43 protein-coding genes and 2 pseudogenes (1 of these 45 running past the window's edge) are annotated in these 57,671 nt (G+C 73.4%); 15 read left to right on the forward strand and 30 right to left on the reverse strand.

The window, feature by feature from the left end; translation table 11 throughout:
• Window positions 1-116 precede the first annotated feature (116 nt).
• The 3 genes from ACIOC1_RS04855 to thyX form a co-directional block, all read right to left on the reverse strand.
• Window positions 117-1,802, reverse strand: coding sequence for a ribonuclease J (locus ACIOC1_RS04855; protein WP_355349837.1), 1,686 nt, complete (start codon window positions 1,800-1,802; stop codon window positions 117-119).
• 183 nt (window positions 1,803-1,985) lie between these two features.
• Complete coding sequence (gene dapA / locus ACIOC1_RS04860) at window positions 1,986-2,885, reverse strand: 4-hydroxy-tetrahydrodipicolinate synthase (protein WP_401852037.1); 900 nt, start codon at window positions 2,883-2,885, stop codon at window positions 1,986-1,988.
• A gap of 188 nt (window positions 2,886-3,073) precedes the next feature.
• Complete coding sequence (gene thyX, locus ACIOC1_RS04865; RefSeq protein ID WP_355349831.1) at window positions 3,074-3,820, reverse strand: FAD-dependent thymidylate synthase; 747 nt, start codon at window positions 3,818-3,820, stop codon at window positions 3,074-3,076.
• 241 nt (window positions 3,821-4,061) lie between these two features.
• Here thyX and ACIOC1_RS04870 point away from each other — a divergent pair, with 241 nt between their 5' ends.
• Window positions 4,062-4,607 (forward strand): hypothetical protein, encoded by a 546-nt coding sequence (locus tag ACIOC1_RS04870; protein WP_355349828.1) that lies wholly within the window; start codon window positions 4,062-4,064, stop codon window positions 4,605-4,607.
• Window positions 4,608-4,695: 88 nt separating this feature from the next.
• Here the strand turns inward: ACIOC1_RS04870 and ACIOC1_RS04875 are convergent, their stop codons facing one another.
• From ACIOC1_RS04875 to rpsO, 5 genes are all read right to left on the reverse strand, one after another.
• Complete coding sequence (locus ACIOC1_RS04875) at window positions 4,696-5,154, reverse strand: hypothetical protein (RefSeq protein WP_355349825.1); 459 nt, start codon at window positions 5,152-5,154, stop codon at window positions 4,696-4,698.
• 33 nt (window positions 5,155-5,187) lie between these two features.
• Window positions 5,188-5,967: a 4-hydroxy-tetrahydrodipicolinate reductase gene (gene dapB / locus ACIOC1_RS04880; RefSeq protein ID WP_355349822.1), complete on the reverse strand. Its 780-nt coding sequence runs from the start codon at window positions 5,965-5,967 to the stop codon at window positions 5,188-5,190.
• A 75-nt stretch (window positions 5,968-6,042) separates the two neighbouring features.
• Complete coding sequence (locus ACIOC1_RS04885) at window positions 6,043-7,419, reverse strand: insulinase family protein (RefSeq protein WP_391161402.1); 1,377 nt, start codon at window positions 7,417-7,419, stop codon at window positions 6,043-6,045.
• Window positions 7,416-9,635, reverse strand: a complete 2,220-nt coding sequence (locus ACIOC1_RS04890; protein ID WP_355349816.1) for a polyribonucleotide nucleotidyltransferase — start codon at window positions 9,633-9,635, stop codon at window positions 7,416-7,418. Before ACIOC1_RS04890 ends, ACIOC1_RS04885 begins: the two co-directional genes overlap by 4 nt.
• A 346-nt stretch (window positions 9,636-9,981) precedes the next feature.
• Complete coding sequence (rpsO, locus tag ACIOC1_RS04895; RefSeq protein ID WP_033173003.1) at window positions 9,982-10,269, reverse strand: 30S ribosomal protein S15; 288 nt, start codon at window positions 10,267-10,269, stop codon at window positions 9,982-9,984.
• A gap of 411 nt (window positions 10,270-10,680) precedes the next feature.
• On the opposite strand from rpsO, the pseudogene ACIOC1_RS04900 reads away from it, so the two are divergent.
• The 6 genes and pseudogenes from ACIOC1_RS04900 to ACIOC1_RS04925 form a co-directional block, all read left to right on the forward strand.
• A pseudogene (locus ACIOC1_RS04900) lies at window positions 10,681-10,797 on the forward strand (SCO5717 family growth-regulating ATPase); the annotation flags it as partial.
• A gap of 1,077 nt (window positions 10,798-11,874) precedes the next feature.
• The gene (locus ACIOC1_RS04905; protein WP_401852742.1) at window positions 11,875-14,451 is read left to right on the forward strand and encodes an AAA family ATPase; all 2,577 of its coding nucleotides are present in this window, start codon (window positions 11,875-11,877) and stop codon (window positions 14,449-14,451) included.
• A gap of 257 nt (window positions 14,452-14,708) precedes the next feature.
• Window positions 14,709-15,644, forward strand: coding sequence for an ATP-binding cassette domain-containing protein (locus tag ACIOC1_RS04910; RefSeq protein WP_391161405.1), 936 nt, complete (start codon window positions 14,709-14,711; stop codon window positions 15,642-15,644).
• A complete protein-coding gene (locus ACIOC1_RS04915; RefSeq protein WP_355349805.1) occupies window positions 15,641-16,483 on the forward strand; it encodes an ABC transporter permease subunit in 843 nt (280 codons plus the stop codon). Before ACIOC1_RS04910 ends, ACIOC1_RS04915 begins: the two co-directional genes overlap by 4 nt.
• A 156-nt stretch (window positions 16,484-16,639) precedes the next feature.
• Window positions 16,640-17,899, forward strand: a complete 1,260-nt coding sequence (locus ACIOC1_RS04920) for a sensor histidine kinase (protein ID WP_401852043.1) — start codon at window positions 16,640-16,642, stop codon at window positions 17,897-17,899.
• Between the two features lie 149 nt (window positions 17,900-18,048).
• Complete coding sequence (locus ACIOC1_RS04925; protein WP_391161731.1) at window positions 18,049-18,669, forward strand: response regulator; 621 nt, start codon at window positions 18,049-18,051, stop codon at window positions 18,667-18,669.
• 49 nt (window positions 18,670-18,718) lie between these two features.
• Here ACIOC1_RS04925 and ACIOC1_RS04930 read toward each other — a convergent pair whose 3' ends face one another.
• From ACIOC1_RS04930 to rimP, 14 genes and pseudogenes are all read right to left on the reverse strand, one after another.
• On the reverse strand, window positions 18,719-19,114 hold the full coding sequence (locus ACIOC1_RS04930) for a DUF664 domain-containing protein (protein WP_401852046.1): 396 nt from the start codon (window positions 19,112-19,114) through the stop codon (window positions 18,719-18,721).
• Between the two features lie 50 nt (window positions 19,115-19,164).
• Entirely contained in the window at window positions 19,165-20,190 is a 1,026-nt protein-coding gene (locus tag ACIOC1_RS04935) for a bifunctional riboflavin kinase/FAD synthetase (protein WP_401852049.1), read from the reverse strand.
• A gap of 294 nt (window positions 20,191-20,484) precedes the next feature.
• On the reverse strand, window positions 20,485-21,117 hold the full coding sequence (locus ACIOC1_RS04940) for a dual specificity protein phosphatase family protein (RefSeq protein WP_401852051.1): 633 nt from the start codon (window positions 21,115-21,117) through the stop codon (window positions 20,485-20,487).
• 369 nt (window positions 21,118-21,486) lie between these two features.
• The gene (locus ACIOC1_RS04945; RefSeq protein WP_401852054.1) at window positions 21,487-22,443 is read right to left on the reverse strand and encodes a hypothetical protein; all 957 of its coding nucleotides are present in this window, start codon (window positions 22,441-22,443) and stop codon (window positions 21,487-21,489) included.
• Window positions 22,440-24,317: a PEP/pyruvate-binding domain-containing protein gene (locus tag ACIOC1_RS04950; RefSeq protein WP_401852745.1), complete on the reverse strand. Its 1,878-nt coding sequence runs from the start codon at window positions 24,315-24,317 to the stop codon at window positions 22,440-22,442. Before ACIOC1_RS04950 ends, ACIOC1_RS04945 begins: the two co-directional genes overlap by 4 nt.
• 237 nt (window positions 24,318-24,554) lie before the next feature.
• Window positions 24,555-24,905: pseudogene (locus ACIOC1_RS04955) on the reverse strand (PEP/pyruvate-binding domain-containing protein); the annotation flags it as partial.
• Between the two features lie 315 nt (window positions 24,906-25,220).
• Window positions 25,221-29,420, reverse strand: a complete 4,200-nt coding sequence (locus tag ACIOC1_RS04960) for a serine protease (protein ID WP_401852057.1) — start codon at window positions 29,418-29,420, stop codon at window positions 25,221-25,223.
• Window positions 29,421-29,711: 291 nt separating this feature from the next.
• Complete coding sequence (truB, locus tag ACIOC1_RS04965) at window positions 29,712-30,650, reverse strand: tRNA pseudouridine(55) synthase TruB (protein ID WP_355349784.1); 939 nt, start codon at window positions 30,648-30,650, stop codon at window positions 29,712-29,714.
• Window positions 30,647-31,156 (reverse strand): 30S ribosome-binding factor RbfA, encoded by a 510-nt coding sequence (gene rbfA, locus ACIOC1_RS04970; RefSeq protein ID WP_391050311.1) that lies wholly within the window; start codon window positions 31,154-31,156, stop codon window positions 30,647-30,649. The genes truB and rbfA overlap by 4 nt, the downstream gene beginning before the upstream one ends.
• A 34-nt stretch (window positions 31,157-31,190) precedes the next feature.
• A complete protein-coding gene (locus ACIOC1_RS04975; protein WP_355349778.1) occupies window positions 31,191-31,484 on the reverse strand; it encodes a DUF503 domain-containing protein in 294 nt (97 codons plus the stop codon).
• Between the two features lie 116 nt (window positions 31,485-31,600).
• Window positions 31,601-34,747: a translation initiation factor IF-2 gene (gene infB, locus ACIOC1_RS04980; RefSeq protein ID WP_366823806.1), complete on the reverse strand. Its 3,147-nt coding sequence runs from the start codon at window positions 34,745-34,747 to the stop codon at window positions 31,601-31,603.
• A gap of 157 nt (window positions 34,748-34,904) precedes the next feature.
• Window positions 34,905-35,183: a YlxR family protein gene (locus ACIOC1_RS04985; RefSeq protein WP_355350310.1), complete on the reverse strand. Its 279-nt coding sequence runs from the start codon at window positions 35,181-35,183 to the stop codon at window positions 34,905-34,907.
• A 138-nt stretch (window positions 35,184-35,321) separates the two neighbouring features.
• Complete coding sequence (nusA, locus tag ACIOC1_RS04990; protein ID WP_188279440.1) at window positions 35,322-36,308, reverse strand: transcription termination factor NusA; 987 nt, start codon at window positions 36,306-36,308, stop codon at window positions 35,322-35,324.
• A 2-nt stretch (window positions 36,309-36,310) separates the two neighbouring features.
• Window positions 36,311-36,898, reverse strand: coding sequence for a ribosome maturation factor RimP (rimP, locus tag ACIOC1_RS04995; protein ID WP_391050312.1), 588 nt, complete (start codon window positions 36,896-36,898; stop codon window positions 36,311-36,313).
• Between the two features lie 147 nt (window positions 36,899-37,045).
• Between rimP and ACIOC1_RS05000 the strand changes: the two genes are divergently transcribed.
• From ACIOC1_RS05000 to ACIOC1_RS05010, 3 genes are read left to right on the forward strand one after another with little or no spacing between them, the layout of a single operon-like run.
• Window positions 37,046-37,591 (forward strand): hypothetical protein, encoded by a 546-nt coding sequence (locus ACIOC1_RS05000; RefSeq protein ID WP_391050313.1) that lies wholly within the window; start codon window positions 37,046-37,048, stop codon window positions 37,589-37,591.
• Window positions 37,588-38,007 carry a ferritin-like domain-containing protein gene (locus ACIOC1_RS05005; protein ID WP_355350320.1) on the forward strand — a complete coding sequence of 140 codons (420 nt, stop codon included), beginning with the start codon at window positions 37,588-37,590 and terminating at the stop codon, window positions 38,005-38,007. The genes ACIOC1_RS05000 and ACIOC1_RS05005 overlap by 4 nt, the downstream gene beginning before the upstream one ends.
• A 43-nt stretch (window positions 38,008-38,050) precedes the next feature.
• Window positions 38,051-38,995, forward strand: coding sequence for an aminoglycoside phosphotransferase family protein (locus tag ACIOC1_RS05010; RefSeq protein WP_401852062.1), 945 nt, complete (start codon window positions 38,051-38,053; stop codon window positions 38,993-38,995).
• A 225-nt stretch (window positions 38,996-39,220) separates the two neighbouring features.
• Here ACIOC1_RS05010 and ACIOC1_RS05015 read toward each other — a convergent pair whose 3' ends face one another.
• From ACIOC1_RS05015 to ACIOC1_RS05050, 8 genes are all read right to left on the reverse strand, one after another.
• Window positions 39,221-40,918: a proline--tRNA ligase gene (locus ACIOC1_RS05015; RefSeq protein WP_401306074.1), complete on the reverse strand. Its 1,698-nt coding sequence runs from the start codon at window positions 40,916-40,918 to the stop codon at window positions 39,221-39,223.
• A gap of 99 nt (window positions 40,919-41,017) precedes the next feature.
• Window positions 41,018-41,551 carry a GNAT family N-acetyltransferase gene (locus ACIOC1_RS05020; RefSeq protein ID WP_355350329.1) on the reverse strand — a complete coding sequence of 178 codons (534 nt, stop codon included), beginning with the start codon at window positions 41,549-41,551 and terminating at the stop codon, window positions 41,018-41,020.
• A 43-nt stretch (window positions 41,552-41,594) separates the two neighbouring features.
• Entirely contained in the window at window positions 41,595-42,440 is an 846-nt protein-coding gene (locus ACIOC1_RS05025) for a GNAT family N-acetyltransferase (RefSeq protein WP_401306076.1), read from the reverse strand.
• Window positions 42,441-42,612: 172 nt separating this feature from the next.
• Window positions 42,613-43,767: a flavodoxin-dependent (E)-4-hydroxy-3-methylbut-2-enyl-diphosphate synthase gene (gene ispG, locus ACIOC1_RS05030; RefSeq protein WP_391050316.1), complete on the reverse strand. Its 1,155-nt coding sequence runs from the start codon at window positions 43,765-43,767 to the stop codon at window positions 42,613-42,615.
• 100 nt (window positions 43,768-43,867) lie between these two features.
• On the reverse strand, window positions 43,868-45,184 hold the full coding sequence (locus tag ACIOC1_RS05035; RefSeq protein ID WP_401852066.1) for a M50 family metallopeptidase: 1,317 nt from the start codon (window positions 45,182-45,184) through the stop codon (window positions 43,868-43,870).
• A complete protein-coding gene (gene dxr / locus ACIOC1_RS05040; RefSeq protein WP_401852069.1) occupies window positions 45,181-46,491 on the reverse strand; it encodes a 1-deoxy-D-xylulose-5-phosphate reductoisomerase in 1,311 nt (436 codons plus the stop codon). Before dxr ends, ACIOC1_RS05035 begins: the two co-directional genes overlap by 4 nt.
• Window positions 46,492-46,520: 29 nt before the next feature.
• Window positions 46,521-48,461 (reverse strand): acyl-CoA dehydrogenase family protein, encoded by a 1,941-nt coding sequence (locus tag ACIOC1_RS05045; RefSeq protein WP_401723043.1) that lies wholly within the window; start codon window positions 48,459-48,461, stop codon window positions 46,521-46,523.
• A gap of 170 nt (window positions 48,462-48,631) precedes the next feature.
• Window positions 48,632-50,092 (reverse strand): aldehyde dehydrogenase family protein, encoded by a 1,461-nt coding sequence (locus ACIOC1_RS05050; RefSeq protein WP_391050319.1) that lies wholly within the window; start codon window positions 50,090-50,092, stop codon window positions 48,632-48,634.
• A gap of 565 nt (window positions 50,093-50,657) precedes the next feature.
• On the opposite strand from ACIOC1_RS05050, the gene ACIOC1_RS05055 reads away from it, so the two are divergent.
• The 5 genes in view from ACIOC1_RS05055 to ACIOC1_RS05075 are tightly spaced (at most 54 nt apart) and all read left to right on the forward strand, a layout consistent with a single transcriptional unit that may run on beyond the window.
• Window positions 50,658-51,200 carry a CU044_2847 family protein gene (locus ACIOC1_RS05055; RefSeq protein WP_355346580.1) on the forward strand — a complete coding sequence of 181 codons (543 nt, stop codon included), beginning with the start codon at window positions 50,658-50,660 and terminating at the stop codon, window positions 51,198-51,200.
• Entirely contained in the window at window positions 51,197-52,159 is a 963-nt protein-coding gene (locus tag ACIOC1_RS05060; RefSeq protein ID WP_401852073.1) for a trypsin-like peptidase domain-containing protein, read from the forward strand. The genes ACIOC1_RS05055 and ACIOC1_RS05060 overlap by 4 nt, the downstream gene beginning before the upstream one ends.
• 4 nt (window positions 52,160-52,163) lie before the next feature.
• Entirely contained in the window at window positions 52,164-53,891 is a 1,728-nt protein-coding gene (locus ACIOC1_RS05065; RefSeq protein WP_401852075.1) for a hypothetical protein, read from the forward strand.
• A gap of 54 nt (window positions 53,892-53,945) precedes the next feature.
• Entirely contained in the window at window positions 53,946-55,058 is a 1,113-nt protein-coding gene (locus ACIOC1_RS05070) for an AAA family ATPase (RefSeq protein WP_401852077.1), read from the forward strand.
• A gap of 12 nt (window positions 55,059-55,070) precedes the next feature.
• On the forward strand, window positions 55,071-57,671 hold the 5' portion of the coding sequence (locus tag ACIOC1_RS05075; RefSeq protein ID WP_401852080.1) for an SAV_2336 N-terminal domain-related protein. It continues 2,550 nt past the right edge of the window; 2,601 of the gene's 5,151 nt are visible here — the first part of the coding sequence; its start codon is at window positions 55,071-55,073; its stop codon lies off the right edge, out of view.

A 57,671-nucleotide genomic window follows, 5' to 3' on the forward strand; every position in this document is an offset into this window, starting at 1 on the left:
CGTTCCGAGCACACACGTTTCCGCGGGTCTCGTCGAGGCGGTTGTGCCAACGTACTGGAGCGGGCCCCCGGATGCAAATCCGGGGGCCCGCTCCTGGTCCAGTGGTTGACGAGGCGTCAGACCTCAACCACCACAGGGAGGATCATCGGTCGCCGACGGTAGGTGTCGGAGACCCATTTGCCGACCGAGCGCCGGATGAGCTGCTGGATCTGGCGCGCTTCCATCACCCCGTCGGAGGCCGAACGGGACAGCCCCTCCTCGATCTTGGGGATGACGGCGGCGAATGCGTCGTCCTCGATACCCGAACCGCGGGCATGGATGTTCGGGCCGCCGACGATCTTGCCGGTGGTCGAGTCGACCACCACGAAGACCGAGACGATGCCTTCTTCCCCGAGGATGCGGCGGTCCTTCAGCGACGACTCCGTGATGTCGCCGACGGAGAGACCGTCGACGTACACGTAACCGGCCTGGACCTTGCCCGCGATTTTGGCGACGCCGTCGATGAGGTCGACGACCACGCCGTCCTCCGCGATGACGCAGCGGTTCTTGGGGATGCCGGTGAGCTGGCCGAGATCGGCGTTGGCGCGCAGGTGTCGCCATTCGCCGTGGATCGGCATCAGATTGCGCGGCTTGCAGATGTTGTAGAAGTACAGCAGTTCGCCGGCCGAGGCGTGGCCGGAGACGTGGACCTTGGCGTTGCCCTTGTGGACAACGTTGGCACCCCATCGGGTGAGGCCGTTGATCACGCGGTAGACCGCGTTCTCGTTGCCCGGGATGAGGGAGGACGCGAGGATGACGGTGTCGCCCTCGACGATCCGGATCTGGTGGTCGCGGTTCGCCATCCGGGACAGGGCGGCCATCGGCTCGCCCTGGGAGCCGGTGCAGACGAGGACGACCTTCTCGTCGGGCAGGTCGTCGAGGACCTTGACGTCCACGACGAGACCGCTGGGCACCTTGAGGTAGCCCAGGTCTCGGGCGATGCCCATGTTCCTGACCATCGAGCGGCCGACGAAGGCCACCTTGCGGCCGCGTTCGTGCGCGGCGTCCAGGACCTGCTGGATGCGGTGGACGTGGCTGGCGAAGCTCGCCACGATGATCCGCTTGTCCGCCTTGGCGAAGGTCTGCCTGAGCACCTGCGAGATGTCCCGCTCGGGTGCGACGAAGCCGGGGACCTCGGCGTTGGTGGAGTCGGCGAGGAGCAGGTCGATGCCTTCCTCGCCGAGCCGCGCGAAGGTCGGCAGGTCGGTCAGGCGGCCGTCCAGCGGGAGCTGGTCCATCTTGAAGTCGCCCGTGACGACGACCATGCCCGCCGGAGTGCGGATGGCGACGGCCAGCGCGTCCGGGATGGAGTGGTTGACGGCGACGAATTCGCAGTCGAAGGGGCCGATGCGCTCGCGCTCGCCCTCCTTGACCTCCAGCACGTACGGCCGGATGCGGTGCTCCTGGAGCTTGGCCTCGATCAGCGCGAGGGTCAGCTTGGAGCCGATCAGCGGGATGTCGTCCTTCTCCCGCAGGAGGAAGGGGACGGCGCCGATGTGGTCCTCGTGGCCGTGGGTCAGGATCACGCCGACGACGTCGTCGAGGCGGTCCCTGATGGAGGTGAAGTCCGGCAGGATCAGGTCGACGCCGGGCTGCTCTTCCTCGGGGAAGAGCACTCCGCAGTCGACGATCAGCAGCTTGCCGCCGAATTCGAAGACCGTCATATTGCGGCCGATTTCTCCGAGGCCGCCGAGCGGGGTGATCCGGAGGCCGCCGTCGGGCAGGGTCCGCGGGGGGCCGAGTTCGGGGTGCGGATGGCTCAAAAGTCTCTCCCTACCACGCGCGCCGCCGGACCCTCCTGGGTCGCGGCGCGCGTGACATCGTGTTTTCCGTGCGTATGCGGCAGTGCGCATCGTCGGCTGTGCGGTCTTTCGGCTGTGCGGTTGTGCAGTCGTTCGGTTGTGCGGTTGTGCGTGTTCGGACCTATTAAGTTGTGAAGTCTGTGGTCAGAGGTCTACCCCGCCTGCGGCGAGATCCCTCCTGAGCTGTTCGGTGGCGGCCTGGTCCAGCTCCACGAGGGGGAGCCGGAGGGGACCGGCGGGCAGTCCGCGCAGCGCGAGGGCGGTCTTGGTGGTGATGACGCCCTGGGCGCGGAACATGCCGGTGTAGACCGGCAGCAGTCGCTGGTGGATCTCGGCGGCCTTGGTGACGTCGCCGCTGGTGTACGCGTCCAGGAGCGCGCGCAGTTCGGCGGGGACCAGGTGGCCGACGACGGAGACGAAGCCGGCGGCGCCGATGGAGAGCAGCGGCAGATTGAGCATGTCGTCGCCCGAGTACCAGGCCAGGCCGCTGCGGGACATCGCCCAGCTCGCGGCGCCGAGGTCGCCCTTGGCGTCCTTGTTGGCGACGATCCGGGGGTGTTCGGCCAGCCGGACGATGGTCTCGGTGTCGATGGGGACGCCGCTGCGGCCGGGGATGTCGTAGAGCATGACGGGCAGCCCGGTGGCGTCGGCGATGGCGGTGAAGTGCCGGTACAGGCCCTCCTGCGGGGGCTTGTTGTAGTACGGCGTCACCGCGAGCAGGGCGTGGGCGCCGGCGCTCTCCGCCTGGCGGGCCAGTTCCGTGCTGTGCCGGGTGTCGTTGGTGCCGGCTCCGGCGACGACGAAGGCGCGGTCTCCGACGGCTTCCACGACGGCCCGTACGAGCCGGGCTTTCTCCGTGTCGCTCGTGGTGGGCGACTCCCCGGTCGTGCCGTTGACGACGAGACCGTCGTTCCCGGCGTCCACGAGGTGGGCGGCGAGCCGTTGCGCGCCGTCGAGATCGAGGGCGCCGTCCGCGGTGAACGGCGTGACCATTGCGGTCAGGACCCGCCCGAAGGGGGCCGTGGGGGTGGAGGTCGGAGCCATGGGTCCACGCTACTCGGTGTGTGTACGGGCATGCAGCCTCGGGACCTGCGCAAAGGACTCCGGCGGTGCCTGCTCGGGGGTTCAAGCAACGCCGGAGTCCGTTTCAGCAGCCTAGATGAACTTCACGAATGCCTGCAATCTGAACACTTCGGACATTTGACTGCGGTCGCGCCGATCGGTTCCGGCCGTTACGGTGCCACCCGGCCGTTCGCGTTGAACGCCGCGTGTGTCAGCGGCATCAGACCCGCCCACGCGGCCTCCATCCGCTCCCCCACCATCTCGATCTCCCGCTGCGGGAACGACGGCGTGGCCGCCAGTTCGTGCTGCGTCCGCAGCCCCAGGAAGTGCATCAGCGAGCGCGCGTTGCACGTCGCGTACATCGACGAGAACAACCCGACCGGCAGCGTCGCCCGCGCCACTTCCCTGGCCACCCCGGCCGCCAGCATCTCCTGGTACGCCGCGTACGAATGCGCGTACGACTCCTCCATCGCCCCCCGCACCGCCTCGTGCTGCTCCGCGGTGCCGTGCACGAACTCGTACTTCCCCGGCCGCCCCTGCTGCACCAGCTTCCGCTCGGGCCCCGGCACGTAGAACACCGGCTGCAACTCGCGGTAACGCCCGGACTCCTCGTTGTACGACCAGCCGACGCGGTGGCGCATGAACTCGCGGAAGACGAAGATCGGGGCGCTGATGAAGAAGGTCATGGAGTTGTGCTCGAAGGGGCTGCCGTGGCGGTCGCGCATCAGGTAGTTGATCAGGCCCTTGGAGCGCTCGGGGTCCTTGGTCAGCTCTTCGAGGGACTGCTCTCCGGCGGTGGAGACCCGGGCCGCCCACAGGACGTCGCCGTCAGAGGCGCTGTGCTTCACGAGGTCGACGGTCACGTCGTCGCGGAACTGGACGGGGACGGTGGTCCCGGTGGTGGTCTCGGTCGGCACCCGAGGTCCTTCCTGCTTGGCGGCTGTGCGGTTGAGCTGGTGTGCGGTTGAGCCGGTGTGCGGTCGGGCGGCTGTTCTGCCGTGCGGCGCCAGCCTATTCGCTCCGTATGACAGCGTTCGTCGGGCGGGCCAGGGCCGATCGGACGACCCGAGGTAGCCGCGGCGCCGCACGGCGGCTAGCCTCACCCGTCATAGCCCGCTCGTGCCGGAAGCTGCCGGAGACCCGAAGAGGATTCCCCGCGTGTCCCTCCCCCACAATTCCACCACCGCCTTCGTCGATGAGTTCACGCCCGGACGTGCGCTGCCGCACGCCGACCAGGACCGCTGGATGCGGCCCTACCGTCCAGGACCGTGGCGGGTCGCGACCGCGGCGCTGCTGCTGGTCTTCGCCTCGTACCTGCTGTTCGCCGCGCTGATCATGGTCGCCGCGGGAAGCGGGCAGGGCGGCGTCACGTGCCTGCTCTCGGCGTTCGTGATCATCGCGGTCACCCTGCGGCTGCTGCGCGTGGGGGTGTGGGTGAGCGGGAAGGGCCTGCGCCAGGTGGAGTTCTTCTCCACCTCGACGGTGTCGTGGAGCCAGGTGGTCTCGGTGCGCACGGCGCAGCAGCCCGTGCGGGTGCTGGGGCTGCCGCGCAGTGTGCAGGGTCAGGCGCTGGTGATCACCCGGCGCGGCGGCCGTCCGCTGCGGCCGATGCTGACCGACCACAACGCGGACTTCCTCGGCCGGGTCGAGGCGTTCGACCTCGCCGCCGACGCCATCGAGGGCTGGGCCGCCGAACTGCGCTGAGCCGCGCTCAGCTTCACCCTCCCGGGTGCACGGCAGGATGAAATCGACCGGGCACACCCGTATGTGGAGTCGCGCCCGGTCGGCCCGCCTAGACCCGCTCGCGCACCTCGCGCCCGTCGTGCAGCGCGATGGCCCGCTGCATCGCCTTGCGGGCCCGCGGGGTGTCGCGTGCGTCGAAGTACGCGACGGCGAGCCGGAACCAGTTGCGCCAGTCGTCCGGCGCGGCCTCCGTCTCGGCCTGCCGCTTGGCGAACACCGCGTCGGCCGAGTCGCGGTCGATCCGGCCGCTGGGCGTACGGACCAGTTCGTCCACGGGCAGGCCGCCCTCGGCCTCCAGTTCGCGGCCGAGCCGTCCGGCGTGGCGGGCGAACTGGGTGGTGTGCCAGAGGAACCAGGCGCCGATCAGCGGCAGGACGAGCACGGCGACGCCGAAGACGACGGTGACCGGGCGGCCGTCCGCGATGAGCAGCACCCCGCGGTCGCCGACCAGCACGAAGTAGAAGACCAGCACGACCGCGGACACGGCGTAGCTGAGTTTGGCGCGCATTTCGGTTTCCGTCCTCCGGTTCGGTCCTCCGCGTCAGCCCTCGTCCGGCTGAAGCGCGCGGTGGTCGTCCGAGAGGAAGTGTTCCAGGCCGAAGGTGAGGCCGGGGACACCGGGCACGGTACGGGCCGCTAGCAGGATGCCCGGCATGAAGCTGCTGTGGTGCAGCGAGTCGTGCCGGATGGTGAGGGTCTCGCCGGTGTCGCCGAAGAGCACTTCCTGGTGGGCGAGCAGGCCGCGCAGTCGTACCGAGTGCACCGGGACGCCGTCGACGTCCGCGCCGCGGGCGCCGTCCAGGGCGTGGGTGGTGGGGTCCTCCTGCGGGGCGCGGCCCGCCTCCGCGCGGGCGGCGGCGATGAGCTGCGCGGTACGGGTGGCGGTGCCACTGGGGGCGTCCGCCTTCCGGTTGTGGTGCAGCTCGATGACCTCGACGCTCTCGAACCAGCGGGCGGCCTGCTGGGCGAAGCGCATGGTGAGGACGGCGCCGATGGAGAAGTTCGGCGCGATGAGCACCCCGGTGGCGGGCGAGGCGGCGAGCCGGCCGCGCAGGGTGTCGAGCCGCTGCGGGGTCCAGCCGGTGGTGCCGACCACCGCGTGGATGCCGTGGCCGACGCAGAACTCCAGATTGCCCATGACGGCGTCGGGGTGCGTCAGGTCGACGGCGACCTGCGTACCGGACTCGGTCAGTGTCTCCAGCCGGTCGTCGCGGTCGATCGCCGCGACGAGGTCGAGGTCGTCGGCCGCCTCGACCGCGCGTGCCGCCTCTGATCCGATCCGGCCCTTGGCGCCGATGACGGCCACACGGAGCTTGCTCATCGTTGTCCTGTCCTCGTCCTTCGCATCTCACATCGGTTGACGGCACGCGCGCCGCGGCTCCCGCGAGCCGGCCCGCTACGCGAGCGCCTCGCGCAGGCGCGCGCTCTGCTTCTCCTTGAGCGGCCCTATGACGGCCAGCGACGGCCGCTGGCCCAGTACATCGCGGGCCACCGCGCGTACGTCGTCCGGGGTCACCGCGGCGATCCGGCCGAGCAGGTCGTCGACGGACAACTGCTCGCCCCAGCACAGCTCGCTCTTGCCGAGCCGGTTCATCAGGGCGCCGGTGTCCTCGAGACCGAGCACCGTGGAGCCGGAGAGCTGGCCGATCGCGCGGCCGATCTCCTCGTCGGTCAGGCCGTGTTCCGCGACCTGGTGCAGCTCGTCCCGGCAGATCTTGAGCACTTCCGGCACCCGGCGCGGCTGGCAGCCCGCGTAGACGCCGAAGAGGCCGCAGTCCGCGAAGGACGAGGTGTAGGAGTACACCGAGTAGGCCAGGCCGCGCTTCTCGCGCACTTCCTGGAAGAGCCGGGAGCTCATGCCGCCGCCGAGCGCGGTGTTGAGCACGCTGAGCGCCCAGCGCCGGTCGTCGTTGCGCGACAGGCCGGGCATGCCGAGGACGACATGGGCCTGCTCGGTGCGCCGGTCGAGCAGTTCGAGGTGGCCCGCGGCGCGGAGCGTACGGCTGCCGGAGCGCGGCGCCATCGGGACGGCGTCCGGGTCGTGCAGGGCGCCCGCGTTCTCGAAGGCGCGGCGGACCTGGCGGACGACGGCCGCGTGGTCGACGTTGCCCGCGGCGGCGACGACGAGCCGCGTGGGGTCGTAGTGCCGCTTGTAGAAGCGGGCGACCTGGTCGCGGGTGAGCGCGTTGATGGTCTCGACGGTGCCGAGGACGGGGCGGCCGAGCGGGGTGTCGCCGAGCATCGCGGTGGTGAACAGGTCGTGCACCTGGTCGCCGGGGTCGTCCTCGGTCATCGCGATCTCCTCCAGGATGACGCCGCGTTCGGCGTCGATGTCCTCCTGGCGGATCAGCGACCCGGTGAGCATGTCGCAGACCACGTCGATGGCCAGCGGCAGATCGGTGTCGAGCACCCGCGCGTAGTAGCAGGTGTACTCCTTGGACGTGAAGGCGTTCATCTCGCCGCCGACCGCGTCCACGGCCGCGGAGATGTCCAGTGCGCTGCGGCGCTCGGTGCCCTTGAAGAGCAGGTGCTCCAGGTAGTGGGTGGCGCCGTTGAGCACCGGGGTCTCGTCGCGGGAGCCGACGGCCGCCCAGATGCCGAAGGTGGCGGAACGGACGGTGGGCAGCGTCTCGGTGACGACGCGCAGCCCGCCGGGCAGGACGCTGCGCCGTACGGTGCCGATGCCGTCGGTGCCCGGGAGGAGGGTCCGCGTGCGGACGGCCCGCCCCTTGGTGGAGGGGCGGGCCGTCACTGCGGTGGAGCGGGTCGTCACTTCTCCGACTCGTCCTTCGCGTCCTCGGCGTCGTCTTCGCCCTCGATGACCGGGATCAGCGAGAGCTTGCCGCGCTGGTCGATCTCGGCGATCTCGACCTGCACCTTGGCGCCCACACCGAGAACGTCCTCGACGTTCTCGACGCGCTTGCCGCCGGCGAGCTTACGGATCTGCGAGATGTGCAGCAGGCCGTCCTTGCCGGGCATCAGCGAGACGAACGCGCCGAAGGTGGTCGTCTTCACGACCGTGCCCAGGTAGCGCTCGCCGACCTCGGGCATCGTCGGGTTGGCGATCTGGTTGATCACCGCGCGGGCCGCCTCGGCCTGCGAGCCCTCGGTGGCGCCGATCAGCACCGTGCCGTCGTCCTCGATGGAGATGTCGGCGCCGGTGTCCTCCTGGATCTGGTTGATCATCTTGCCCTTGGGGCCGATGACCTCGCCGATCTTGTCCACGGGGATCTTGATGCTGATGATCCGCGGGGCGTTGGGGGACATCTCGTCCGGGACGTCGATGGCCTCGTTCATCACATCGAGGATGTGGAGGCGGGCGTCGCGGGCCTGCTTCAGCGCGGCGGCCAGCACGGAGGCGGGGATGCCGTCGAGCTTGGTGTCGAGCTGGAGCGCGGTCACGAAGTTCTTCGTGCCGGCGACCTTGAAGTCCATGTCGCCGAACGCGTCCTCGGCGCCGAGGATGTCGGTGAGCGCCACGTAGTGCGTCTCGCCGTCGATCTCCTGCGAGATCAGGCCCATGGCGATACCGGCAACGGGGGCCTTGAGCGGCACACCGGCGTTCAGCAGCGACATGGTGGAGGCGCAGACCGAGCCCATCGACGTGGAGCCGTTGGAGCCGAGCGCTTCGGAGACCTGACGGATCGCGTAGGGGAACTCCTCGCGGGTCGGCAGGACCGGGATCAGGGCGCGCTCGGCGAGCGCGCCGTGGCCGATCTCGCGGCGCTTGGGCGAGCCCACGCGGCCGGTCTCACCGACCGAGTACGGCGGGAAGTTGTAGTTGTGCATGTAGCGCTTGCGGGTCTCGGGCGCCAGGGTGTCGAGCTGCTGCTCCATGCGGAGCATGTTGAGGGTGGTGACGCCCAGGATCTGGGTCTCGCCACGCTCGAACAGCGCGGAGCCGTGCACGCGCGGGATGGCCTCGACCTCGGCGGCCAGCGTACGGATGTCCGTGACGCCGCGGCCGTCGATGCGGACCTTGTCCTTGATGACGCGCTGGCGGACCAGCTTCTTGGTCAGCGAGCGGTACGCGGCGGAGATCTCCTTCTCGCGGCCCTCGAACTGCGGGAGGAGCTTCTCGGCGGCCAGACCCTTGACGCGGTCCAGCTCGGCCTCACGGGCCTGCTTGCCGGGGATGGTGAGCGCCTGGGCCAGCTCGCCGGTGACGGCGGACTCCAGGGCCTCGAACACGTCCTCCTGGTAGTCCAGGAAGATCGGGAACTCGCCGGTGGGCTTGGCGGCCTTGGCGGCCAGCTCGGACTGCGCCTTGCAGAGCGTCCGGATGAACGGCTTGGCGGCTTCGAGGCCCGCGGCCACGATCTCCTCGGTCGGCGCCTCGGCGCCGCCCGCGACGAGCTGGATCGTCTTGGCGGTGGCCTCGGCCTCCACCATCATGATCGCGACGTCGCCGTCCTCGAGGGTGCGGCCCGCGACGACCATGTCGAAGACGGCGTCCTCGAGCTCGCTGTGGGTCGGGAACGCGACCCACTGGCCCTTGATGAGGGCGACGCGGACGCCGCCGATCGGGCCGGAGAAGGGCAGGCCCGCGAGCTGCGTGGAGCAGGAGGCGGCGTTGATCGCGACCACGTCGTACAGGTGGTCGGGGTTGAGCGCCATGACCGTGCAGACGACCTGGATCTCGTTGCGCAGGCCCTTGACGAAGGACGGGCGCAGCGGGCGGTCGATCAGCCGGCAGGTGAGGATCGCGTCCTCGGAGGGGCGGCCCTCGCGGCGGAAGAAGGAACCGGGGATCCGGCCGGCCGCGTACATGCGCTCCTCGACGTCCACCGTGAGGGGGAAGAAGTCGAAGTGCTCCTTGGGCTGCTTCGAGGCGCTGGTGGCCGACAGCACCATGGTGTCGTCGTCCAGGTAGGCCACGGCGGAGCCGGCGGCCTGACGGGCCAGGCGGCCCGTCTCGAAGCGGATGGTGCGGGTGCCGAACGTGCCGTTGTCGATAACGGCTTCGGCGTAGTGGGTCTCGTTCTCCACTATGGGGATTCTCCTCGTCCATGCCCGCAGGGCGTTTCCCTGGCGGGCCATCGGTGGAGGGGCGTCCTGTTACCGGTGCCGGTCTTCGATCGAAGCCTCCGGGGCGTGTGTCTTCCGGAGGCCACTACCGAGGACCGGCTGTTCGGCGATCAGGAGGACGCTCCTCCTCATACTTGATAACCATTGCACCAGACGACGGAGACATCACGCACTTCATGTGCGCGCTTCGTCGCTCGGCGCGTATATGGCCACTACGGCGATGCTTCGCCGTACACGGCGCGTATCGCGTATACGGCAAAGGGGGAGCGGCCCCGACTCGCGGGTACCGCTCCCCCTCCACGGCGTCTTAGCGAACGCCCGCGGCGCCGGCACGGATGCCGAGGCGCTCGCGGAGCTCACGGAAGCGCGTGATGTCCTTCTTGGCCAGGTACTGCAGCAGACGGCGGCGCTGGCCGACCAGGATCAGCAGACCACGACGCGAGTGGTGGTCGTGCTTGTGGGTCTTGAGGTGCTCGGTCAGGTCCGAGATACGGCGCGAGAGCAGAGCGACCTGGACCTCGGGGGAGCCCGTGTCGCCCTCCTTGGTACCGAACTCGGCGATGATCTGCTTCTTCGTCTCGACGTCGAGCGACATACGGACTCCTCAGGTGTCAGTGGCCTCCGAGCGCCCCCGGTATTCATCGCGGGGGATGCTTCGTTGACTCGCGAGGCGCGGGATCACGGGGTGTGTACACACACGTGACCGTCACCCAGAGTACCAGCCCGCGGCGGTCCGCTTACCCGCGGGTCATCTCCGGGCGCGGGCGGGGACGCCGCCCGGCGCGTGAGGGTGGTGTGCGAGGGGCACTGACCCATGAGGGCGGGCCTGACATCGGAAGGCTACCGACGATTAGTCTTGCCCCTGACGGGGAGGGGGATCGGACATGGGATGCGTGGGTATGCGCGCAGCGGTGCGGTCCCGCGACGGTGTCCCGCGCCGACGAGCGGCTTTTTACGGGCCGGACTCGTCGCGGGGACACGGTGAAGCAGCAGACCAGGAGGCATTGTGAGCAGCGATCGGGACGACAGCCGCGTGGGCGGGGCCGGCCCTGTCGAGGACCGGGGCGACGCCGACTACACGGGTGAGTTCAGCCTGGGCGACGCGGCGCCCGCCTGGTACATGGGGGACGCGGGCGGCTCCGCGGACGCCGACGACGCCGATGAGGCGGCGGACAGCGGCTCGGATTCCGGCGCGGGCGCCGATTCCGGTTCCGTTCCTGTCACGGATTCGGGGTCCTTCACGGGCTCGGGTCCGCAGACGGGCGCGCGGTCGGACCGGCGCTCGGATACGGGTGCCGCAGGTTCCTCCCCTGCTTCTGGTCCCGGCTCCGAGCGGGGGGCGGGGCTGACGGGTGACGCGGCGGGTTCGTCGGAGTCGTCGGAGTCGTCGTGGTCCGCCGCCGCCGTGCCGTCGCTGCCCCTGCCCACGCCCGGCCCTTCGGCGTCGGCGGCCGAACCGTCCTGGTCGGCCGCGGCCGTACCGTCGATCCCGGTTCCGCGCGCCGCGTCGGCCGAGTCGGCGGGCGAGCCCGCGCGCGCGTCGGCGGGCGCGTCGGCGGGCGCGGACCGTTCGGACGGCTCGGACCGCTCGGAAGGTGCGGCGAAGCGGGAGCCCGAGTCCGCGCCTGCGGCGGAGGCCGCGGCCACGTCGGAGCCGGAGCCGGTACGGGCTTCCGCGTCGGGGTCCGGTACGCCCGGTGGTTCGGGATTCCCCGCTTTCGGGGGCCGCGAGGACGGCGCGCCCGACGCCACGGTGCGCTTCTCCGCCGCCGCGTTGCGGCGCGAGGTCGAGGAGCGCGAGGCCGGCAAGCGGAAGCCGCCGGAGCCGGCCGTCTCCTCTCCTACGTCCTCTTCTACGTCTTCTACGTCCTCGTCCGCCGCCGATGACGAGCCTGCGGAGGCCAAGCCCGCCGCGCCCGCTCCCGCTGCCCCTGCCGCTACCGCTGCCGCGAAGCCGTCGGCACCGTCGGAGCCCGAGGCCGAGGAGGCCCCGGCCGCGCCTCGTGCCCCGGTCTGGGTGCCGCTGCCCGGCGCGGCGGACGCCCTCCCGTGGGCGCCCGGCGCACCGCGCGGCCCCGTACCGCCGCTCCCCCCGGACTTCGAGCGCGCGGAGCCCTCGCACCCCGCCCCGGACAGCTCCCCGGCCGCCCCGCGACAGGGGTACGGTTTCCCGCCCGCCGCCGACGCACCGGCCGCACCCCTGCACCTCGGCGGCCCCAACCCGCCCGCACCTCAACAGGATTACGGCAATCCCCCGGCGGCCAACGCTCCGGCGGCACCTCCGGCCGCCCCCTTGCACCCCGGCGGCCCCAACCCGCCCGCACCCCAACAGGGCTACGGCTTCCCCCCGGCAGCCGACGCCCCCGCCGCACCACCGGCAGCGTCGCTGCACCCCGGCGGCCCCAACCCCCCTGCCCCGCAACAGGGTTACGGCTTCCCGCCCGCCGCCGACGCCCCCGCCGCACCACCGGCAGCACCGCTGCACCCCGGCGGCCCCAACCCGCCCGCACCCCAACAGGGTTACGGCTTCCCCCCGCCGACCGCCGAGCCCGCGCAGCAGGGGAACGCGGGTCCTGCGGCGGCGGCGCCGTTGCACAGCTTCCCGCCGCCGACCGGGCAGCCGGTGAATCTCCCTGCCCGTCAGGAGCCCCCGGCCGCCGCGCAGCCGGGTCCGGTCCAGCAGCCGGGCCAGCCCGTGCCGCCGACCGGCTACGCCCAGCCGCAGCCGCAGCCGCACCCTCAGTCTCAGCCTCAAGCGCAGCCGCCCGCGCCGGTCGCGGGGACGCCGGACGCGCCGCAGGGCCAGGGGTACGGCTTCCCGCCGCCCGCGGCGCCGCACGCCCCGGTCCCGGCGCCCGCTCAGGTCCAGCCGCCGCAGGCACCGGAACCGCAGGACGCGGTGCCCGAGCCGAACGACGCGGTGCCGCAGGACACCCCGGAGCGGAATCTGCCCGCGCCGACCGGCTTCGGAGCGCCGCCGCAGGGCGGGACACAGCCGTACACGGCGGGCCCCGTACCGTCGGGACTGCCGCACGAGCCGGTGGCGCCGCAGCAGGGCGCGGGTCCCGCGCAGGGCAGCGGTTACGGTTTCCCGCAGCACGCGCAGCCGGGCCAGGACCAGGCGGCGCCGCTTCAGCCGCTGCCGCAGCAGGGCGGTTACGGCTTCCCGCAGCCGGGGCAGCCGCACCAGCCGCAGCAGCCCGCGCGGCCCGACCCGCAGGGTCAGCAGCAGGCCCCGCAGCCTCCGCCTCCGCAGCCGCAGGCACCGGCCGACCCACGGATGGGCGGCTGGCCCACCGTCACGCCCGACCAGCGGCAGCCCACGACGCAGGGCGGCACGCCGCTCGGCTATACGGCGGCCGTGGAGCTGTCGTCGGACCGGCTGCTGCGCAATCCGCCGAAGGCGAAGCGCGCGGGCGCGAACGCGCAGCCGTCGCGGTTCAAGATCGGCGGCAAGAAGGAGGAGGCGGAGCGGCAGCGGAAGCTGGAGCTGATCCGTACGCCGGTGCTGTCGTGCTACCGGATCGCGGTGATCAGCCTCAAGGGCGGCGTGGGCAAGACGACCACGACGACCGCGCTGGGCTCGACGCTGGCCTCCGAGCGACAGGACAAGATCCTGGCGATCGACGCCAACCCGGACGCGGGCACCCTCGGCCGCCGGGTGCGGCGCGAGACGGGGGCGACGATCCGCGACCTCGTACAGGCGATCCCGTACCTCAACAGCTACATGGACATCCGCCGGTTCACCTCGCAGGCGACGTCGGGGCTCGAGATCATCGCGAACGACGTGGACCCGGCGGTCTCGACGGCGTTCAGCGACGAGGACTACCGGCGGGCGATAGACGTGCTGGGCCGCCAGTACCCGGTGATCCTCACGGACTCCGGCACCGGTCTGCTGTACAGCGCGATGCGCGGAGTCCTCGACCTGGCCGACCAGTTGATCATCGTGTCGACGCCGTCGGTGGACGGCGCGTCCAGCGCGAGCACCACGTTGGACTGGCTGTCGGCGCACGGGTACGCGGAGTTGGTGTCGCGGAGCATCACGGTCATCTCGGGGGTCAGGGAGACCGGCAAGATGATCAAGGTCGACGACATCGTGGCGCACTTCCAGACCCGCTGCCGCGGTGTCCAGGTGGTGCCCTTCGACGAACACCTCGCCGCGGGCGCGGAGGTCGACCTCGACATGATGCGGCCCAAGACCCGCGAGGCGTACTTCAACCTGTCGGCGATGGTCGCGGAGGACTTCACGCGCGCCCAGCAGGCGCAGGGGCTGTGGACGGCCGACGGGGTCAACCCGCCGCCGCACCAGGCGCCGCCGATGCCGGTCCAGGGCGGCGGCCAGGCCGGTCCCGGCTACGGCCCCTACGCCGCTCCGCAGGGCGGTTTCCCCGCGCCGCCACCGCCGCAGCAGGGCGGTTACCCTCCGCCGCAGCAGCCCCAGCAACCGCAGCAGGGCGGCTATCCGGCACCGCAGCACGGCGGTTACCCGGCGCCGGGTCAGGCGGGTCAGCCGGGACAGCCCGGCCAGCCCGGTCCGTACGGCGGTCCGCCGCAGGCTCCGCAGCCGTACCCGCCGGGCCAGCAGGCGGCGCCCGCGCCCTTCCAGCCGCAGTCGCCGCAGCCCCAGGCCCCGCAGCCGCAGCAGGGGTGGCCGCAGCAGCCCGCGCCGCCGCAGGGCGAGCAGCCGTACGGCGGGCCGCCGCAGGATCCGCAGAACCCGCAGGCGCCGCAGCTCCCGCCGGGGTACGGCTACCCGCCGCCGCCCGCCCCGCAGTAGCCGGGGGCAGGCGGGCCCGCACGGGCGCACAGCGCGGACACAGGGGCCGCCACCACGCGTTGTCGCTGGTGGCGGCCCTGGTCGTCCCCGGCCGCAGCGGCGGCCGGGCGGCGCGTACAACAGTTGGTGTACGGGGCGTCCCCCCGGAGGCGCACGCGGGCGGGGCCGGAATCCGCCCGTGGACCGTCGCCGCGGCGGGCGCGGGGAACAAGGATGGGATCATCCCTTCCCGCTGACGCACCGCCGAGGACGATCCGATGATCGAAGCCCACGCCCTGACCAAACGGTACGGCGAGCGCACCGCCGTGTCCGACCTGAGTTTCACCGTCCGGCCCGGCGTGGTGACCGGATTCCTCGGCCCCAACGGCGCGGGGAAATCGACCACGATGCGGATGATCCTGGGCCTGGACGCGCCGACGTCGGGCGGTGTCACCGTCAACGGCAAGCAGTACGCGGAGCACCGCGCGCCGCTGCACGAGGTGGGCGCGATGCTGGAGGCACGCGCCATCCACACCGGCAGGAGCGCGTACAACCACCTGTTGTCGCTGGCCGCCACCACGGGGATTCCGCGCCGCCGGGTGGACGAGGTGATCGACATCGTGGGTCTGGGCGAGGTGGCCCGCAAGCGGGTCGGCGGTTTCTCGCTCGGCATGGGGCAGCGCCTCGGCATCGCGAGCGCGCTGCTGGGCGACCCGGCGACGCTGGTGCTGGACGAGCCGGTCAACGGCCTGGACCCGGAGGGCATCCTCTGGATCCGCAATCTCCTCAAGGACCAGGCCGCGGAGGGCCGTACGGTCCTGCTCTCCTCCCACCTGATGTCCGAAATGGCGCTGACCGCCGAGCACTTGATCGTCATCGGGCGGGGGCGGCTGATCGCCGACACGTCGGTGGCGGAATTCGTGCGGGCCGCGGCGGGGACGTCGGTGCGGGTGCGGACCGACGAGGCGGAGCGGCTGCGGAAGCTGCTGGCGGGCCCCGATGTGTCGGTGGCGTCGGTGGAGCGCGGTGTGCTGGAGGTGACCGGGCTCAGCAGTGACCGGATCGGCCGGATCGCGGCCGACCAGGGCGTCGCGCTGGCCGAACTGACGCCGCAGCAGGCGTCGTTGGAAGAGGCGTTCATGGAACTGACCAGGGACGCCGTGGAGTACCAGGCACCGGCGCCCGTGCGCGAGCGGGAAGGACAGGCGGCATGAGCACTGCCACCATCGACAAGGCGCCGGAGACTCCCGGGGCGAGGGTGACCGCGCCGCGCGGCGAGGTCACCCTCGCCCGCGTGCTGCACTCCGAGTGGATCAAGCTGCGGACGCTGCGGTCCACCTTCTACACGCTGATCGCGGGCATGGTCGCGCTGATCGGTTTCGGCGCGCTGTTCTGCGCGGTCACCGCGAACCGCTGGCCGCACATGTCGCCGCACGAGCGGGCCGACTTCGAGCCCGCTCTGACCAGTCTGCGCGGCTTCTTCCTCGCGCAGCTCGCGGTCGGTGTGCTCGGTGTCCTGATGATCACCGGTGAGTACGCGACCGGCATGATCAGGGCGTCGCTGTCCGCGGTGCCGCGGCGGCTGCCGGTGCTGTGGGCGAAGGCCGGGCTGTACGCGGCGGTGACCTGGGTGGTGATGACGGCGGGCGCGCTGATCGCCTTCCTGGTCGGTCAGGCGCTGTTGTCCTCCCGGCACATCGGCACCTCGCTGAGCGACCCCGGCGTGACCCGGATGGTGCTGGGCGCGGGCCTGTATCTGACGGTCGTGGGGCTGCTGGGCGTCGCGATAGGCGCCCTGGTCCGCAACACGGCGGGCGGTATCGCCACCGTCTTCGGCCTGCTGCTCGTCCTGCCGGTGCTCGCCGAGGCGCTGCCCACCTCGTGGGCCGACCACATCAACAAGTACCTGCCGAGCAACGCGGGACAGTCGCTGATCTCGCTGCACCAGGACGCCACGAGCCTCGCGCCCTGGACGGGGTTCCTGGTGTTCTGTCTCTACGCGGCGGTGGCGCTCGCGGGCGCGGCGGTGCTGCTCAAGCGGCGCGACGCGTGACGACGGCGTGACGAGGACGCGATGACGTACCCGCTGCCGTCCACCGCGACGGCACAGGACCCGGCTGCCCGGGGGAACGCCCCGCGGCAGCCGGGACCGGCGTCCGCGGACACCGGCGCGCCGGTCCCCTTGAGCACTGGCCCCATGGGCACCGGCATGTCGCCCGTGCGATCGGCTGCGACCGGACCGGCCCCCGCGTGGCGGGTGCTGGCCGGGCGGGCCCGGCGGCGGGTGGGACGGCGGCTGCCCCCGATGGTGGTGGACGGGCTGTTCGCCGCCACGCTCTACGTGGGTCTCAGCATGCTGGCGCGGGCGGCGCTGCGGGACGATCCGGTGCCGTTCCTGGCGCTGGGGGCGGGGCTCACGGCGCCGTTGGTGTGGCGGCGGCGGGCGCCGCTCGCGGTCTTCGCCTGCATCGCGGCGACGGCCTTCGTGCAGTGGCTGCTGGACTTCCAGGTCCCGGCCGACGTGGCGCTGCTGGTGGCGCTCTACACCGTGGCCGCGTACTGCGACCGGCGGCGGCTGATGATGGCCTTCGGCGTGCTGGAGGTCGGGGTCGTCCTGGCCACGGTGAGCTGGGCGATGCACGACCGGAGCGCGGGGACCTTCGTCTCGCTGTCGGCGATGGCCGTCGCGGCGGCGGTCTTCGGTGTGAACATGCGCAGCCGCCGGGACCGTCTGGCCTTCCTGGAGGACCGGGCGGTGCGGCTGGAGCGGGAGCGGGACCAGCGGGCGCAGTTGGCGGTGGCCGACGAACGGGCCAGGATCGCACGGGAGATGCACGACATCGTGACGCACAATCTGTCGGTGATGGTGGCGCTCGCGGACGGTGCGGTCTTCGCGCAGCAGCGCACCCCCGAGCGGGCGACGACCGCGATGCGGCAGGTGTCGGCGACCGGGCGGCAGGCGATCACGGACATGCGGCGCTTCCTGGGGGTGCTGCGGGCGGACGAGCCGGACGCGCTGCGGCATCCGATGCCGGGCATCGCGCAGCTCGAATCGCTGGTGGACCAGGTACGGGCGGCGGGGCTGCCGACGGTGCTGTCCGTGGCGGGCGATCCGGGCCCGGTGCCCGTGGCGGCGCAGCTCACCGTCTACCGGCTGGTCCAGGAGGCGTTGACGAACACGCTCAAGCACGCGCCCGCCGGGACCAGCGCGGAGGTGCGGATCGGCTGCGCCCCCGACGCGCTGACCGTGACCGTCACCGACGACGGCCCGGGCACGCACCCCGCGGCGGCCGACACCGCGCACGGCGGCGCGATCGCCGAGGGTGCGGCGGCCCCGGCGGGGCACGGCATACCCGGCATGCGGGAGCGGGCGGCGGCGTACGGCGGTTCGCTGGTTGCGGGGCCGCTGCCCGGTGGCGGCTGGCGGGTCGCGGCGGTGCTCGTCCTCGGCGCCCCGGAGCCGATATGACCGGCGGGGCGGCGGAGCCCGCGCCCGGCGGGAGCGGGAACGACGGGCGCGGAGCCGACGACAGCGGAGCCGACGACAGCGGAGCCGACGAGGACGGGGGCGGGCGGGTGATCAGGGTGCTGCTGGTGGACGACGAGCCGTTGCTGCGGATGGCGTTCACGATGGTGCTGGACGCGCAGTCCGACATGCGGCCGGTCGGCGAGGCGGGCGACGGCGCGGAGGCGGTGCGGCTCACGGAGTCGCTGCGGCCCGACGTGGTGCTGATGGACGTCCGGATGCCCGGCACCGACGGCATCGAGGCCACCACGCGGATCGTACGGCGCTGCCCGGATTCCAAGGTGCTGATCCTGACCACCTTCGACCTGGACGAATACGCCTTCGCCGGGCTGAAGGCGGGCGCGTCCGGCTTCCTGCTGAAGAACGCGCTGCCCGAGGAACTGCTGGGCGCCATCCGCTCGGTGGCCGCGGGCGACGCGGTGGTGGCACCGCGCATCACGCGCCGCCTGCTGGAGAACTTCGCGCACCAGCTCCCCTCGGCGTCCGGCGGCTCCGAGGGCGACGGGCGGCTGAACCGGCTGACCGCCCGCGAGCGGGAGGTGCTGGTGGAGGTCGGCCGCGGCCTGTCCAACACGGAGATCGCGGGCACGCTGCACCTGGCGGAGGCGACGGTGAAGACCCATCTGAGCCGGATTCTGGTCAAGTTGGAGCTGCGCGACCGTGTGCAGGCCGTCGTCTTCGCCTATGAGACCCGGCTGATCCGCCCCACCTGAGGCCCGGGGCTCCCGCGCGCTCCCGCCCGAACGCTGTCAGGTGGCTGTCTCACAGGCCCGTCGCGCCGTCGATCCGCTCCCTGAGCAGGTCGGCGTGCCCGTTGTGCCGGGCGTATTCGGCGATGAGATTCACCAGGATGTAGCGCAGCGATACCTCCTTGCCGGTGACCAGCGAACGGCAGGTGGCGTCCAGCGAGGGCGCCTCGGCGACGATGGTCCTGGCCCGGTCGCGCTCGACCCGCCAGGCCGCGAAGGCCGCCTCCACGTCCCCGTCGAGCCGGTCGAAGCCCTGGTCGGGGTCCTCGTCCGAGTAGTTGAGCATCGGCAGGTCCTCGCCCGCGAAGTGCTGGCGTATCCACCACCGCTCGATGCCCGCGAGGTGCCGTACGAGGCCGTGCAGGCTCAGCCCGCGAAGAACGGTACGTACTGCTCGGACATGCGCCAAGTCTGGCAGCGACCACTGACAGAGCGGCTGTGGAACGGCCTGGCCCGAGGCTATTCGGCGGCGGGCGACGGCTCGGTCGGCGCGGACGTGGGCTCGGGCGCGGACGTGGGCGGGGGCGTGGCGGCGGCCGAGTCGGCGGCGTCCACCAGGTCCCTGGCCCGCTTCACGTCGTCGGCCATCCGCTCCAGCAGCGCGTCGATGGTGTCGAACTTCTCCATCCCGCGCAGATAGGCGAGGAAGTCCACCGCCACATGCAGCCCGTACAGGTCGAGGCCGACGCGGTCGATCGCGTACGCCTCGACCGTGCGCGCGGTGCCGTCGAAGGTCGGGTTGGTGCCGACCGAGATCGCGGCGGGCATGGCCTCGCCGTCGACGTGCAGCCAGCCCGCGTAGACCCCGTCGGCGGGGATGGCGGTGTGCGGCAGGGTCTCGACGTTGGCGGTGGGGTAGCCCAGTTCGCGTCCGCGCTGCGCGCCCCGGACGACGACGCCCTCGACGCGGTGCGGGCGGCCCAGGATCTCGGCGGCGCCCTCGACGTCGCCCTCGCCGACCAGCCGCCGGGTCAGGGTGGAGGAGAACGGCTCGCCGCCGCCCGCCTCACCGCGCACGAAGAGGTCGACGACCTCCAGCTCGTAGTCGTACTTCAGCCCGAGCGCGGAGAGGAATTCGACGTCGCCCGCCGCCTTGTGCCCGAAGCGGAAGTTGGGGCCCTCGACCACGTGCTTGGCGTGCAGCCCCTCGACCAGCACGGTCTTGACGAATTCGCTCGGCGTCAGCTTCGAGAACTCGCTGGTGAAGGGGATGATCAGCAGCGCGTCCACGCCGAGGTCCGCGACCAGTTCGGCGCGCCGGTGGTGGGCGGACAGCAGCGGCGGGTGGCTGCCGGGCCGTACGACTTCGCTGGGGTGCGGGTCGAAGGTCACGACGACCGAGGGCAGCCCCAGTTCACGGGCGCGCTCCACGGCGCGGCCCATGATGAGCTGGTGACCGCGGTGGACGCCGTCGTACGAGCCGATGGTGACGACGCTGCGTCCCCAGTCACCGGGAACGTCGTCCAAGCCCCGCCAGCGCTGCACCTTGACGCTCCGCTTCTTCGCCGAATCACTGACTGTGTTGTCTTGTCCTGCGGGTCCAAGCCTGCCATGCCGCCGCGATGCCGTGCCCATCGGCACGGTCCGCGCGTACGGCGTCGGCCCTTCCCACCTGCGGCGCCCGTTCGAATGTGATGTGGACCGCGACATCCCGCCCGCTCGCCGACCTCCGACACGGGCGTGACTTTATCGGTTCCGCGACGGCTCCGGCGGAGCGGGCGCGGGCCCGGTCCGCGGCGAGCGCGGCGCACGCCTGGCCCGGTCCGCGGCCGGCGCGGTCTACAGCGAGGCCATGATGCGGCGCGGCGCGTCCAGGAACCGGCTCACGCCCTGGACGAGCAGCGGCGGCTGGTCGGTGTCGTCGCGCGACACGTTGAGCACGTAATAGACCTGTTCGATGGAGGGCGGGCCGACCGCGAGGGTGCGCAGCGCGGCCTGGCGGCTGTCGGCCTGTCCGGTGCGGACCAGATACGCGGCGGCCATCGAGCCCGTACGGCCGACGCCCGCGCCGCAGTGCACGAAGACCGGTCCCGGCGAGGTCCTCACGATCCGCAGGAACGTGTCGACCTGCCGCTCCGTGGGGGTCTGGCCGTCGCGGATCGGCAGCCGGACGGCGTGCAGTCCCGCGGCGGAAGGCAGGGCCAGTTCCGCGGGCGCCAGATCCTCCGCCCTGAGGTCGACGACGGTACGGATGCCCCGGTCGGCCAACGCCCGGTAGCCCGCGGCGGTCGGCGCGGACCCGCGCCACACGTGCGGGTCGACGGCCAGGAAGTGATTGATGCCCGCCGTCCGCTCGCCGGAACCGGCCGAGGCGCCGTGCCGCGCCCACGCGGAGACCGCGAGCATGCCGCCCGCGGAGGCGGCCCACAGCACGCCGTAGCCGAGCAGACAGCCGAGCAGCACTTTCGTCACCCGCCGCGCCCAGATCCGGGCGCCGGGGGCGGCGGGCGGTAGGGAGCCGGGCCCGAAGTCGCCCGCGGGATCGGGTTCGTGGTCGGTTCCGGGACCGCGCGCCGGGCCACGGGCGGGATCACGTACGGGATCGCGTACGGAATCGCGTACGGGCCGCCGTAACGACGTCGGGGCAGGGACCGGGATCGGGATCGGGAGAGCGGCCGATTCGGACAAGCGGGGTTCACCACCTGGGGAGCGGAAACCTGGGGACAGGTGCCGCCGTCCCTCCCCGAGGGCAGCGGCCGTCCCGTCAGGCTAGCCGCTGCTTCCGGGGCCAGTGCCCGATTCCGGTACGCGGGCCCCCGCCGGGGGCGCGCCGAGGGCGGGTCAGTGCGGGACTCCCGCCTGTCCCGTGCCCAGGACCTTGGCGTGGGCCCGGTTCACGCTCGCGTCCGAGAGGCAGCCGCGCAGCCGCATCATGTCGTGCGGACTGAGCGCGGGCCGGATGACGCCCGCGAAGACGCCGTCAGCGAGCCGCCCGAGGCTGGCGTCGGGGTTGAGCGAGGAGGTGGAGCGGCGGCAGCCCTCCCACAGGTCGCGGGCGGCCAGTTCACGCGCCCTGGCGTCGTCGGTGCCGTGCACGTCGATCCGGAAGACCACGGTGCTGGCCGCCGCGTCGGGCCTGGACTCCTCGCGGGTCTCGGTGACCTCCGACAGCACATAGACGAGGTAGACCAGCAGCACGACCCCGGCTGCCGCGCCGAATCCGGTCAGCAGCGGGCGCAGTCGGCGCGCGGGCGGCACCGCCGGGTTGTCCTCCAGTTGGGTGATGACGCCGTGCACGCCGCCCGAGGGGGCGGCGAGCGGCGCGAGGCGGCCCGCGAGCCGCCGTTCCGCGCCCGGCCGCGCGGTGACCGCCGCGATCCGCTGGATCACCCAGGCGACACCGGACAGCGCGGCGCCGGTGACCATGAGGATCGGTACGAAGACGAACGTACGGTTGCCGCCGTCCACGCCGTCGCGGCTGTCCCCGTAACCGCCGCCGCTCGCACCGCCGTTGCCGTTGCCGTTGCCGAGCCAGCGGAAGGGGTGCGCGGAGGTCTCCCTGGCGTGTTCGAGGCGCTGCCGTACTTCCTCCATCCGGGCGTCCGCGTCGCTCAGCCGCCGTTCCAGACGGCCCATCCGGCCGAGCAGGATCACGCAGACGAGGAAGCCCTCGACGGCGAGGAGCAGCACCCCGCAGATGACGGCACGCTGCCACTCCCAGCGGTAGAGGTAGATCACCAGGTAGATGCCCGCGGCCAGGGTGGACAGGCCGCCGAAGAGGTAGCTGACGTACTTCACGCGACGGCCCCCTTGCGCGGTTCGTCCCGCGCTTCGAGCGCGGCGCGCCCGTCCCTGGGGGCGGGGGCGTCGCCGGACCCGCCCGGCTCCGCGCCCGGTGCGTCGGACGCGCCGCCCGTCGGCTCCACCGTCCCCGTACCGCCGTCCACGGCGAGCCCGGAGCCGGGGGCGAACCGGCCGACGGCGTCGGAGACGCCCACGACGGTCGGCACGTGGTACTCGCGGGCCAGCACCGCCAGGTGCGACAGGACGCTGCCGGTCTCGGCGACCAGGCCCGACAGACCCGGCAGCAGCGGCGCGAGCGCCGGGTCGAGCGAGCGGACGACGAGCACGGCGTCCGGCGGCCGTACGCCCGCCCCGTCCCAGGCGGTCCCCGCGCCCTGACCGCCGCCCGCGCCCTGGCCCTCGCCCTGTCCCCGACCGGTACGGCCGCGGGCCAGGCTCACCGCCTGCGGTGCGCCGTCGGCGAGCCGGAAGGCGGCGGGCAGCGGCGGGGTCTCGGGGCGCGGGGTGCGCTCGGCCAGGTCGGCCGGACGGCCGCGGCCCGCGCCGACGCCCAGCAGTTCGTCCCAGCGCAGCAGCGCGATCTTGCGCCGCTCGCCGACCAGGCAGTACGCGTCCATCCGGGTGCCGATCTCGCGGACCATCGCGGCCTGCATCTCCTGCACCCAGCGGATGCGCAGCCGCAGCCCCTCACGGACGCTCAGGAAGCCGACACCGCGCGGGACTCCGTTCCAGCCGACGTGCTCGGGCAGCGGGCCGCGCTCGCCGAGGGTGGGCGGCAGCAGGGTGAGCAGGACGGGGTGGTGGGCGATCAGCTCCGCGTCGGTGGCACCCCGGCCGCGGCCCTCGGCCAGTACGGCCAGCGCCTCGCCCGCCGCCGTCGTCCCGCCGCCCGCGCCGGCGCTCGCGGCGCCGCCCGTACCGGTGCCGGTGTCCAGCAGCGCGCCCGCCAGGGACTCCTGGGCGTGCAGGGCGGACAGGGCGTTGCGTCCCCAGGAGACGGCGTTCAGCAGCTCGCCGCTGAGCATCTTCCGGGGCGCTCTGAAGTCGTGCAGCTGCCGGTCGACGTCGGCCATCAGGTCCTGCGCGAGCAGCGGCAGCGCGCCGCGCAGCCGTCCGACCCGCCAGGCCGCGGCGGCGCGGCGGGCGCCGGGGGCCGGGTTGATGAAGTGCAGCACCGGGTGCGCGGGCGGTGTCACGCCGAGCAGCCGCAGGTCAGCGGCGGCGCGGCCCTCGACGGTACGGGCCACCGGCAGCTTGCGCAGCCGCCGCCGGGACGCGGCGCCCGCGATGTCCAGGGCCAGCGTCAGCCCGTGCGCCATCGGCGCCAGCCACAGGTCCTCCTCCAGCGGCTGGAGCACACCGGGCAGCGTCTCGCTCACCGGTCCCGGCCCCAACAGCCGTGCCCCGCGCGGCGGTCGGGCCGCCATCGCGGTGATCGGCCGCGCCTGGAACAGCCACAGCCGCCCGTCGTCCGCGAAGCCGAACTCGATGTCCTGCGGCCCGCCGTACACGCGCTCGGCGCGCCGGGCCAGCCGCACGAGCCGGACCAACTGCCGCCGGGTGAGCGGCTGCCGCTCCCGCGCGGTGACGGTCCCCGGCTCCGGCCGCCGCTCCCGACGGCCGGGCAGCGGCCGTGCGAGCAGCCGGGTCACCCGGCCGTGCCCCGAGGGCGCGGGTTCGGTGCGCAACAGCCGTCCACGGCGCGTCAGTTGGTAGCGGACGCCCTGCGTGCTGCCGTCCACGAGGCGGTCTGGGCCGCCGGGGACCGCGCTGATCAGGACGCGGTCGTAGCGGCCCTCGACGGGGTCCGCGCCGAACATGACGCCGCCCGCGGCGGCCCGCAGCATGGGCTGGACCAGGACGGCCATGTCTCCGGGGAGGACCGCGGGTTCGGCCGCGTCGTCGGCGTCCCGTCCTGGCCCAGGACCGGGCCCCTGTCCTGGCGCGCTTCCTAATCCGGCTCCAGTTCCGGTTCCGGGTCCGGGTCCAGTTCCGGCTCCAGTTCCGGGTCCAGTTCCGGTTCCGGCTCCGGCTCCGGGTCCAGTTCCGGAGATGTCCTCCGCGGACGGCCAGGGCGGCGACGGCACGCGCGCGGCGGAGTCCAGCACCGCCCGCACCGCGTCGGTGAAGGCGTCCCAGCCGCGTACGTCGAGGACGGACTCGAAGCGGCCCGCCATGGACGACTCGGCGGTGTCCTCGTGCGCGGAGGAGGAACGGACCACCAGCGCGGCGCCGTCCGGTCCGCCCAGCTCCTGCCAGGCGCGGCGCAGAGCCGCCGTCCCGGCCGGGGCACCGGGCGCGCGGGCGGCCGGGACGAGGGCGAAGCCGGGGAGCACCGGCAGCCCCCGCGCCGCCGCCCGGGCCAGATTCGCCGCCTTGGCCCCGGCCAGCGCGGCCTCGTGGGCCAAGGGTGATTCCAAGGGCACCACTGCCAGCTCTTCAGCGTCGACGCGCATCTGCGCTCCTTCCGCGGCTGCCGCCCGGGTACGCCTGCGCCGCCGGGCTCGTGGCCCGCGGCGGACGCGCCTCCTCGACTACAACGTCCCTTCATCCTGGAGACCTTCCCCATCCACCAACGTGACGTGAGGAACGCCTCATAGGTGACCGCCTACCCTCGAAACGGCGGTTTCCGGCCGCCCTGACAGCGGCCGGTCACCGGGCAGTTGACGCGCTGACGGGCTGACGGGCTGTCCCCCCAGCGCCAGAGGGTGACGGGCGGTCATGGGCGGGCGATCCGAGGCGGTCGCCACGGAGATCCCCGGCCGGTCCCGTCAGGCCGCCGCCTCCAGGCGGCGTCTCGCGCTCGGGCCGATCACCGCGTCCCATGTGCCGCCCGTCTTGAGCCATTCGCGCACCAGGCGGCCGAAGTCGGGCCAGGAAGCGGCCAGTTCGACGACCCGGCGGTCGAACTGCGCGGCGCCCTCCGGCGTACGGCCGAGGAGCAGGCCGACCCGGTGGACCAAGTCGCGGGTGAGGACGGTCGGCCTGCGGTGGCAGCCGTCCGCCGCGGCGGCGAGCAGGGCGTCCAGGACGCCGGGGTCGCGTTCCGCCGCAAGCACCATGTCGAGGAGTTCCTGGCGCAGCGGCCGGGACAGGTGGGTGCCGGGGGCGGCGAAAACCGGGAGCAGTGCGCGGCGGACGTCCGGCGGGTGGTCGGTCATGAGCGCGGCGGCCAGCGGCAGCAGGACGGCCCGGACGCCGGGGCCCTGTTCCAGCCGCCGGTCCAGGAAGCGGGCCACGTCGGCCGCGCCGTCCGGGTGGTGCAGCAGATGGTCCTGGGCCAGGGCGGCGGCGCGCCGGGCGAGGGCGGGCGAGGTGACCCCGGCCAGTTCGTCCAGCACCTCGGCGGCTCCCCCGTCCGGGTAGGGGGCGCGCAGCCGGGTCTGGAAGGCGGCGAGTACGGGTTCGGGGTGCGTGCCGAGGGCTGCCGCCAGTGCGCCCGCGGGCAGGTGGGGATCGCCCGCCGCGAAGTGCCGCAGCGCCGCGTCGAGATGGCGGGAACGTGTCACCGAATCCCGTACCAGCAGGCCGAGCGCGGCGCCGTGCAGAGTGCAGTCGCCGGGGCGGGCCAGGATCGCGAGGGCCGCGTACCGCAGCAGTTCCCGGTCGGCCTCCGAGCGTACGAACGCGGCGGCGCGGCGGCCGTACGAGGCTGCCGCGACATGGCGGTCGGGGCGCGGGTCGTGCGCCCACCGGTCGACGGCCCTGCACACGGCGGACGGCTCGTCCTCGGCGAGCGCGGCGAGCACTTCGTCGGCGCCGGGGTGCCCTGCGGCCACCAGCGCCTCGGTCAACTCGTCCACGGCGAGCCGCCGGTGGGTGTGCAGCAGCGCCTGCGCGGCGGACGCGACGGTCAGCCGGGGGCCGTCCGCGCCCGGCGCCGTCTGGAGCGGCCGGTCGTCGTCGAACCACCCGCACACCGCCGCCAGGGCCTCGGCCGGCGCCTCCCGCAGCAGCTCCGCGACGGCGGGCAGGAAGCGGGTCTCGGGGTCGGCCGGTTCACCGGGTACGGGCGGCCGGTCGGCGGGCAGCAGCAGCCGCAGCAGTTCGAGCCGTTCCCCCAGCGGCAACGGCACCCGCCGCCAGAACGCCGGGCCGAACTCGCCCAGCCCGCCGAGCCCTTCGGGCGTGAACCCTCCGCGCTCCACCGACCGCACCGCGACCCGTTCGGCCAACAGCCGCAGCACGCCCCGGTAGTTCCGCGCGTCCCCGAGCCGCGTCAGCACCTCCCCCACCAGATGCGCGGCCCACCACACGGCATCCCCCCGCCGCGCCGACACCCCGTCCCCGCGCCGGGCCCGCGGCCCGCTCGCGTACGACGGTCCTCCGCCTTCGCACGAGGAGTGGCCCCACGGCGCACCCCCGGTGGCCGCGCCCCCGCCCTCGTCCGGCCCCCCGCACGGCCCCCGACCCGGCGCGCTGTCTCCGCCGTCCAGCCGCTGCCCCGAACCGACCGTCGCGGGACCGCCGCCGGAGGCCCGCTGCCCGCCGACACCAGCCCCGGCCCCGCCCGTACCGCCGCCGCCACTCGGCCACCCGCCGCACGCCACCGACCACCCCGCAGGACCGCCGCCGGACACCCCCGCACCGCCTCCCGCACCGCCAGCGGGCACCACGCCCGCTCCCCCGCCCGGCGCTCCCGCACGCCCGGCGAGCAACCCCACCGGCCCGCCGCCAACGCCCCCGCCCGTACCCCCGTCCGGCACCCCCTCGCCTCCGCCGCCCCCGCCTCCCTGGCACGGACCCGCGGGCGTCGGGCGGGGGCGACGGCGGGAGCGGGGGTTCGGGACCGTCTCGGTGTCGAGGTAGGCGTCCGTGCAGGCGTCCCACGCGGGGCGGCGCACGGGGGCCGGGCGGCGCGGCGGCGCGGCCGGGTCCGGGTCCGGGGCGCTGACATGGCGGGTGGGGGCGATGGCCTGGTGGTCGAGGCGGTGGATGAGGTGGCGCAGATGGCGGGTCAGGGTGTCGGGGTCGGTGGCGAGCATGGCCTGGAGGACCGGGCCGAGGCGGTGGCGCGGGACGGGGAGCGAGCGCGGCCCCGAGGGCGGGGCGACGGCCGGGGCGGGCGGGACGGGCGGCTCGCCCGCGTGGACGGCGGCGGGCCGCTGCGGCAGCCGTACCGGCGCCTCCGTGCCGCCCGCCGGTGCCGCGAACCAGCGGTGGACCAGGGCGTGCAGGGCCGCGTCCAGGTCGAGGTGGAGGCCCTGGAGCCAGTCGGCGACCTCCTCGTGCGCGAAGCGGTATCCGGCGCCCGCGGGCACCAGCAGCCCTTCGGTGAGGACGGCGGACGCCCACCCCATACGCCACGGGAAGAGGTCTTCGAAGGACTCGCGGTCCAACTCGCCCTGCCCCGGCCCCAGACAGCGCCGCGCCGCCTCGTGCACCTGCCCGGCCACCCGCGTGGCCAGCCGCCGTACGCCGTTGCCGCGTACCGGCCGCTCGGCGCTCGCGGCCAGCCGGACCGCGATCCGCAGGCACACCAGGTCCAGGTGGGCGGCGAAGATCTCGGCGCGGGTCGGCGCGGCGCCGTCCGTGGCGGTGCCGCCGGGCAGCGACGCCTGGATCTCGGAGAGCAGGCGCAGCGCCAGCGGGTGCGCGGCGTCGGCGGGCCGCAGGGCGTCCGGCGCCAGGCCGTGGCGGGTCCGCGCGCGGACCGCCTGGACGTCGGTCAGGTCGCCGAGCCGCAGGCAGGGCGGCAGCGCGCGGACGGCGACGTACGGGGCGGGCGGCGGCGCGTACGCCATTCCCGCGGGCAGCAGCGACCCGGCCTGTTCCCAGAACTCCGGGCGGCAGCCGACGATCAGCCGCACCCCGCCCGCGCGCAGCCAACTCGCCGTGCCCGCCGTCCAGTCGGCGAGCGCGTGCGCGAGGACCGGGGGCATCTCCTCGGGCGCGTCGAGCAGGACGAGCAGCGGCCGTCCCGCGGTCCGCGCGAGCGCCGCGACGGCGTCGGGCGAGGCGAACGGCGGGTCGCCGCCCACAGCGCCGCCGCGCCCGGCGGCGGCGCACACGATCCGGGCGGCGGTCCGCAGCGAGCGTTCGACGGCGTCCTTGATCCCGCCGTCGCCCGGCCGCAGTTCGGCGCCGCGCAGCCAGACGGTCGGCGCGGGTTCCGCGCCGCGCGCCCGGCGGGCCGCAAGCGCGGCCAGTTCGGTGCTGCGCCCGCTGCCGGGGTCGCCGACCAGGCCGAGCACCAGCGGCGCGGTCTCCCCCCGCGGCGCGAGGAAGTCCCGTAGCGCGTCGGCGACTTCGGGCCTGGCGACCGGCTCCCGCCACTGGCCGGGCCCGGCCGCGGAGCCGACCGACGTACCCGTGAGCTGGAGCGCCCCCGCGAGGTTGAGGTGCGGACCGTAGGCGGGCACCGTCGCCGCGTTCCTGGCCAGCAGCGCGGCCAGCGGTTCCGGCGTGCCGGGTCCGGCCCGCAGCGGTACGGCGAAACCGGCCGCCCGGTGTCCCGCGTGCAGCGCGGTGACCGCGACCGCGAGTACCGCGCCGGTCGCCGCGTCGATCAGCGGCGCGCCGGAGGACTGGGGCGCGACCCGGCTCATGTCGGTGGCGCCGAGGCCCAGTTCGTAGACCTCCTCCAGCAGGTGGAAGCGGTCGGTGGCGGTGTACGTGACGGACGCGGTGCCGAGGACGACGCCGTCGGTCCACTGCGGGACCTTCAGCCGTACCCGTCGCTCGGGGTGGGCCGGGCCGCGGGGCGCGATCGGCAGCGGCGGCAGATTCAGCCCCTCGGTGGCGACCAGCGCGAGCCCGGCTTCGGGCAGTACGGTGATCGCTTCCACCTCGACCAGGCACACCTGGTCCCCCGGCGCGTGCAGCACCAGCCGGGCGAGCCCGTCGACCGCCTCGTGACTGGTCACCATCGTGCCGTCGGCGTCCGCGAGGAAACCCGTCCCGCGTGGCCGTCCCGCCAGGTCACAGACCCGCACCAACGCGTCGTCCACGTCGGCCCCGCGTACCGCCATCGGGCACCTCCCCCACCGCCGCGCCCCGTTTCGTCCCGCTTCGACGGTAGGTGCCCGATGATCTCCCGCCTAGATCGCGGAGGAAAAGCGCCCCCCTGTGCTCCCTCGCTTCACTCCGAGCGCCCGCCCATTGGGGTGATTTCCGGGTTCCGGATGGATAGGGAGACGTGAGGGGGGACCGAGGGGGATCGTGGAGCGGGGCCGCTCAGGGGACAGACGGCCGCGCTCCACGGTGTCCAGAGCCCGGCCCGGTCACACCGGGCCGGGCACGGGCGCAGGGGGGACGGACGGCTATTCCGGGAAGACCGCCACGATCTTCACCTGGCCGTCCTTCTCCTCCACCAGGGCCAGGAAGCGGCCGTCGGGGCCGAAGACGGCGGTCGGCCCGTCGGGCAGCGCCGGGGCCTTGATGCGGACGCCGTTGGCCAGCAGCCGGGCCTGGTCGGCGTCCACGTCCCAGCGCGGGAAGGCCGCGTCGGCCGCCTGCTCGATCGGCATGACCGTGCAGGACTCCTCCAACTGCTCCAGCGTGCGCGCGGTGTCCAGCCCGTACGGGCCGACGCGGGTGCGGCGCAGCGCGGTCAGGTGGCCGCCGACGCCGAGCCCGGCGCCCAGGTCGCGGGCGAGGGCCCGGATGTAGGTGCCGGAGGAGCAGACGACGGTCACGTCGAGGTCGACGGCGCCGACGGCGTCCTCGGGCTCGTCGACCCGGCGCATGTCCTGGACGGTGAAGGAGTGGACCGTCACCGGCCGGGCGGCCAGCTCGAACTCCTCGCCCTCCCTGACCCGGGTGTACGACCGCACGCCGTTCACCTTGATCGCGCTGACCTTGGAGGGGACCTGCTGGATCGGGCCGGTCAGCGCGGCGATCCCGGCGTCCACGCTCTCCCTGGTGACCCCGGTGGCGTCGGCGACGGCGGTGATCTCGCCCTCGGCGTCGTCCGTCACCGTCGTCCGGCCGAGCCGGATCGTGGCGACGTACTCCTTCTCGGTGAGCGCGAGGTGGCCGAGCAGCCGGGTGGCCTTCTCGACGCCGAGGATCAGCACCCCGGTCGCCATCGGGTCCAGCGTGCCCGCGTGCCCGACCCGCCGGGTCCCGGCCAGCCGCCGCATCCGCGACACCACCCCGTGCGAGGTGAGCCCGCCGGGCTTGTCGACGACGACAAGCCCGGACGGGGCCCCCTTCCGCGCTCGGCTCGCCTCCGGTCGCTCAGAGCCGGTATGTGTCATGCGCTTGCCGGACCGCCCTCGGAGTCGGGCCGGGTGTCCGGGTCGGCGGCGGCCGGGACGTCGAGGTCGTCGTCGTCCAGTTCGTCGTCGGACGGCTTGCGGTACGGGTCCGCCTCGCCCGCGTACTGCGCGTCGGTGGCGGACTTGCGGACCTCCTCGTCGGCCGCGCGGGCCTTGGCGAGCAGGTCGTCGATCGTCTTGGCGTTGTCGGGCAGGGCGTCGGCGACGAAGGCCAGGCTCGGGGTGAACCGCACCCCGGTCTGCCGTCCGACCTCGGAGCGCAGCACACCCTTGGCGCTCTCCAGGGCCGCGGCGGAGGCCGCCCGCTCCTCGTCGTCTCCGTAGACCGTGTAGAAGACGGTCGCCTCCCGCAGGTCGCCGGTGACCCGGGTGTCGGTGATCGTCACGTACCCCAGCCGCGGATCCTTGATCCGCCGTTGCAGGGTCTCCGCGACCACGACCCGGATGCGGTCGGCCAGCTTTCGCGCCCGCGCGGTGTCGGTCATCGTCTTCTTCTCTCTGTGTCCTTGGGCGTTCTGCTCACTCGTCGTCGCCGTGGATACGCTGCCGTGCCGACAGCAGTTCCACTTCGGGACGGGCGATCATCCAGCGTTCGCACCGGTCGAGTACGTCCTTGAGGTGTCCGAGGTCTCCCGACACCACCGCGATTCCTATTTCGGCCCTGCGATAGAGGTCCTGGTCACCGGTCTCCGCCACGCTCACCGCGAATTTGCGGTGCAGCTCGGCGACGATCGGACGGACGAGGGACCGCTTCTCCTTCAGGGACCGTACGTCACCCAGGAGCAGGTCGAAGCACAGCGTGCCTGCGTACATGGGTACGACGTTACAGCCGACGGCCGGGGCCGATCGACGGGATTTCTCCCGCCGACCGGCCCCGGCCCCGGACCGTCGCCCGGCCGTACGGCGTACCGCACGGCCGGGCAGCCGCGTCAGCCGCGCGGCTTCTCGCGCATCTCGTACGTCGCGATGACGTCGTCGATCTTGATGTCGTTGTAGTTGCCGAGGTTGATACCGCCCTCGTAACCCTCACGAATCTCGGTGACGTCGTCCTTGAAGCGGCGCAGGCCGTCGATGTTGAGGTTCTCCGCGATGACCTTGCCGTCGCGGAGCAGACGGGCCTTGGTGTTGCGCTTGACCTCGCCGGAGCGGACCAGCACACCGGCGATGTTGCCGAGCTTGGAGGAGCGGAAGACCTCGCGGATCTCCGCGGTGCCCAGCTCGACCTCCTCGTACTCCGGCTTGAGCATGCCCTTGAGGGCCGCCTCGATCTCCTCGATGGCCTGGTAGATCACCGAGTAGTAGCGGACGTCGACACCCTCGCGCTCCGCCATCTGCGCGGCACGGCCGGCCGCACGGACGTTGAAGCCGATGACGATGGCGTCGGAGCCGGTCGCCAGGTCGATGTCCGACTCGGTGACCGCACCCACACCGCGGTGCAGGACCCGGATGTCGACCTCGTCGCCGACGTCGAGCTGGAGCAGCGAGGACTCGAGAGCCTCCACCGAACCGGACGCGTCGCCCTTGATGATGAGGTTGAGCTCCTGGACCAGACCGGCCTTGAGCGCCTCGTCCAGGTTCTCCAGGGAGAACCGGACACCCTTGCGGGCGAAGCGGACGTTGCGCTCGCGCGCGGCCCGCTTCTCGGCGATCTGGCGGGCGGTGCGGTCCTCGTCCACGACGAGGAAGTTGTCGCCCGCGCCGGGCACGTTGGTGAGACCGAGCACGAGGACGGGGGTCGACGGGGTCGCCTCCTCCACGTTCTCGCCCTTGTCGTCGAGCATCGCGCGGACTCGGCCGTACGCGTCGCCGACCACCATGGTGTCGCCGACCCGCAGCGTGCCGCGCTGGACCAGGACGGTCGCCACGGCGCCGCGGCCGCGGTCGAGGTGCGCCTCGATCGCGATGCCCTGCGCGTCCTGCTCCGGGTTGGCCCGCAGGTCGAGCGAGGCGTCCGCGGTCAGGACCACGGCCTCCAGCAGGGAGTCGATGTTGAGACCCTGCTTCGCGGAGATGTCGACGAACATCGTGTCGCCGCCGTACTCCTCGGCCACCAGACCGAACTCGGTGAGCTGTCCGCGCACCTTGGTCGGGTCGGCACCCTCGACGTCGATCTTGTTGACCGCGACCACGATCGGCACGTCGGCCGCCTTGGCGTGGTTCAGCGCCTCGATCGTCTGCGGCATCACACCGTCGTTGGCCGCGACCACCAGGATCGCGATGTCGGTGGACTTGGCGCCGCGGGCACGCATGGCGGTGAACGCCTCGTGGCCCGGGGTGTCGATGAAGGTGATGGCGCGCTCTTCGCCGTTGACCTCGGTGGCGACCTGGTAGGCACCGATGTGCTGGGTGATGCCACCGGCCTCGCCCGCGACCACGTTGGTCTTGCGGATCGCGTCGAGAAGCCTGGTCTTACCGTGGTCGACGTGACCCATGACGGTCACGACCGGCGGGCGGGAGACGAGCATCTCCTCGCCGCCCTCGTCCTCACCGAACTCGATGGAGAACGACTCGAGCAGCTCGCGGTCCTCCTCCTCCGGGCTGACGATCTCCAGCACGTAGTTCATCTCGCCGGCGAGCAGTTCCAGCGTGGAGTCGGAGACCGACTGGGTCGCCGTGACCATCTCACCGAGGTTGAGCATCACCTGAACGAGCGACGCCGGGTTGGCGTTGATCTTCTCGGCGAAGTCGGTGAGCGAGGCACCGCGCGACAGGCGCACGGTCTGGCCGTTGCCGCGGGGCAGCAGCACGCCGCCCACGGACGGGGCCTGCATGGCCTCGTACTCCTGGCGCCGCTGACGCTTGCTCTTACGGCCGCGCGCCGGACGGCCACCGGGGCCGCGACCGAACGCGCCCTGCGTGCCACCACGGCCGCCCGGACCGCCGGGACGCCCGCCGAAGCCGCCGGGACGGGGACCGAAGCCGCCGCCACCGCCGGGAGCACCGCCACCGGGGCGCGGGCCGCCGAAGCCGCCACCGCCGCCACCGGGACGACCGCCGCCGCCGGGACCCGCCGGACGGCCGGCGAAACCGCCGCCGCCACCGGGACGCGCGCCGGGACCGCCGCCGCCGGGACGGCCGCCGGGACCACCGCTACGGCCGCCGGGGCCACCGCCGGGACGCCCGCCCGGGGAGGGCGCGGGCCGCTGCGGCATCATGCCGGGGTTCGGGCGGGGGCCCGAGGACTGCGGGCGGGGCATGCCGCCGGGGGACGGACGCTGTCCGCCGGGACCGCCGGCCTGACCACCGGGGCGCGGGGCGCCGCCGGGACGCGGCATGCCGCCCGGGGCTCCCTGGCCGCCGGGGCGGGCGGGACGGTCGTCACGCCGGTCGCCGCCGGGACGCGGGGCGCCGCCGGGGCGCTGCATACCGGTGGAGCCGCCGGACGTGAAGGGGTTGTTGCCGGGACGCGGGCCCGCGGGACGGGCGCCGCCGGGGCGGGCACCGCCCTGGCCGGGACCGGCGGGACGCGCGGGGCGGGCCCCGCCGTCACGGGTGTCGCGCTGGCCGGTGCCGCCGCTCTGGGCGGGGGCCGGGCGCGCCGGGCGCGGGCCGGGGGTGGCGCCACCGCTGCGCGGTGCGGCCGGGGCCGCGGGCGCCGACGGGGGTGCCTGGAACTCCGCCGCGGGCACCGGAGCCGCCGGAGCGGGCTTCGGGGCGGGCGCGGCGGGGGCCGGCTTCGGACCCGGGCGCGGGCCGGAGCCCGCGGGGGTCGGTGCGGTACCGGCACCGGCGGCCGGGCCGGCGCTCGGGGCGACCGGGGCCGCGGGCGCGGCCGGGGTCACGGGGCCGCCGGCAGCCGGCTTCGGCGCCGGGGCAGCGGGACGGGCCGGCGCACCCGGGGTGGGCGCGGCCGGCTTGGCGGCGGGCGCGCTCTTGCGCGGCGCCGCGGGCTTCGCAGCGGACTTGGTGTTGCCACCGGGCCCCTGGAAAGCGTCAGTCAACTTGCGGACTACCGGCGCCTCGATCGTCGAGGACGCCGAACGGACGAATTCGCCGAGTTCTTGGAGCTTGGCCATGACGACCTTGCTCTCGACTCCCATCTCCTTGGCGAGTTCGTATACCCGGACCTTAGCCACTTCGCTCCTTTTAGGTCCGGGGTGATCGTCCGCCGGACCGTCGCTACTTCATGGGCGTACTCATCGCGTACTCATCGAGTGCTCATCGCAATCTCGACCTACTTCCATCTCGCGAGGTACCTGACCGCACGGTGACCCGTGCCGTTCTTCCTGCTTCTTACGGGGCTGCCTGCTCGACGAACCGGCGCAACTCCGCGGTGTCGGGCGTCACCGGGCCTTTGAAGGCCCGGTTGAACGCCCGGCGGCGGACCGCCAGGTCCAGACAGGCAAGGGCGGGGTGCAGATACGCACCCCGACCGGGCAGCGTACCGCGATGATCGGGAACACAGGTGTCACCGTCCACCGCCACACGCAGCAGCTCGCTCTTGGCCGCACGCTCCCGGCAGCCGATGCAACTTCGCTCCGGGCATGCTGGGGTTCGCGTCCGACCAGACACTCTTTAGTCTACCTCCCCGCACCGACCTCACTCCTTCGAGTGTGCCGACGCACGGTTGTTCGTTTCCTGCCCGCCGTCGGCGGAGGGCATGCATCGCCCGCCGCCGACCGCTTTCGGTCCGTGTTCCGGGCCCGGCCCTCAGCTCTGCGGCTGCTCGGTGTCCGGGCGGATGTCGATCCGCCAGCCGGTCAGCCGGGCGGCCAGGCGGGCGTTCTGCCCCTCCTTGCCGATGGCGAGCGAGAGCTGGTAGTCGGGCACGGTCACCCGCGCCGACCTGGCACCGGCGTCGACCACCTCGACCTTGGAGACGCGGGCCGGGGACAGCGCGTTCGCCACCATCTCGGCCGGGTCGTCCGACCAGTCGACGATGTCGATCTTCTCGCTGTTCAGCTCGGCCATCACGGCCCGTACCCGCGCGCCCATCGGGCCGATGCAGGCGCCCTTGGCGTTCAGCCCCGAGCGGGTCGAGCGGACCGCGATCTTCGTACGGTGTCCGGCCTCGCGGGCGATGGCCTCGATCAGCACCGAGCCGTCCGCGATCTCCGGGACCTCCATCGCGAAGAGCTTCTTCACCAGGTTGGGGTGGGTCCGCGACAGGGTCACCGACGGGCCGCGTACGCCCTTGGCGACCCGGACCACGTACGCCCGCAGCCGGGTGCCGTGCCGGTAGTCCTCGCCGGGCACCTGCTCCTGGACCGGCAGGATCGCCTCCAGCTTGCCGATGTCGACCAGCACGTTCTTCGGGTCCTTGCCCTGCTGGACCAGGCCGGAGACGATGTCGCCCTCGCGGCCCGCGTACTCCCCGAAGGTGATGTCGTCCTCGGCGTCGCGCAGCCGCTGGAGGATCACCTGTTTGGCGGTCGACGCGGCGATCCGGCCGAAGCCGGTCGGGGTGTCGTCGAACTCGCGCGGCTCGGCGTCCTCGGCGACCTCCTCCGGGTCCTCCTTCGCCCATACGGTCACGTGTCCGCTGGTGCGGTCCAGCTCCACGCGGGCCTTGCGGTGGCTGCCGGGCTCGCGGTGGTACGCGATGAGGAGCGCCGACTCGATCGCCTCGACCAGCAGGTCGAACGAGATCTGCCTCTCCTGCACCAGACCCCGCAGGGCCTTCATGTCGATGTCCACGGCTACGCCTCCTCGTCGTTCTCGTCGTCTTCGTGTACGTCGTGTACGTCTTCGTCTTCGTCGTGCACGTCGTCCTGTACGCCGTCGTCTTCGTGGACGTCGTCACCGGCCGCGTTCTTGCGGTTGAACTCGACCTCCACGCGGGCCTTCTCGATCTCGGCGAAGTCCGCGCGGGCGGGCTTGGGCTTGCGGCCCTTGACGCCGGGGACCTCCAGGTCGAGACCCGCGTCGTCCACCGTCATGATCCGCGCGATCAGCTCGCCGCGCTCCTTGAGCTGGAGCTTCACCAGCCGGCCGCTGTTGCGCCGGAAGTGCCGGGGCTCGGTCAGCGGCCGGTCGGTGCCCGGCGAGGTGACCTCCAGGACGTACTCCGCGTCGCCCATCGCGTCCGAGGCGTCCAGCGCCTGCGAGATCTCCCGGCTCAGCGCCGCGACCGCGTCGAGCTGCACGCCCTCGTCCGAGTCCACGACGACCAGCAACTGCCGCCGCTTGCCCGCGGCCGTCACCGTGACCTCTTCCAGATCCAGTCCCGTCCTCACGACGAGCGGCTCAAGCAGCCCGCGCAGCCTCTCGCTCTGGGTGGTGCTCATCCGGGTGACTCCTCGGCCGCGTGTGCTGTTGTGGTGGAAGGTCGCGTGTAAAGGAGAGATTACCCGAGTTTCCACACGTCGCCGCGCCATCGCGGGCCGCCGGGAGGCGGCGCCGAGCGCCCTCCCGCGCACCCTTACACTCGCCCAATGATCCCGGACGTGCCTCGGCTCAGCAGGCGGAGTGTGGTGGCGGTGGCGGCCGTTGTCGTCAGTGCCGGGTGTTCCGGAGGTGGTGGAACAGCGGGCTCGGACGGGGCCGGACACAAGGCCACGCTGCCCGAACCGGGCGAACTGGCGCTGCGCCAGGCGGTCCGCGACAGCGCGGCGTTGCTGGCGCGGTACGACGCGGTGGCCGCCGCGTATCCGGCGCTCGCCGGTCGGCTGGCGCCGCTGCGGGCCGAAGTGGCCCTGCACGTGGGCGCGTTCGGCGGCCGGGCGGCGCCCGTACCGACCGGCTCGCCGTCCCCCGGCGCGACGTCCGCCGCGACCCCCGCCTCCTCGCCGTCCGCTCCCCCGGCCTCCTCGCCGTCCGCGGCCCTGAAGTCCCTGGCGGACGAGGAGCGGCGGCTCGCCGACAGCCGGGCGACGGCGCTGCTCAATGTGCCGGGCGAGACGGCCCGGCTGTTCGCGTCGGTGGCGGCGGCGGGCGCCGGGCACGTGGCGCTGCTCGGGACGAAGGGGGCGGTGCGATGAGCGCGGTGCTGGACGCGGCGCAGGCGGCGCTGGCCGCAGAGCACGCGGCGGTGTACGGCTACGGCGTCGTGGGCGGCCTGGTCGGCGGGAGCCGCCGGCCCGAGGCGCGGCAGGCGTACGACGCGCACCGCGCGCGGCGGGACGTGCTGGGCCGTACCGTGCGCGATCTGGGCGGAGTGCCGGTGACGGCGGCGGCGGGTTACCAGCTGCCGTTCCCGGTGGCGGACGCGGCGGCGGCGCTGCGGCTGGCGGCGTATCTGGAGGAGCGGGTGGCGGGCGCCTACGGCGACGTGGTGCGGTCCGCGATCGGGGACATCAGGCGGGACGCGGCGGGCGCCATGCGCGAGGCGGCGGTGCGTGCCGTGCGGTGGCGCGGTGGCAGCGTAGCCTTCCCGGGGTTGGCGGAACGGAGCTGATCACCGTTCCCCGCCGCACACGACACGGAGGGAACGCACAGGGATGGCTTCAGCAGCGCACCACGGGGGGCCGGAAGGCGTACGGCTGGAGCCGCCGGAGCGGCTGGTCCGCACCGTCGGGGCCTGGGAGGGCGAGGCGGGCCGGGTGTGGCTGGCCGAACTCCCCGACCGGGTGGCGCGGTTCCTGGAGCGGTGGGGGCTGACCGTCGAGCGGGTCTTCGCGGCCGGGGGCCAGATCAGCATGATCGTGCTGGTCCGCACCGCGGACGGGGTGCCGGCGGTGCTGAAGGTCGGCATGGTCACGCGGGAGACCGAGCACGAGCACGCGGCGCTCGCGCACTGGGACGGGCGGGGCGCCGTACGCCTCCTCGACGCCGATCCCGGCGAGGGGGCGATGCTGCTGGAGCGGCTTCAGGCGGATGTGTCGCTGCGGTCGCTCGCCGAGCCCAAGGCGATGCTGGAGGCCGCCGGGGTTCTTCAGCGGCTCTGGGTGCCGCCGGCCGAGGGGCATCCCTTCACGTCGGTCGCCGACTACACCGGCGCGTTGGTGGCGCTGCTGCGCGAGCGGCGGGAGCGGCCTTGGGCGGCCGAGGCGGTCGGCCTCGTCGACGAGGCACTGTCGGTGCACGCGGAGCTGGTCGCCTCGGGCGCCGAGGAGGTGCTGCTGCACGGGGATTATCACCACGGCAATGTGCTGGCCGGGGAGCGGATGGCGTGGCTGGCCATCGACCCGAAGCCGCTGGTCGGTGAGCGGGCCTACGATCTCGCGTGGCTGGTCCGTGACCGGCTTCCGACCCTGGCCGCCCAGCCCGGTTCCCGGGCCGCGGCCCGGCGGCGGCTCGCCAAGCTCGCCGCCGCTCTTGAGGTCGAGCCCGAGCGCCTTCGCGGCTGGGCCCTCTTCCGTGCCGTCGAGGCCGGCGTCTGGTACCTCTCCGTCGGCGACCGCGAAGCCGCCGAGCTCCTCCTCGAATTCGCCTCCTGGCTCTAGCCCCCCGCCCCTCCCCTCCCCGAAAGTCCTCAATCGCCGGACGGGCTGAGTCGGGGGTGGGTCTGATCCCGCAAGGAGCCGCCTTCCCAGGGACGCGGGGACCCGCGCGACCGCCGACCGCACGACGGGATCGAGCCCCAGCTGCGCGACCAGCCACGGCGGTGGCGCGCCGACCGCACGACGGGGTCGAGCTGTCACCGCGCGATCAGCCACGGCGGCGAGCCGTCAGTGGGGGGTGGTGAGGAGGGCGAGGGCTTCGGGGAGGGGGAGCTCTCGGCGGGTGCCGGTGCGGCGGTCCTTGAGCTCGACGACGGCGTCGCGGGCGCGGCGGCCGGCGATGAGGAGGGTGGGGACGCCGATGAGCTCGGCGTCGGTGAATTTGACGCCGGGCGAGAGGGAGGGCCGGTCGTCGAGGAGGACCCGCAGTCCCGCGGCGTGCAGCGCGGCGGCGGCCTCCTCCGCGAGAGCGGTCTGTTCGGCCTTGCCCGCGGCGATGACGTGGACGTCGGCGGGGGCGACCTCGGCGGGCCAGCACAGCCCCGCGTCGTCGGCGGTCTGTTCGGCGAGGGCGGCGACGGCGCGCGAGACGCCGATGCCGTAGCAGCCCATGGTGACGCGCACGGGCTTGCCGTCGCGCCCGAGGACGTCGAGCTGGAAGACGTCGGAGTATTTGCGGCCGAGCTGGAAGATGTGGCCGATCTCGATGGCCCGGTCGAGGCGGAGCCCGGTGCCGCACCGGGGGCAGGGGTCACCGGCGCGGACGGTGACCACGTCGAGGTAGCGGTCGACGGTGAAGTCCCGGCCGCAGACGACGTTGGCGGCGTGCCTGCCGGGCTTGTTGGCGCCGGTGACCCACGCGGTGCCGGGGGCGATCCGGGGATCGGCGAGGTAGCGGACGCCCAGGCCCTGGGGGCCGACGTAGCCGCGTACGAGATCGGGCCGGTCGGCGAAGTCCTCGGCGGTGACGAGTGCGACGGCTGCGGGCGCGAGGTGTTCCGCGAGCTTGCCGAGGTCCACCTCGCGGTCGCCGGGGACGCCGACCGCGGTGATCTCGCCGTCCACCGTGACCAGCAGGTTCTTGAGTGTGGCGGAGGCGGGCACGCCGAGGCGGGCGGCGAGCGATTCGATGGTGGGGGTGTCGGGGGTGTCCAGTTCCTCGACGGGGCCGTGCTCAGCGGCAGCCGCGTCACCGGGCGCGGCCGTGAAGGTGACCGCCTCCGTATTGGCGGCGTAGTCGCAGGCGGGGCAGTCCGCGAAGGTGTCCTCGCCCGCGGCGGCGGGCGCCAGGAACTCCTCGGAGGCGGAGCCGCCCATGGCGCCGGAGACGGCGGAGACGACGCGGAAGTCGAAGCCGAGGCGTTCGAAGATCCGGATGTACGCCTGCCGGTGCAGCCGGTACGACGCGGCGAGCCCTTCGTCGTCGGTGTCGAAGGAGTACGCGTCCTTCATCTGGAACTCGCGGCCCCGCAGCACGCCCGAGCGGGGCCTGGCCTCGTCGCGGTACTTGGTCTGGATCTGGAAGAGGGTCAGGGGCAGGTCCTTGTAGGACGTGCACTGGTCCTTCACGATCTGCGTGAAGACCTCCTCGTGGGTGGGGCCGAGCACATAGTCGGCGCCCTTGCGGTCGGTGAGCCGGAAGAGCAGGTCGCCGTACTCGTCGGCGCGTCCGGTGGCCGCGTACTGCTCGCGGGGCAGGAGCGCGGGCAGCAGCACCTCCTGGCCGCCGATCGCCTCCATCTCCTCGCGTACGACGCGGGCGACGTTGTCCAGGACGCGTTTGCCGAGCGGCAGCCAGGTCCACATCCCGGCGGACGAGCGGCGCACGTATCCGGCGCGGACCAGCAGCTTGTGGCTGGCGGTCTCCGCGTCGGCCGGGGCGTCGCGCAGCGTCTTGAGCATCAGCCGGGACATGCGCAGGACCATGGCGTTCTCCGTGAAGGTCGGGGGTGCGGCGAGGGTAGCCGGGCCGCCGGGCGCCCGCACAACCCTTTTCCCCCACACGCGCCCGCCCCGCGCCGCGCTCTACCGCAGCAGCGGCAGCGGCGCGCCCATCACGGCGTAGGGGCGGGCGGCGCTCGGAAAGTGCACCGGGCGGGCCAGGTCCTGGTACCCGAGGGCGTGGTAGAGGCGGCGGGCGGGGCTGTCGCCGTCGATCGCGGAGAGGATGCTGCGCGGCTCGGTGGCGGTGTCGGTGATCTCGGTGATCAGGCGGCGGCCGACCCGGTGGCCCTGGAAGTCGGGCAGCACGTGCAGTTCGGTGATGACGAAGGAGTCGTCGAGCCAGCCGTCGGTGCCGCGCTGCCGCAGGTACGGCTGGACGACGCTCGACCACCAGTGGCCGCGGTCGTTGGGCAGGCCGTAGACGAAGCCGACCAGCCGTCCGTCGTCGGTCTGCGCGCCGAGGGCCCGCGCACCGGGGTAGTTGAGGTGCCGGAGCACGATCTGCCGCCGGATGGCGACCTCGCCGGGGCCGAGCCCGAAGGCGAGCGCCTGTACGGCGAGGGCTTCGTCGACCCGCGCGCCGAGGTCGACAGGTCCGACCACCACGTTCTCCATGGGCCGGGACACTACCCCCAGCGCCCGCGGCCTTCGAGCGCGGTCAGAACAACACACTCATGAACGCGCCGACTTCGGAGAATCCGACCCGCTGGTAGGCGGCCCGCGCGGGGGCGTTGAAGTCGTTGACGTAGAGGCTGGCGACCGGGGCGACATCGCGCAGGGCGTAGTGCAGGACGGCGGCCATGCCGGTCTCCGACAGGCCCTTGCCGCGGTGTTCGGGGGCGACCCAGACGCCCTGGATCTGGCAGGTGTGCCGGGTGACGGCGCCGATCTCGGCCTTGAAGACGACCCGGCCGTCCTCGATGCGGGCGAAGGCCCGTCCGGTGGAGACCAGTTCGGCGACGCGGGCCTGGTAGAGCAGGCCGCCGTCGCCCGCGAGCGGGGAGACGCCGACCTCCTCGGTGAACATGGCCACGCACGCGGGCATGATCACGTCCATCTCGTCGCGCCGGACGCGGCGGACCAGCGGGTCGGGCGTGATGTCGGCGGGCAGCGCGCGGGTGGTCATCAGCGGCTGGTGGGAGCGGACCTCGCGGGCCGGGCCCCAGTGGGGTTCGAGGAGCGCCCACAGGTCGGCGGTGGGTTCCGCGGGGCCGACGATCGAGGAGCAGCGGCGGCCGGCCCGGCGGGCGCGCTCGGCGAAGGCGCGGATGGCCTCGGGGGTGGCGCACAGCGGTACGAGGTTGGCGCCCGCGTAACAGAGCGAGGTGAGTCTGCCGCCGCTGTACCAGCCCCACATCTCGCCGCCGAGCCGCCAGGGGTCGAGCCCGGCGACATTGACCCGGGAGGTGACGAAGGCGTTGGCCACCGGGTCGCGGTTGAGTACGGCGAGGGCGGCGTCGAGATCGCCCGGTTCGAGGACCTTGGCAGTCGATGTGGTCAACACGTGGGTGCCTCACCGTACGGGCCGCAGCAGGCTTGGCTTGAGCAGCAGGCTTGGGATGATCTGCGCACTTTACCGCGCGGGGCCGTGCCGCGCCCCGCGTCCGGCCACCGGTGGGCGGCGGGCGCGGGGCTCGGGCGTGGCCCGGCGGCCGGTCGCGCGGGCTGCTCGGCAGTCAGGAGACGCTCACCTGCGGTTCGCCTGACATGGTGCCGTCGGCCTCCATCTGCTCGGCGAGTTTCATCGCCTCTTCGATCAGCGTCTCGACGATCTTCGACTCCGGCACGGTCTTGATGACCTCACCCTTGACGAAGATCTGACCCTTGCCATTGCCCGACGCGACACCGAGGTCGGCCTCACGGGCCTCACCCGGACCGTTGACGACACAGCCCATCACCGCGACCCGCAGCGGGACCTCCATACCGTCAAGACCCGCCGACACCTGGTCCGCGAGCTTGTACACATCCACCTGCGCACGCCCGCACGACGGACACGACACGATCTCCAGCCGCCGCTGCCGCAGATTCAACGACTCCAGAATCTGGATACCGACCTTGACCTCCTCCGCCGGAGGAGCCGACAGCGACACCCGGATCGTGTCCCCGATACCCTCCGACAGCAGAGCGCCGAACGCCACAGCGGACTTGATCGTCCCCTGGAACGCCGGACCCGCCTCCGTCACACCCAGGTGCAGCGGATAGTCCGACTGCGCGGCCAGCAGCCGGTAGGCGTTGACCATCACCACCGGGTCGTTGTGCTTCACCGAGATCTTGATGTCCCGGAAACCGTGCTCCTCGAACAGCGACGCCTCCCACAGCGCGGACTCCACCAGCGCCTCAGGCGTCGCCTTCCCGTACTTCTTCAGCAGCCGCGCGTCCAGCGACCCCGCGTTCACACCGATCCGGATCGGCGTCCCCGCGTCCGAAGCCGCCCGCGCGATCTCCTTGACCTTGTCGTCGAACTGCTTGATGTTCCCCGGATTCACCCGAACCGCCGCACACCCGGCATCGATCGCCGCGAACACGTACTTCGGCTGAAAATGAATGTCCGCGATCACCGGAATCTGCGACTTCTTCGCGATCGTCGCCAACGCGTCGGCGTCATCCTGCGTCGGACACGCCACCCGCACGATCTGACAGCCCGAAGCCGTCAGCTCCGCGATCTGCTGAAGAGTGGCACCGATGTCAGAGGTACGGGTCGTCGTCATCGACTGGACGGAAACAGGCGCGTCCCCGCCCACCGGGACCGACCCGACCTGGATCTGACGGCTCTTGCGGCGTTCGGCGAGCTTGATCGGAACATCTGGCATCCCGAGCGAAATCGCGGTCATTGCGTGGCATCCCCAAGGTGTGGATCGAGGTCCCGCGTGGGCGGGCTCCGATAACCGAGGTTACGGCACCCCGCCCACGACCCACACGCCCCTCATCCCATTACGAACTCAGTTTGACGGGGTTGACCACGTCGGCGATCAGGACAAGCAAGGTGAAGGACACAAAGATTCCGGCCACGACATAGGCGATCGGCATGAGCTTGGCGACGTCGAAGGGGCCGGGGTCCGGCTTGCGGAAGACCTTGGCGGCCTTGCGCCGGACGGACTCCCACAGCGCGCCCGCGATGTGGCCGCCGTCCAGCGGCAGCAGCGGGAGCATGTTGAACAGGAACAGCGAGAGGTTGAAGCCGCCGACGAGCATGACCATGGTCATGACGCGGTTGATGGCGGGCTCCTGGAGCGCGAAGACCTCGCCGCCGACGCGGGCGGCGCCGACGACGCCCATCGGGGAGTCCGGCTTGCGCTGCGCGCCGTTGAAGGCCGCGTTCCACAGGTCGGGAATCCGCTTGGGCAGGCTGATCAGAGAATTCACGCCCTGTTTGGCCATGTCGCCCATGTGGTTCACGGAATCGGTGAAGCCCAGCGGCTGGATGTGGCTGGCCGGGCTGAAGCCGAGGAAGCCCGCCTTGACCGTGCCGTCCACGTAGTTGCCGTCGCTGTCGGTCTTGGCGACGGTGTTGGTGGTGATGGTGGGGTGCAGGGTGAGCCGCTGTCCGTCGCGGACCACGACGACGCTGGCCGGGCCGATGCCGTCGCGGATGTCCTTGGACAGGGCGTTCCAGTCGCCGACCGGGTGGCCGTTGAACTCCACGATCTTGTCGCCGGCCTTGAAGCCCGCGGTCTTGGCGGGCGCGACCGGGTCGGAGGGCAGGCACGGGTTGTTCACGTCGCGCTTGGCGGTGTCCGCCTGCGAGATCACACAGTCGCTGACCTGGCTGACCACGGTGGTGCGCATGCTGATGCCGAAGCCCATGAACACGCCGAGGAACAGCGCGACGGCCAGGATCAGGTTCATGAACGGTCCGGCGAACATCACGATGACGCGCTTCCACGGCTTGCGCGTGTAGAACATCCGCGTCTCGTCGCCGGGCTGGAGCTCCTCGTACGCCGCCGAGCGGGCGTCCTCGATCATGCTGCGCCACGGCGAGGTCGACCGGGCGGAGACCTTGCCGTCCGCCCCCGGCGGGAACATCCCGATCATGCGGATGTAGCCGCCGAGCGGCACGGCCTTGAAGCCGTACTCGGTCTCGCCCCTGTGCCGGGACCAGATCGTCGGGCCGAAGCCGACCATGTACTGCGGCACGCGGATCTTGAAGAGCTTGGCCGTGGAGAGGTGGCCCAGCTCGTGCCAGGCGATGGAGACCATCAGGCCCACGGCGAAGACCACTATGCCGAGGACCGTCATGAGAGCGGTCATACGCCTGCTGCCTCCGATGTCGACGCGCTCGTGTTCACGTTCCCGTTCACGTCCGCACTCCCGTTGTTCCCGTTCACGTTCGCGAGTTCCCTGGCACGGGCACGGGCCCACGCCTCCGCTTCGAGGACGTCCTCGACGGTCAGTCGAGTTCCCGTCCCGGGCACGCCGTGTTCCTCGACGACCTTCGCGACGGTGTCCACGATCCCGGTGAACGGCAGCTGGCCGGCGAGGAAGGCGTCGACGCACTCCTCGTTGGCCGCGTTGAACACCGCGGGCGCGGTGCCTCCGAGGCTACCCACATGTCGCGCCAATGCGACGGACGGGAACGCGTCGTCGTCGAGCGGGAAGAATTCCCATGTCGAGGCTTTCGACCAGTCGAAGGCGGGCGCGGCGTCCGGGACCCGGTCCGGCCAGCCGAGACCCAGCGCGATCGGCATCCGCATGTCGGGCGGGCTGGCCTGGGCGAGCGTCGATCCGTCCACGAATTCCACCATCGAGTGAATGTAGGACTGGGGGTGGACGACGACCTCGATCCGCTCGAACGGGATGTCGTAGAGCAGGTGCGCCTCGATGACCTCAAGGCCCTTGTTGACCAGGGTCGCGGAGTTGATGGTGATCACCGGGCCCATGTCCCAGGTGGGGTGCGCGAGGGCGTCGGCGGGCTTGACGTCGGCCAGCTCCTCGCGGGTACGGCCGCGGAAGGGGCCGCCGGAGGCGGTGACGACGAGCTTGCGGACCTCGGCGCGGCTGCCGCCGAGCATCGCCTGGAAGAGCGCGGAGTGCTCGGAGTCGACGGGCACGATCTGGCCGGGCTTCGCGACGGCCTTCACCAGGGGGCCGCCGACGATCAGCGACTCCTTGTTGGCGAGGATCAGCACGCGGTCGGCCTCCAGCGCCGCCAGCGTGGGCCGCAGGCCGATCGAGCCGGTGATGCCGTTGAGCACGGCGTGGCACTCCAGGGTCGCGGCCTGGGTGGCGGCTTCCGGGCCGACCAGCAGCTCCGGCCCGTTGCCGGGGCCGAAGTGCCTGGTCAGGGCCTGTCGCAGCGGCTCCACGGCGGCCTCGTCCGCGACCGCGACCGTATGCACCTGAAGCTGGTGCGCCTGTTCGGCGAGCAGTTCCGCGCGGCTGCCCGCGGCGGAGATGGCCACGACGCGGAAGCGGTCCGGGTTGCGGAGCACCACGTCGATGGCCTGGGTGCCGACAGAGCCGGTCGAGCCGAGGATCACGATGTCCCGTCGGCCGCCGGCCGCCGCCTCTCCGGTCGTGTACGGGCGGTAGTGCGGGTCTGCGAGAGCGTCCGTCATGGGGCCATTCTGTCCTGCCGTGGCGGCTGTCAGTGCACCGGTCGGCGGACGTTGTCCGCCCGCGACGGGCCGGGCTCGGCCTCCGCGATCCACGGGCCCTCGCGGCTGGCGTCGACGATTCCGGCTTCCAGCCAGGTGAGGTCGCCGTTGAGCACGGAGCGGGTGAGGCGGCGGTCGGTGCTGTCGGTGTTGGTCCACAGCCGGGCGAACAGCTCCTCGGTGCGGATGCGCGACTGGTGGCAGAAGGCGTCGGCCAGACGGCGGGCCTCCCGGCCGTGGTCGCCGGTCGCGGCAAGATGCTGGGCGCGGACGCAGGCGGCGCTCATCGCGAAGAGTTCCGCGCCGATGTCGACGATCCGGGCGAGGAAGTTCTGCTTGGTCTCCATCCGGCCCTGCCAGCGCGACATCGCGTAGAAGGTGCAGCGGGCCAGCTTGCGCGCGCTGCGCTCCACGTACCGCAGGTGTCCGGCGAGCGGCCCGAATTCGGCGTACGCGTGCGGGAGCTGGCCCGGGCCCGCGACCAGTTTGGGCAGCCAGCGGGCGTAGAAGCCGCCCGCCTTGGCGCCCGCCTTGGCCTTGTCGCCCAGGGTGGTGTCGGGGTCGATCAGGTCGCCCGCCACGGACAGGTGGGCGTCGACGGCCTCGCGGGCGATCAGCAGGTGCATGATCTCGGTGGAGCCCTCGAAGATCCGGTTGATCCGCAGGTCCCGGAGCATCTGCTCGGCCGGGACGGCGCGCTCGCCGCGGGCGGCCAGCGAGTCGGCGGTCTCGAAGCCGCGCCCGCCGCGGATCTGCACCAGTTCGTCGGCCATCAGCCAGGCGGCCTCAGAGCCGAAGAGCTTGGCCAGCGCGGCCTCGATCCGGATGTCGTTGCGGTCCTCGTCCGCCATCTGGGACGACAGGTCCAGTACGGCTTCGAGCGCGAACGTGGTGGCGGCGATGTACGCGATCTTCGCGCCGACGGCCTCGTGCTCGGCGATCGGCTTGCCCCACTGCTCACGGGCGGCCGACCACTCGCGGGCGATCTTCAGGCACCACTTGCCCGCGCCCGCGCACATGGCGGGCAGCGACAGGCGGCCGGTGTTCAGGGTGGTCAGCGCGATCTTCAGGCCCGCGCCCTCGGCGCCGATCCGGTTCGCGGCCGGGACCCGGACCTGGTGGAAGCGGGTGACGCCGTTCTCCAGACCGCGCAGGCCCATGAAGGCGTTGCGGTTCTCCACGGTGATGCCCGGGGAGTCGGCCTCCACGACGAAGGCGGTGATGCCGCCCCTGTGGTCCTCGTAGGTGTCCGCGCCGCCGTCCGGCTTCGGCACCCGGGCCATGACGACGAGCAGGTCGGCGATGACGCCGTTGGTGGTCCACAGCTTCACGCCGTCGAGTACGTAGTCGTCGCCGTCGCGGACCGCGCTGGTGGCCAGCCGCGCCGGGTCGGAGCCGACGTCGGGCTCGGTGAGCAGGAAGGCGCTGATGTCGGTACGGGCGCAGCGCGGCAGGAACTTCTCCTTCTGCTCCCGCGTGCCGAACATCTTCAGCGGCTGCGGTACGCCGATCGACTGATGGGCCGACAGCAGCGCACCGATCGCGGGGCTCGCGGAACCGGCGAGGGCCAGCGCCTTGTTGTAGTACACCTGGGTGAGGCCGAGGCCGCCGTACGCGGTGTCGATCTTCATCCCGAAGGCGCCGATTTCCTTCAGGCCCGCGATCGTCTCGTCGGGAATCCGCGCCTCGCGCTCGATCCTGGCGCCGTCGACCTTCGTCTCGCAGAAGCCCTTGAGCAGGTCGAGGAACGCCTCGCCCTTCTCCACCGCCTCGGCCGCGGGCAGCGGGTGGGGGTGGATCAGGTCGAGGCGGAAGCGGCCGAGGAACAGTTCCTTGGCGAAGCTGGGCTTGCGCCAGTCCTGTTCTCTGGCGGCCTCCGCCACCTGACGTGCTTCGCGCTCCGAGACCTTGCGTGCGGTGGGTGCGGACACGGTTGCGTCACCTCCGGGTAGCCGGTTACCAACCGGTGCTACTTGTCCGTACTACCCGAATCCGGCCGACCCGACCATCCGCGGCGCGAGGTCGGCCGAATCCCTCGGGGCTCGGAGGCCGGTGCCTGGAGGTCCCGTGTCTAGCGGTCCCGCGCCTGGAGGTCCCGCGCCTAGAGGTCCAGGCCGGTGAGGACCAGCACGCGCTCGTACGTGTAGTCGTCCATCGCGTACTTGACGCCTTCGCGCCCGGTGCCGGAGTCCTTCACACCGCCGTACGGCATCTGGTCGGCGCGGTAGGAGGGCGCGTCGCCGATGATGACGCCGCCGACCTCCAGTTCGCGGTGGGCGCGGAAGGCGGCCTGGAGGTCGTGGGTGAACACGCCGCTCTGGAGGCCGAAGCGGGAGTCGTTGACGGCGGCGAAAGCCTCGTCGGTGCCGTTCACCCGGTGCAGCGACAGGACGGGGCCGAATGCCTCGGCCGAGGCGAGGACGGCGTCGGCGGGCAGGTCGGCCAGGACGGTCGGGGCGTAGCTCGCGCCGTCCCGCACCCCGCCGGTCAGCAGCTTGGCGCCCTTGCCGACGGCGTCGTCGACCCAGGAGGCGACGCGCTCGGCGGCGGCCTCGCTGACCAGCGGACCGACGTCGGTCGCGTCGTCGCCGGGGTCGCCGACCGCCTGCGCGCGCACCTTGGCGACGATCTTCTCGGCGAGCGCGTCGTAGACGGCGGTGTCGGCGATGACGCGCTGCACCGAGATGCAGGACTGGCCCGCCTGGTAGTTGGCGAAGGTGGCGATCCGGCTCGCCGCCCAGTCCAGGTCGGCCTCGGACGACCAGTCGGCGAGGACGACGGCGGCGGCGTTGCCGCCGAGTTCGAGGGTGACGTGCTTGCGCGGCACGGAGTCCATGATCTGGTAGCCGACGGTGTCGGAGCCGGTGAAGGAGATCACCGGCAGCCGCGGGTCCTGGACCAGCGAGGACATCCGGTCGTTCGCCACCGGCAGCACGCTCCAGGCGCCCTCGGGCAGGCCGGTGGTCTCGGCGAGGAGTTCGCCGAGCAGCAGCGCGGACAGCGGGGTCGCGGGGGCGGGCTTGAGGATGATCGGCGTGCCGACCGCGATGGCCGGGGCGATCTTGTGGGCCACCAGGTTGAGCGGGAAGTTGAACGGCGCGATGCCCAGCACCGGGCCGCGGCTGAAGCGGCGGGTCAGCGCGAGCCGCCCGACGCCGCCGGCGTCGGTGTCCAGCCGCTGCGCCTCGCCGCTGTTGAAGCGGCGGGCCTCCTCCGCGGCCCAGCGGAAGACGGACACGGCGCGGCCGACCTCGCCGCGCGACCACTTCATCGGCTTGCCGTTCTCCGCCGTGATCAGCCGGGCGACCTCCTCCGACCGCTCCGCGAGCCGCTTCGACACGTGGTCGAGCGCCGCCGCGCGCACATGGGCGGGCGTCGCCGAGAACGCGTCCTGCGCCGCCGCTGCCGCCGCCACCGCCTCCTCGACCTGGGCGTCCGTCGGCACGCTCACCCGGCCGACCGCCGCGCCGTCCCACGGGCTGGTCACATCGAAGGTGTCCGTACCGGTGGCCTCACGGCCCGCCAGCCAGAACGCGTACGCGGCTGCGCCTGTCGTTGTCACGGTGGGTCCCGCCCTTCAGAAGTTCGATTGTGCTGCCGTCCCGTCTCTCACGGTAGGCGCGCCCGCGGACACCGCACGTTGTCCACGACGTAGTACGTGCCCACTGACGCGCGCCGTAATGGCCGGAATGGCCCGGCCGCTGCGAGGGGGCCCTTCTTCCGGGGACCGCCGGGGCCCGGCGGCGGCCGGTCGGGGCGTACCGGACGGGGTCCGGTGGGGCGTCGGTGCCGGGGAAGGCGGGGCCGGACTTACGTGGACCACCAGGGGCCCGGCGGCGGCCGGTGGACCGCCGGTGCCGGGGGACGGCAGGGGCCGGGCTTATGGGGACCGGCCGCGTTCGGCAGCGGCCCGGCGGGGTGACCGGAAGCCTTCCGGCGGCGGCTGGCGAGCCTCCGGCCAGGGGCCGCGCGGGCGGACGGCGTCGGGTACGGCCTCAGGAGGGCCGGGGTACGGCCGGGGTACGGCCGGTCGGCGGCAGCGGCTTCGGCCGGGGGGCAGGTGGGGAAAGCCGCACGGCGTGCCCTCGGGCGCCTCTATCCTGCTGGCGGGACGGGGAGGGAACGCCATGACGGAGACCGTGACGATCGACCTGGGCGACGGCTCGACGGTGGAGGCCGAGGTCATCGGCGACCTCACCTTCCGGCAGCCCGGTGAGGCCGCCTCCGGCGCGGGCGGCGCCGACGCGTACGGCGACGTCGGTGTCGACGTCGGCCGCCGCGCCGCCGCGCTGGGCTCGGCCGTCGCCCTGAGCCTCGGCCAGGTGCGCGACACCGTCCGCAGTGTCGGCCGCTGGGCGGCCGAAACGGTGACGGAGGGCGGCGCCGCCGGTTCCCCCGACGCCTTCGAGGTCGAATTCGGCCTCAATCTGGCCGTGAAGTCCGGCCAGCTCTTCGGGATCATCGCGGAGGCGGGCAGCGAGGCCAGCCTGACCGTACGGCTCTCCTGGGACCTGGCGGCGCGCAGAGCCCGCGCGGAAGCGGCCGAGGCGGCCGTGGCGGCTGAAGCGGCTGAAGCGGCTGAAGCGGCCGTCACGGCGGTGGTCGGAGCCGCCGCGGACGGGACCGGCCCGGCCGGGGACACGGGCTCCGGGTCCGGCGGACAGCCGTGAGCGCTGGGGCCGTCGCCTGGTGGGGCGCCGGGCCGCTGGGCGGCGAGGCGCACTTACGCGCGGTGTGGCTGGAGATCGGCGGGACCTTCCGGGGCAGCGGCTTCCTCGTACGGGACGGGCTCGTCGTCACCGCCGCGCACGTGGTGGCCGGAGCGGCCGGAATCGTCGTACGTCACCCGTCCGGCGGTGGTCCCGTGGCGGCGGACGGCGTACGGGCGGTGCCTCCGCACAGCGACGGCGGGCGCTTCCACCCGTATCCGGACCTGGCGCTGCTGACCGTGGCCGGGTGGTCCGGGCACCCCGTCGCGTCGCTCGCGGCCAGCGACCCCGAGCCGGGCACCGAGGTGACGGCGCTCGGCTACTCGGAGTTCACCCCCTCCCCCGGTGTCCAGCCGGACTCGCTCGCGCTGCGCACAGGAGCCAGGTCAGGCGACTTCTTCCGGGTGCTGGGCGACGGCGTCCGCGAGGGCTTCAGCGGCAGCATGCTGCTCGACCGGGCCGGTCTCGTGGTCGGTGTGGTGAAGGGCAGCCGCTCGTACCGGGACGACCGGGGCGGCTGGTGCACCCCGGTCTCGGCCCTGCGCGGCCTCCTGGGTATCGCCGACGCCCCGGCCGGCTCCGCCGCGACGGCCGCCGCGCCCGGCCCGCCGCCCAGCGACATGGAACTGGTCGACGCCCTGCTGGCGTTCCCCTCTCTGGGACGCGCGGACAACCGCTACGACCTGCTCGACCGGATGGGCGACCACCTCGGCCTGCCGTACTCCTTCGAGGTGGAGGAGCGGCCGGGCCGCCGGGACCACCTCTTCCGGCTGGTGCTGAGCTGCCGCCGGTTCCGGGACGAGGGGGCCGCGTGGCGCGCCCTGTTCACGGCGATGGAGGAGATCGTGCCGGACGACCGGGCCTTGGAGCGGCTGCGCGACCTGGTCGGGCGGGCGATCGGCGGCTGGGGGGACGCGTAGCGCGATGGGTTCCGTGGAGGGGAAGTGGACGGCGAAGCGCCTGCTGGGCAAGGTGGGCAGGGCCGGGGACGGTCCCGGTCCGGCGGCCGACGGGGGTCCGTGGCCGGTCGGCGCGGCCGAGCTGCTGGGTGAACTGCTGGAGGAATTCCCGCAGTTGTCCCGGCACAGCGACCGGCTCGACCTGCTCCAGCGGATGGACGAGGCGGCGGAGCGCCACGAGCCGCGACCGTACGGTCCGGGCGGCGTGCGGGGCGCGCGCCGGGCCCGCTTCCGGCTCGACGTCCGCGAGGAGTTCGTCGCCCGCGCCCACCTGCGCAATCTCGTCGGCGCGATCGAGACCCGCCCCGACCCCGACGCGGCACTGGACGCGCTGCGGGCGGCGCTGCGCGGTCAGGCGCCGTACGACAAGGCCCTGCCGTGGCTGGAGTTGGCCGTCCTGGGCCTGACCGGCGCGGCGCCCCTGCCGCCCGACGCCTCGCTCGCCGTCCTCACCGCGCTGCGCGCGGACCTCCCGCATCTCCCCTCCCCCGCCCAGCTCGCGCGCCATGTCCCGCACGGCGCGCCCGGCACCGCGCTGCTCACCGGCCGCGAGACCCTGCCGGAGATCCTGGTGCGCCTGTCCGACCTACGGGGCGGCGGCCCCGGCGGCGACGCGGGCCGGGCGGTACCGCTGCTGCGCTTCCTCGGCTCCGTCACGGCCGACACCGACCTTGCCGCGTACGCCCGTTGGGCGGCGCTGCGCGAGCTGCTCGGCGCGCTGGGCGGCGGCCGGGCCGGGGACACCGGGACGGCCGGCGGCGGAGCGCAGAGCCCGGAGGCCGCCGACCGGCTGATCGTGCAGATCCGCGTCGAGGCCGCGGGCCCCGAGCATGTCGAGGACGGCAGCTACGAACTGCGCGGCGCCTACTACCGGCAGGCCGTGCACGGCGGCCCGCTGCGCCGGGTGGCGGCGCTGCCGCCCAGCGAGCCCTTCCGCCGCAGCGAGCTGACCGGCGCGGGCAGCGCCCGGATGTCGGCGTGGACGGAACTGGCCCGCGAGGTGCGCGGCGCGGGCGGCGGTGTCCGGGTCGAATTCCTGCTGCCCGAGGCCCTGTTGGGCTACAGCGCCGAGCTGTGGTCGGCCGGCCCGACCCGTACCCCGCTCGGCCAGCACCACCCCGTCGTCGTACGGTCCCTGGAGCGGTACACCGACTCCTGGGTCATCGGCGCGTGGCGGCAGCGCTGGCAGCACCTGCGCCGGGACCCGCAGCGAGCGGCGGCGGCCCCGCTCGGCGGCGGGAACGGCGACACGGCCGGAACCGGGGCTCGGGAGGCGGACCCGGCGGACGACGCGCTCGGCAGGATCTCCTGGCCCCGGCTGCACGGGCGGTCCGCCGCGGCTGAGCTGACCGAATCCCTCGTACGGCAGCCCGAGTTGGCCTGCCTCGGCCTGACCGTGCCGTACGACCGGCTCTCGGCGCACCTGCTCGCGGCCGTGAAGGACGCGCTGTACACCGAGGGCGTGCCCGTCATGCTGTGGCGGCGCGACCCCGGCGACCCGCGCGAGCTGGTGACGGCGCTGCGCGCCCACCCCCCGGCCCGGCTGCTCGACCTGCCGGAGACCGTGCACCGCTGCCGCAAGTACGGCAGGACGGCGGGCGCCGACGACGTGCGGAACAACATCACGCTGCTCTGGGACGACCCGGACAGCGTGGATGCCGACCAGGACACGCCGTACGCGGGGATGGCCTGACATGCGGACGACGCGCACAGGACGCACAGGACGCAGAGGACAAGGAGCGGTGCGGTGACGGCGAACGGCGACGACTGGTGGGTGTACCGGGGTACCGGCACCCCGCACGACGGCATCGACGGCCTGCCGGAGGCCCCCGCCTGGCGGGCCTTCGGCACCGAGTACGGCGACCCCGGCGAACTGCCCCCGCCGCCCGCCGACGGCACGGGACCGGGCGCGGACGGCGCGACCGCCCGGCGGCTCGGCCGCGACCGCCAGGCCGTCGCCTATCAGGCCGACCGGCGCGAGGTGCAGCTCGTCAACCTGGCCCTGCACCTGCGCCGCCCCCTGCTCATCACGGGCAAGCCGGGAGTCGGCAAGTCGACACTCGCCTACGCGGTCGCCCACGAACTGCGCCTCGGTCCCGTGCTGCGCTGGCCGATCACCAGCCGCGCCACCTTGCGCGACGGCCTGTACGCGTACGACGCGATCGGCCGTCTGCACGACGCGGGCATGGGACGCGGTCCGGCGGGGAGCACGGGCGGCGCGGGGACCGACGGCACCGGGGGCGGCACCGGGGGCGGCACCGGCAGGGAGGAGCCGCCGCCCGTCGGCCGCTATCTGCGGCTCGGTCCCCTCGGCACGGCGCTGCTGCCCTGGCGGCACCCGCGGGTGCTGCTCATCGACGAGATCGACAAGAGTGATCTCGATCTGCCCAATGACCTGCTGAACGTCTTCGAGGAAGGCGAATTCGGGATTCCGGAACTCGCCCGGCTGGGGCCGGGTGATCAGGAAGTCATGACCGCGGACGGTGCGCGGACGGCCACCGTCACTGGCGGGACGGTGCGCTGTGCTCAGTTCCCCTTCACCGTCTTGACGAGCAACGCCGAGCGGGAGTTCCCGGCCGCGTTCCTGCGTCGCTGCGTCCGGCTGGAGATCCAGCCGCCGGACGCGGACCGGCTCGCCGCGATGGTCACCGCGCACCTGGGACCCGGCGCCCCCGGCGCGGCGGCCGAACGCGCCGCGGTCATCGCCGAGTTCCTGCGCCGCCAGCGCGAGGAGGGCGCGGAGCTTGCCAACGACCAGCTCCTGAACGCTCTGTTGATGGCCGACCGCGGCCTGTGGTCGGGCCGGCAGGACCGCGAGTTCATCGAGAGCGTCCTCCTCCGCCCCCTCAACGAGTCCTGACCCGCGCCCGCCATGCCCCCACCGCCACCGCCACCGCCGCGGCCACCCGAGCACCCCGACGGGCTCAGGGCCGTACTGGCCGGGCTCCTCGGCGGCCACGAGGACGGCCCCACGGCTGTCGAAATGGCCGACGTGGTGTGGCTGGCACGGCTGGCCGGACTGACGGCGGAAGACGGGGCCGACGAGGTGGACGGCAGCGGCCCGGAGGAGCCGCCGCGGGCGGTCGCACCGGAACCGGACCCCGTACGGCCGGGCTCCGAACCGGCGGAGCGGGAGCGCGCACCGGACCCCGTACCCGGACCGCGCCGCCCACCGGCCGCGCCCGCCACCCCCGCCCTGCGCGTCGGCCTGCACTCGCTCACCAAGGCCGCGCCCGCGCCCGGCGGCCCCGCCGCGCATGTCGTGCGGGTCACCCAGCCGCCCGCGCTCAGCGGTTCCCTGGACCTCGCCCGCGCCCTGCGCCCGCTGCGCCAGTCCGTGCCCGCGCCGGGACCCGCGGTCCTCGACGAGGAGGCCACCGCCCAGGCGACCGGCGAGGCGGAGTATCTGCTGCCGGTCTGGCGGCCGGCGAGCGAACGCCGGTTCTCCGTCGACCTGTTGATCGACACCGGCGCCACGATGGCGGTCTGGCACCGCCTGGCCACCGAGCTGTGCACGGTGCTGGAGCGGCACGGCGCCTTCGGCGACGTACGGTGCTGGTCGCTGTCGACCGACGGCCCCGCGCCGCGCCTGTCCCCCTTCCGCCGCCGCAAGTCCGCCCGCCCGGCGGCCCCGGCGGGTCCCGCGGGTCCGCGCTGGAGCCGCGCCCTGGAGGACCCCGCCGGCCGGGCGCTGCTGCTCGTGCTCACCGACGGCGTCGGCCCCGCCTGGTACGGCGACGAGCTGCCCGAATTCCTGGCCCGCGCGGGCCGGGAACGCCCGGTGGCCGCGCTCCAGGTCCTGCCGCGCAGGCTGTGGCACCGCACCGCGCTGCGGACGGCACCGGTCGAGCTGCGGGTGCCCGACGCGGCGCGGCCGGTCGCCGAGGTACGGACGGCCGCCGCCGTGCCGGGCCTGCCGCGCGGCGCCCGCCCGCACGGGGTGCGCTGGCTGCCGGTGATGGAGGTGGACGGCTCCTGGCTGGCACCCTGGGCCGGTCTGGTCGCGGGCCGCGTGCCCGGCTGGTCCCCGATGCTGGCGGCGCCCGTACACGGCGCGCCCCGGCCCGCGCGCGCCGCCGCCCCCTCGGAGCCGCCGGGCCCCGCGGAGCGCGTCGCCCGCTTCCGTTCCGGCTGCTCCCCCGACGCCTTCCGCCTCGCCTGCCACCTCGCGGCGGCCCCGCTGAGCCTGCCCGTCATGCGGCTCGTCCAGCAGGCCACCGTCCCCGGCTCCGGCCAGACCGACCTCGCCGAACTCTTCCTCTCCGGCCTGATCGAGCGCCGCGGCCCCGCCCCCGATGACGCGCCCGCGCCCGCACCGCCCACCGACCCCGACGAGGTCGTCTACGACTTCGCCCCCGGCGTCCGCGACGCGCTGCTCGCCGAGCTGACCCGTACCGAATCCCTGCACGTCCTGGACGACGTCCTCGCGCGCGTCTCCGGCCGCGTCGCCGCGACCTTCGGCGGCACCCTGGACTTCCGGGCGCTGGCCTCCCTGGCCGTCGACGCCGCCTCGGCCCCCGCGGCGGCCCCCGAGAACGGCGCCTCCGGCCGGCTCCTGCCCGAATGCAGCCTCCCCTTCGCCGAGGTCGCCGCCGCCGTCCTCAGCGGCGCGGGCGGTCAGCACCGGGCGCTGGCACGGCAGTTGACGGCAGCGGCCGAGGGACGCGCCCTGGACGTGCTCGACGCCGGGCCGCAGGAGGGGCCAGCAGCGACGCCGCACGCCTCCACCGTCCCGCACCCCGAACGCCTCCTCCCCGTCCCGCCGGTCACCACCCCGCCCGATCCCGAGCGGATGATCGGCCGCGCCCCCGAACTGGACACCCTGAAAAGGACGTTGCGACCCTCCCCCGCCGACCGCACGGCGGACCGCGGCTGGAGCATGCCCTCGGTGGCCGTCGTCGTCGGCGCGAACGGGTCGGGCCGCACCCGCCTGGTGCAGGAGTACGTCCGCAAGTACGGGCCCCGGCACAGCTTCGTCCACCGGATCGACGCACGGACCCGGCAGAGCCTGCGCGAAGGGCTGACCGCGCTGGAGTCCGCGCTCACCCCGGACCGGGAGCACCGCTCCGCGCCCCCCACGGACCTGTGGGCACGCCTGGGCGCACACCGCGACTGGCTGCTGATCTTCGACCGGGTCCGGTCCTACGGCGAGGGCCTGCGCGAGGCGCTGGAGGGATGCCTTCCCCCGTACGGCCGGGGCTCCGTGCTGTTCACCGTGGCCTCCCTCGACGGCGTTCGCGACCCGTCGAGCCTGGGCACCGTCGTCACCCTCGGCGAGCTGACCCGCGCCGAGATCATGGACCACCTCACCGCGAACATCGAGCCCGACCTGCTGGCGCTGGACCGCTCCACCCCGAGCAGGCTCTACGAACTGGCCCAGCGCATGCCGACCAACCCCGGCGCGCTCCAGGCGATCGACGTACGGGCCGAGTTCGGCCGCCTGTTCGGCAGCCCCGACGAACCGGTCCTGCCG

This window comes from Streptomyces sp. NPDC088197 (assembly GCF_044741185.1).
Lineage (GTDB): Bacteria > Actinomycetota > Actinomycetes > Streptomycetales > Streptomycetaceae > Actinacidiphila.

Coding starts and splice junctions, on each gene's coding strand:
- dapA (WP_401852037.1), bottom strand. CDS start 2,885: ATGGCTCCGACCTCCACCCCCACGGCCCCCTTCGGGCGGGTCCTGACC.
- ACIOC1_RS04875 (WP_355349825.1), bottom strand. CDS start 5,154: ATGCGCGCCAAACTCAGCTACGCCGTGTCCGCGGTCGTGCTGGTCTTC.
- dapB (WP_355349822.1), bottom strand. CDS start 5,967: ATGAGCAAGCTCCGTGTGGCCGTCATCGGCGCCAAGGGCCGGATCGGA.
- rpsO (WP_033173003.1), bottom strand. CDS start 10,269: ATGTCGCTCGACGTCGAGACGAAGAAGCAGATCATCGCCGAGTTCGGT.
- ACIOC1_RS04910 (WP_391161405.1), top strand. CDS start 14,709: ATGATCGAAGCCCACGCCCTGACCAAACGGTACGGCGAGCGCACCGCC.
- ACIOC1_RS04915 (WP_355349805.1), top strand. CDS start 15,641: ATGAGCACTGCCACCATCGACAAGGCGCCGGAGACTCCCGGGGCGAGG.
- ACIOC1_RS04920 (WP_401852043.1), top strand. CDS start 16,640: ATGTCGCCCGTGCGATCGGCTGCGACCGGACCGGCCCCCGCGTGGCGG.
- ACIOC1_RS04925 (WP_391161731.1), top strand. CDS start 18,049: ATGGCGTTCACGATGGTGCTGGACGCGCAGTCCGACATGCGGCCGGTC.
- ACIOC1_RS04950 (WP_401852745.1), bottom strand. CDS start 24,317: ATGGCCGTCCTGGTCCAGCCCATGCTGCGGGCCGCCGCGGGCGGCGTC.
- ACIOC1_RS04960 (WP_401852057.1), bottom strand. CDS start 29,420: ATGGCGGTACGCGGGGCCGACGTGGACGACGCGTTGGTGCGGGTCTGT.
- truB (WP_355349784.1), bottom strand. CDS start 30,650: ATGACACATACCGGCTCTGAGCGACCGGAGGCGAGCCGAGCGCGGAAG.
- rbfA (WP_391050311.1), bottom strand. CDS start 31,156: ATGACCGACACCGCGCGGGCGCGAAAGCTGGCCGACCGCATCCGGGTC.
- ACIOC1_RS04975 (WP_355349778.1), bottom strand. CDS start 31,484: ATGTACGCAGGCACGCTGTGCTTCGACCTGCTCCTGGGTGACGTACGG.
- rimP (WP_391050312.1), bottom strand. CDS start 36,898: ATGAGCACCACCCAGAGCGAGAGGCTGCGCGGGCTGCTTGAGCCGCTC.
- ACIOC1_RS05000 (WP_391050313.1), top strand. CDS start 37,046: ATGATCCCGGACGTGCCTCGGCTCAGCAGGCGGAGTGTGGTGGCGGTG.
- ACIOC1_RS05005 (WP_355350320.1), top strand. CDS start 37,588: ATGAGCGCGGTGCTGGACGCGGCGCAGGCGGCGCTGGCCGCAGAGCAC.
- ACIOC1_RS05010 (WP_401852062.1), top strand. CDS start 38,051: ATGGCTTCAGCAGCGCACCACGGGGGGCCGGAAGGCGTACGGCTGGAG.
- ACIOC1_RS05015 (WP_401306074.1), bottom strand. CDS start 40,918: ATGGTCCTGCGCATGTCCCGGCTGATGCTCAAGACGCTGCGCGACGCC.
- ACIOC1_RS05020 (WP_355350329.1), bottom strand. CDS start 41,551: ATGGAGAACGTGGTGGTCGGACCTGTCGACCTCGGCGCGCGGGTCGAC.
- ispG (WP_391050316.1), bottom strand. CDS start 43,767: ATGACCGCGATTTCGCTCGGGATGCCAGATGTTCCGATCAAGCTCGCC.
- ACIOC1_RS05035 (WP_401852066.1), bottom strand. CDS start 45,184: ATGACCGCTCTCATGACGGTCCTCGGCATAGTGGTCTTCGCCGTGGGC.
- dxr (WP_401852069.1), bottom strand. CDS start 46,491: ATGACGGACGCTCTCGCAGACCCGCACTACCGCCCGTACACGACCGGA.
- ACIOC1_RS05055 (WP_355346580.1), top strand. CDS start 50,658: ATGACGGAGACCGTGACGATCGACCTGGGCGACGGCTCGACGGTGGAG.
- ACIOC1_RS05065 (WP_401852075.1), top strand. CDS start 52,164: ATGGGTTCCGTGGAGGGGAAGTGGACGGCGAAGCGCCTGCTGGGCAAG.